Here is a 55,644-nt window from a genome sequence, read left to right on the forward strand (position 1 = left end):
AACAATTGGTATCAACAAACTTGGCACACTATTGAGTTCTCAAACAACAGACACATTCGAATATTCCCGGAATCAATTCAAAAGAATTTCTATTCCGTATTTCTTCGCTGCGATGTTTCCATCTTATTTCATTCATATTCACTTTCGCAAATCCGGTTATTTTCCCGGAATTCACTCGGTGGAATGAATCCGCCCAGCAGAATAAGAAGCAATTTCTCCAGTTCCACGCGGTGCACGGTAAGAATTGCTTCTCATCAGTTGGGGGTTTATCACCACTCAGCGGCGGCGACTCAAAAAACAATACACGCCCCCCGGCAGCCGCGCAAATCGGCCGCCGGGAGGCGTGCATGGAGCATCCGAAGGTGCTAGGGAACCAGCACCTCAACCGTGGCCAGGTTCTTCTTGCCCCTGCGCAGGAGCAGGTACTGGCCATGCAGGAGTTCAGTCTCGGAAATCACGGCCTCAGGATCCGAGACTTTCTCGTTGTTGACGTAAGCGCCGCCCTCCCCCACGGTTCTCCTGGCAGCCGACTTGCTTTCGGAAAGTCCGGACGCCACCAGGAGGTCGACGATTCCCATCCCGTCCACCTGCACCGTGGTGGTGGGAAGTTCGGAGGTTGCCGCCTGCAGGGTTGCCTTGTCCAGCGCGGCCAGGTCGCCGTTGCCAAAGAGCGCCGCCGAGGCGGCAATGACCTTCTCGGTGGCGTCGACGCCATGCACCAGCGAGGTGACCTCGAAAGCCAACTTCCGCTGGCCTTCCCTGGCAAAGGGACGCTCCGCCACCGAAACTGCGATCTCTTCGATCTCGGCCCGCGTCAGGAAGGTGAAAACCTTGAGCCGGTCCACGACGTCGGCATCGGACGTGTTGAGCCAGAACTGGTAGAACGCATACGGGCTGCACATGCCGGCATCGAGCCAAATGGCGTTGCCCTCGCTCTTGCCGAACTTGGTTCCATCGGAATTGGTGATCAAGGGAGTACCGAGGGCGTGTACGCTCTTGCCCTCCACCTTGCGGATCAGCTCCGTACCGCTGGTGAGGTTGCCCCACTGGTCGGAGCCGCCGGTCTGCAGTACGCAGCCGTAGTCGCGGTAGAGCTGGAGGTAGTCCATGCCCTGCAGGATCTGGTAGCTGAATTCGGTGTAGCTGATGCCTTCATCGGAGTTCAGCCGGGAGGCCACAGCGTCCTTGCGCAGCATGGTGCCCACCCGGAAGTGCTTGCCCACTTCACGCAGGAAGTCGATGGCGCTCAACGGCGCCGTCCAGTCCAGGTTGTTCACGATCCTTGCAGCGTTGTCCCCATCGAAGCTGAGGAAGCGGCTGACTTGGGCCTGGAGGTAGCCGACCCACTCCGCAACAGTGTCCTTGGTGTTCAAGGTGCGCTCCGCCGTCGGACGGGGATCGCCGATCATGCCGGTGGAGCCGCCAACCAGCCCCAGCGGTTTGTGCCCTGCCAGCTGGAGCCGACGCATGACCAGCAGCTGGACCAGGTTGCCCAGGTGCAGGCTCGGTGCGGTGGGGTCGAAGCCGCAATAGTAAGTGACCGGCCCATTGGCGAGGAGCTTCTCCAGCTCAGCTTCGTCGGTGGAGACATGGACCAGCCCACGCCACTTCAGTTCCTGCCAAATGTTGGCGAAAGTGGGGTCGTTGCGCTGCGGTTCGAGGTTGTTCAGTTCTGGCACGCTTCCTAAGTTAGCAGTAACGCCGGGACCCCGGTCAGCCGGCTATTCCGGCCGGTACCGGTTCTGCGGCAATCAAACGAAGCCGCTGCGTGGCGCGGGTCATGGCGACGTAGAGATCCCCCACCTTGCCGTGCTCGTGGTTGAGCATGACGGAAGGTTCCAGCACCACCACACCGTCGAACTCCAGTCCCTTCGCTTCGCGAGGGCTGATCACCACGATGTCCTGTTCGTAGCTTCCCGCGCCCGTACCGATCCGCCGGCCGTAAGCCGCACGCAGGGCGGAAGTCGCCTGGGGCAGGAGGTCACCGTCGGCGATGACGGCGAGCAAGCCGCCGTCGAGCGCTCCCAACTCCTCCGGGAGGACCTCGAGGAGCCGGTCCACCACACCGCCGGCAGCAACCTCATCGATGATGGGTGACCAGCGTCCTTCACGCACGGCCTTGGGTGCGGACACCACCAGGCCGGCGGCGTTGGCCATCCTGACCGCGGCCTCGGCGATCTGGGACGGCGTACGGTAATTGACCGTCAGCTCTTCGAGCTGCCACCGGTCACCGAACATCGGGGCGAGTGCGCCCTGCCAGGAGTTGGCACCGGCCACGGAACTGGTCTGGGCGATGTCCCCCACGATGGTGAAGGACTTCAGCGGGCAGCGCCGGACCAACAGCCGCCACTGCATGGGCGAGAGTTCCTGCGCCTCGTCCACCACGATGTGCCCGAATGCCCAGGTCCGGTCACTCGTGGCACGCTCGGCGGCGGTCTGCCGGGCGCCCTGTTCCTGGTTCTGTTCAGCAAGCTCCTCAGCGGACATCAGCGGGTCCACGCCGGCGGCCTGCATGTTGACCAGGGTCTGCTTTGCGTTGGCAAGGTCCCGGGCCCGGTCGTGCTCCTGCTGGGCCAGCCCCCGCCCGGCAGCCGCGTCCAGCTCGCCCAGCAGCTCGGCGGCCTCATCCAGCAGCGGCACGTCCGGCTCAGTCCACGGAGCGTCGGCCGGCCGCAGCAGCAACGCACGCTCCTCCGGCGTCATGTTGGGGGTGCAGAATTCCAGGATTTCAGGCTTGCTGAAGAGGTCCGAGATCAGCTTCTCCGGTGTCATGGGCATCCAGCACAGGTTCAGCGCGATCCGCACGTCACGGGCAGTTCGCACATCCTCGGCCAGGTACGAGCGGTCCGCGTTGTTCCCGATGCTCCCGGCCTCAACGAGTTCGGTCATCTGCTCGGTCAGCTCCCGCAGCAGGATCTTGACGAACGTCACGCGTGCCTCGTTGTACGGCTTCCCGGTGGCGCGTGCACGTTCCCGGGCACGGCGGACCTGCCGCGGCGTCAAGGTCAGCTTGCGGCCGTCCACCTCGAGGATCCGGTTCCGGGCGGGGACGCGCATCCGGTTGGACACGGCGTTGGCCACGATGGCAGCCATGTCCAGGCGCCCCTTGATGGCCGCCACGTCAGCGTTGGTTTCCGGTACGGCGTGGATGCCCGGCATCAGGCGGCCAACGCTGGCCATGACAACCCCGGTCTCGCCGAGTGAGGGCAGCACCCGTTCGATGTATTTCATGAACGACGACGACGGCCCCACCAGCAGGACGCCAGCGCTTTTGAGCCGGTCACGGTGGGTGTAGAGCAGGTAAGCGGCGCGGTGCAGCGCCACGGCGGTCTTGCCCGTGCCGGGGCCGCCCTGGACCACCACGGCTCCGGAGATCGAGGACCGGATGATGCGGTCCTGCTCCGACTGGATGGTGCTGACGATGTCCGACATCCGGCCGGTCCGCTTGGAATTCAGGGCAGCGAGCAGCGCCCCTTCACCCTGGAGCGATTCGGCGTCCGTCAGCATGCCGGCATCCAGGACGTCGTCCTCGATGGCTTTGACGTCGCGGCCCTGCAGGATCAGGTGCCGGCGGCGGCGCACACCCTGCCGGTCGAAAGCGGTGGCCTGGTAGAAGTGGCCTGCCTCGGGTGCCCGCCAGTCCACCATCAACCGCTGCAGGTCCTCGGTGGTCAGCCCGATGCGCCCGATGTACTGGGCCTCGCCGGAATCCAGGTCCAGCCGGCCGAACACGAGCCGGTCATCCACGGCGTCCAGCTGGGCCAGGCGGTCCTCATACAGTGCGGCGAACGCATCACGTTCGGAAACGTTTTGCATGGTGCCCACGGCTCCGGCACGGCGGACCTGCGCCAGTTGGCGGCGCTTTTCCTCACGGAGCTCCTCCAGCCGGGCATACAGGCCGGCAACATAGTCCCGTTCGTGGGCCAATTCGGCGTCGAGCATCAACGTTCCCCTATCGCGAAAGACAGACCGTCCATTCTACAACCATTTCGATTAACGCAGGCGAAACGTGCCGGCCCCGGGCGGCCCACCGGCTGCCGGCCTCCGGGTCCGCGGTTTGGCTGCCTTGTATTTGGAAACCGTGGGGTCGCCGGTGAGCCAAAACCGCCAGGCGTAGCGGTCCGATCCCCCGGCCCCGGCCACACCCACCCGCGGACCGGAGCTGACAGGACGGGCCGGACCGGAGGGAAGCTCCAGCCCGAACGGCGGTGCCAGCGCATCCCGGCCGCTGTCCGCCGTCGTCATGCCCAGCGCCTTGGCCAGGCGGGCCGGGCCGCTGGCGAGGTCGGCGGGGGTTTTCGACGTCGGACGCCGGCGTTGCGCCAGGTCCAGCCCGCCGACGATTTCCCCGGCCCGCAGCAGCAGGGCGGAAGCCACGCCCTCGGGTCCGCACACAATGTTGGTGCAGTGATGCATGCCGTAGGTGAAGTAGACGTAGAGGCGGCCGGCGGGGCCGAACATGGGCGCGTTGCGGGGCGTCGGGCCGCGGTAGGTGTGCGAGCCGGGATCGGGATGCAGGGAGTCCTCCGGCCCAAGGTAGGCCTCCACCTCGGTCAGCCGCACGGACACGGTGCCGTCCCGGGACTCGTGGGTCAGCACGGCGCCGAGCAGCAACGGCGCGAGTTCCCGGGCGTCCCCGGACAGGAAATCCCGGAGCGGCCCGGTGGTTGAAGGGCTCTCATCCATTGCTCGACTGTACCCAGAAGTCCGCGATTCCCACGGGAAGCAACGGGCATCCGGCACCAACCACGGCCATGTCCGATTTCCGCTAGTAGGAGTGGTGTGGGGCTGGCAGGATGGAGGGATGGACTTCTGGCAGCGCTACCGGGCAATCGATGCCCGCGACCCCCGGTTCGATGGTCAGTTCTTCACAGCCGTCCGCACCACGGGGATCTATTGCCGGCCCTCGTGCCCGGCCCGGACGCCAAAGGCCTCGAATGTGACGTTCTACGAGACGTCCGCGGCCGCGCACGAGGCAGGGTACCGGGCCTGCAAGCGCTGCCTGCCGGAGGCTGTCCCGGGGACACCCGCCTGGAATGTGCGCCAGGACGTTGCCGGCCGGGCGATGCGCCTGATCAACGACGGCGTCATCAACCGGGACGGCGTGGCTGGTCTTGCTGCCCGGCTGGGCTACTCCGCCCGGCAACTCAACCGCATCCTCGGCCAGGAACTGGGTGCCGGTCCTTTGTCGTTGGCCCGGGCGGCGAGGGCACAGACGGCGCGCACCCTATTGGTGTCCACGTCCATGAAGTTTGCGGATGTGGCCTTCGCTGCCGGTTTCAGCAGCATCCGGCAGTTCAACGACACCATTGCCGAAGTCTTCGACCTGACCCCCACGGCACTGCGGCGGACCACCCGGCATCCGGCAGCCGCCGGGGGCGCCACCGCCTTGACGCTGAGCCTGCCCTACCGGGCGCCCTTTGATACCGGTATTTTCTCCTTCCTGGCCGTGCGTGCCATTCCGGGAATCGAGGAGGGCACGCCCACCTCCTACGCCCGGACCCTTCGCCTCCCGCACGGCGACGCCCGGTTCCGGGTGGAGTACGACGACGCCGCGCGGGGGCGGCCGCTGACCCTCACCGTCGGCGCGGTGGACCTGCGCGACCTGCCGGCGCTCCTGAGCCGCGTGAGGCGGCTGTTCGACCTGGACGCGGACCCGGAAGCGATCGACGGCACCCTTGCTGCGGACCCCCGGCTGGCGGACTCCGTTTCCGCTGCCCCCGGGATGCGGCTGCCCGGTGCGCTGGACCCGCAGGAACTGTTGGTGCGGGCCATGGTGGGGCAGCAGATCACGGTGGCGGCCGCCCGGACCGCACTCACGCAACTCGCCGCCGCCGGCAGCCCCGCCAGCGCCCCCGGCGGCGGCCTGGAACGGCTGTTTCCGACGCCGGCGCAGATCGCCGCAGCGGAGCATTTGCTGCGCGGTCCCCGGCGAAGGATCGAATCGCTGCTGAACGCTGCGGATGCAATGGCCGGCGGGCGGCTCGAGTTCGGGTACGGCGACGATGTGCCAAGCCTCACCGCGGCCCTGCTTCCCCTGCCGGGGGTGGGACCATGGACGGTGGGATACGTGGCAATGCGCGTCCTGGGCGCCCCGGACATCTTCCTCGCCAACGACGCCGCCGTCCGGAACGGCATCCGCGCCCTCGACACCGGAGGCCACACCCTCACACCGGACTTCAGGGAAACCAGCCCATGGCGTTCCTACGCCACTATGCACTTGTGGCGCGCCGCGGCACGGCCCGCCATTCCATCCTCCACCCCCTCGAAAGGGATGCCATGAAAGCCCAACTGCTGCAACTGTCCACCCCGGACGGTCCGTTTACCATCCTCGCCAGGGACGGCATGGTCCTGGCCTCGGGCTGGACGGCCGGCCTGCCGGAATTGATCGGGCAGGTCCACCCCGCGCTGCGTCCCGAGGACGTGGAGGAGGTGGCCGGCCTGGCGGGAATCTCGTCCGCCGTCGAGGCCTTCTACGACGGCGACCCGGCGCCCGCCATGGCCGTCCCGGTCCTGCAGCGGTCCGGGCCGTTCCGCGCGCACGCCTGGGATGTGCTGCGGGAGGTCAAACCGGGTTTCCCGGTGACGTACAGCGAGTACGCGGCCCTGGCAGGGAACCCCAAGGCAGTGCGGGCGGCGGCCAGTGCGTGCGCCTTCAACGCGGCGGCCCTCTTTGTCCCATGCCACCGGGTGATCCGGACTGACGGCTCTTTGGGCGGGTTCCGCTGGGGCCTGCGTATCAAGGAGAGCCTGCTGGCCCGCGAGGCCGCGTAGGGCTATTTCGGGTCCGGCATCGCCGATGGCCAGGGCAGCAGCTCCGGGAGGTCCGTGCCGTCGCCGGCGGCGGTGGCCCGCAGGCTGTCCAGCGAAGGCTGCCTGCCTGCGAGCCACGCGGCGATGTCAGTGACCATGCCGCTGACGACGACGGTGCTGCCGCCGGCGCCGAGGCCCAGCGGCGGCAGGGCCACGGGCTGCAGGACCAGCCGGGTTCCCGTGGGAACCCGGGCGGCCAGGAAGTCGAAGAGGTGCGAGCAGAAAGCCCCGTTCCAGGTTTCGGGGCCCGTGCCGGCGTCCAGGTCCGAGGTGTGGATGACTAGTTCGCGCCACAGCGCCAGCCCGGCGTCGTAGATGACTCCGTCGCGGAAGGTGATGGGCGTCTGCCACTCAGGACCGGTCAGAGCATCAAAGGCGGCCAGCGCCCGGTTGAGGGCGGCGGTGACGTCGGCGCGATGCTGGCCGAGGCTGTGCCCCGCCGCCAGATCGATGGCACGGTTGCGTCCCTCCACGCCACCGTCGTAGAGCGCCACCTTTTCGCCGCGGCGGCCGTGCTCCACCTGACGGGCGAGGGCGTCGCAGATGCCGGCGAGGTGGGCCAGCAGGTGGCCGCGGCTCCAGCCGGGAAGCGTTGACGGCGCCTTTTCGCCGCCGTCGGGAAGGCGGTCCAGGGCGGCGGCAAGCGCGTCGGCCGCCTTGTGCAGTTCGGCCTGGAGCGCCGCAGGGGAAGGTGAAGTCATGCGGCCAGCCTAGCGGAGCGCCCGGCGCGCCGGCGGCTATTCCAGCGGCGTTCCGTCCGGGCCAACGCGGTGCCGGACGTGCCGGCCGTCGGCGGCTGCCTGCCAGAACTCAATCTCGCGAGGCTGGAGTGCGTAGAGCTGCCAATTCGGGTTGTCGGTGCCGTCTGCGCGGGGCCGTTCGTGCCAGTCGAGGCTGGAGGCCTCGACGGAGAGCCCGGTCACCGTCCCGGCGAGCCGGACCTGCCGGCCGAGGCGTGGCCAGTAAAAGTTCATCGCGGCCCTCGGCTCCGCCGTGAGTTCCCTGCCCTTGCGGGAGGTGCGGGACGTGGCGAAGTGCCAGCCGTCGTCGTCAATGTTCTTCAGGATCAGCATCCGGGAAGACGGCTGCGGGCCACCGCCGGACGCGGCATCCACCGTGGCGAGGCTGAACGCGTGCGGCTGCTGCTCCCCCGCATCCAAGGCCTCGTCCAGCCATTGTTTGAAGAGCAGCGCCGGATCCTGTGGGGCACTGCCGGGATCGAATGCGGGCAGGTCGGCCGGGAAATCAGGCAGCGTGCGAAGGAACTTCCGGAACGTTTCGCTCATGGACCCAGCCTAGCCACATGCGGGTTGCGGCAAGCCCAACCACCACCCCCACACCCCCAACGCCCGCTCACTTCCTGCACTTAAAACGCCAATGCCCGCTCACTTCGGTAAAGAAAGTGAGCGGGCGTTCCCCCAAAACCTGCAGGAAGTGAGTCGGCGTTCCCCCAAAACCTGCAGGAAGTGAGCGGGCGTTTCAGCCGGCGTACGCGCGCACGTCCGCGAGTTCGCCTTCCAGGGCGACAAGCTGGCGTTCGACGGCGGCCGGTGCCGTACCGCCCTGGGAGTTGCGGCTGTTCAGCGATCCCTCAGTGGAGAGCACCGTGCGGACCTCCGGGGTGAGGTGCTCCGATATGGCGGCGTACTCCTCATCCGTCAGGTCCCACAGCTCAACGCCGCGGGACTCGGCCTGCTTGACCGCGGCACCGGAGAGCTCGTGTGCCTCCCGGAACGGCACGCCCTGGCGGACCAGCCATTCGGCGATGTCCGTGGCCAGCGCAAAGCCCTGGGGCGCCAAGGATTCCATCCGTTCAGTGTTGAACGTGAGGGTGGCGATCATGCCGGAGACGGCCGGGAGCAGCAGCTCCAGGGTGTCGGCGGCGTCGAATACCGGTTCCTTGTCCTCCTGCAGGTCGCGGTTGTACGCGAGCGGCAGGCCCTTGAGCGTAGCCAGCAGCCCGGTCAGGTTGCCGATCAGGCGTCCTGCCTTGCCGCGGGCAAGCTCTGCCACGTCCGGGTTCTTCTTCTGCGGCATGATCGAGGACCCCGTGGAGTACGAATCATGCAGCGTAACGAAGGAGAACTCCTTGGTGGCCCAGAAGATGACTTCCTCGGAGATCCGGGACAGGTCCACGCCGATCATCGAGCAAACCCAGGCGAACTCGGCGAAGACATCGCGGGACGCGGTGCCGTCGATGGAGTTGTGCGTGGCGGAGTAGAACCCGAGGTCCGCCGCCACCGCTTCGGGGTCCAGCCCCAGCGAGGAGCCGGCCAGCGCACCGGAGCCGTAGGGAGAGACCCCGGCCCGCTTGTCCCAGTCCTGGAGCCGCTGCACGTCGCGCAGCAGTGCCCAGGCGTGGGCCAGCAGGTGGTGGCTGAGCAGGACCGGCTGGGCGTGCTGCAGGTGGGTGCGGCCCGGCATGGCAACACCGTGGTGCGCCTTGGCTTGCTCCACCAGGGCATCCACCGTGGCCAGGACGCCCCGGGCGATGATCCTTGCATGGTCGCGCAGGAACATCCGGCCCAAAGTGGCCACCTGGTCGTTACGCGACCGGCCGGCGCGGAGCTTGCCGCCCAGCTGTGTGCCGGCCCGCTCAATCAGGCCGCGTTCCAGCGAACCGTGCACGTCCTCGTCGGACTCGGCGGCCACGTACGCGCCGGAGGCGACATCCGCATCCAGCCTGTCCAGGGCGTCCAGCATGCCTTCCAGCTCGGCGTCATCCAGCAGGCCTGCCTTGTGCAGCACACGGGCGTGCGCCTTCGAGCCGGCAATGTCATAGCGCGCCAGGCGCCAGTCGAAGTGCGTGGACTTGCTCAGCGCCGCGAGGGCGTCCGCGGGGCCGCCGGCGAACCGGCCGCCCCACAGCGCGCCGGTGTTCGTCCCCGAGCGCACCCCAACCTCGCTGCGCTCGGCCGGGGACCCCTGCGCTCGTGGGCCCTGCTTGGAATTCTGCTCAGCCATCCGGGCTACTTTCCTGCGACGCGGATGTCGCGGCCGGAGGCAACCTTGGCGGACATGCCCCACAGCTCGATGAAGCCCTTGGCCTGGGACTGGTCGAACGTGTCACCGGTGTCGTAGGTGGCCAGCGAGAAGTCGTACAGCGAGGTGTCGGAGCGGCGGCCGTTGACGATGGCCTGGCCACCGTGGAGGGTCATGCGGATGTCGCCGGAGACGTACTTCTGGGTGTCCTCGATGAAGGCGTCCAGGGAGCGCTTGAGCGGGGAGAACCACTGGCCGTCGTAGACAAGTTCGGCCCAGCGCTGGCCAACGGTGGCCTTGAAGCGGGCCTGCTCGCGCTCGATGGTGATGTCCTCCAGGTGCTTGTGCGCGGTGATCAGCGCCATGGCACCCGGGGCCTCGTAGATTTCGCGGGACTTGATGCCCACCAGGCGGTCCTCGACGACGTCGATGCGGCCCACGCCCTGGGCACCGGCGCGGCGGTTCAGTTCCTTGATGGCCTGCAGCGGGGTGACCTTGACGCCGTCGATAGCGACGGGCACGCCTGCTTCGAAGGAGATGGTGACTTCATCCGGGGCCGGCGGGAACTCCGGGGTGGCGGTGTAGTCGTAGATGTCCTTGGTGGGGGCGTTCCAGATATCCTCGAGGTAGCCGGTTTCCACGGCGCGGCCCCAGACGTTCTGGTCGATCGAGTACGGGTTCTTCTTGGTGGTCTCGATGGGCAGTCCCTTTTCCTCGGCGAAGGCGATGGCCTTGTCGCGGGTCAGGGCGAGGTCGCGGACCGGGGCGATGCACTTCAGGTCCGGGCCGAGGGTCTGGATGCCCACTTCGAAGCGGACCTGGTCGTTGCCCTTGCCGGTGCAGCCGTGGGCCACGGTGGTGGCACCGAATTCGCGGGCGGCCTTCACAAGGTGCTTGACGATGACCGGGCGGGAAATGGCGGACACCAGCGGGTAGTGGCCCTGGTAGAGGGCGTTGGCCTTCAGCGTCGGCACGCAGTATTCGTTGGCGAACTCGTCCGAGGCGTCGGCGACGTAGGCCTCGACGGCGCCGCAACCGAGGGCACGCTGGCGGATGGTTTCCAGCGATTCCCCGCCCTGTCCGACGTCGACGGCCACGGCGATGACCTCGGCACCGGTGGCTTCACCGATCCAGCCGATGGCTACTGACGTGTCCAGGCCGCCGGAGTAGGCCAGCACAATGCGTTCAGTCACTTTAAATGCTCCTTGTTGGGGTTGGTTGATGTTTTGTCTTCAAGCTTATTGCCCGGCTTCCTCGGCCAGTTGCAGGAAGCGCGCCGCGAGGTCCGGGCCGCCCAGCGGATCGCGGGACACCAGCAGGACGGTGTCGTCCCCTGCGATGGTGCCAAGGATGGATGGCATCACCGAATGGTCGATGGCCAGGGCCAGGAAGTTCGCGGCACCGGGCGGGGTCCGCAGGACGGCGATGTTGGCGGAGGCTTCCGCCGTGACCAGCAGTTCGCTGCACAGCCGGGCCAGCCGCGCGTCCAGGATTTCCTGCGTGACGCCGCTCTTCGCGGCCCGTTCACCGCCTTCGCCGGGCACCGCGTACACCAGGACACCTTCCTTGCCGCGGACCCGGACGGCACCCAGTTCCACCAGGTCCCGGGACAGTGTTGCTTGGGTGACCTGCACGCCGTCATCCGCCAGCAGCGCCGCAAGCTCAGCCTGCGAACGAACGGACTGCCCGGTGAGGATGGCGGTGATGCGTGCCTGCCTGGCGGTCTTGGTGGCCGGGCTGCTGCCCGGGGAGGACGGCTGGGCGGTCACTGGAACGTGCTCTCCCCGGTACCTTCAGCGGGGGAAAGGCCGTCAACGACGGCCAGGCCGGACCGGTGCATCAGCCAGGCCATCAGGGCTTTCTGGGCGTGCAGGCGGTTTTCCGCCTCGTCCCAGACGATCGACTGGGGTCCGTCGATGACGTCGGCGGAGATTTCGTAACCGCGGTAGGCAGGCAGGCAGTGGAGCACGACGGCGTCTTCCGCGGCGAGTGCCATGGCGCCGGAGTCCACGGAGTACTCCCGGAACAACTGCATCCGGGCGTCCTTCTCGGCTTCATGGCCCATGGAAACCCAGGTATCGGTGGCCACCACGTCCGCCCCTTGCAGGGCTTCCTTCGCATCGGTGGTGATCAGCACGGATCCGCCGGTCTCTGCCGCCCGTTCCTTCGCGGCCGCCACGATGTCCGCTGCCGGCAGGTAGCCTTCCGGACCGGCAATGCGGACGTGCATCCCGGCCGTGACGCCGGCCAGCAGGTAGGAGTTGGCCATGTTGTTGGCGGCGTCGCCGAGGTAGCTCATGGTGAGCCCCTTCAGCTCGCCCTTGTGTTCCTTGACGGCGAGGAGGTCGGCCAGGAGCTGGCACGGGTGGTAGTCGTCGCACAGGGCGTTGATGACCGGGACTTTGGAATTCTCGGCCATGGCCACCAGCCCGGAGTGCGCCCCGGTGCGCCACACGATGGTGGAGACCATGCGTTCGAGGACCTTGGCGGTGTCCTCCACGGACTCCTTGTGCCCGATCTGCGCCTCACCCGGATTGATGATCAGGGCATTGCCGCCCATGTCCGCGATGCCCGTGGCGAAGGAAACCCGGGTCCGGGTGGAGGTCTTGTCGAAGATGACGGCAACGGTCTTGCGGCCGCTGCCCTCGGCGGCGAACGGCTGGACACTGTATGGGGCGGCCTTCATCCGGGCTGCGAGTTCCAGGACCTCTGCCTGCTCGGCGGGGCTGAGGTCGGTGTCCTTGAGGAAGTGCCGGGTTGCGGTGGTCACTGGGCGTCCTTAGCTGTCTGGAGGATTGCCGGAAAAGCGGCGAGGAAGGTGTCCGCCTGGGCTGTGGTGAGGATCAGCGGCGGTGCCAGGCGGATGGTGTGCGGGCCGGGGCTGTTAATGATGAAGCCCGCGTCGAGGGCGGCCTGCACGACGGCGGGGGCGACGTCGGCGTCGAGGTCGAAGCCGATCAGCAGTCCTTCGCCGCGGACTTCCGTGACGCCGGGAATGAGGGCGAGCCCGGAGCGCAGGTGCGCCCCCACCGCGGTGGCGTTGGCCAGGACATCCTGGCTTTCCAGGGCATGGAGGGTGGCCAGGGCGGCCGCCGTGGCCACCGGGTTGCCGCCGAACGTCGTGCCGTGCTGGCCGGCGGACAGCAACGACGACGTCTGGCCGCCAAAGGTGATGAGGGCACCGATGGGGAAGCCGCCGCCGAGGCCCTTGGCCAGGGTGACGGCGTCGGGGACGATCCCGGCGTCTTCGCTGGCCAGCCACTTGCCGGTCCGCCCGATGCCGGTCTGGACCTCGTCGAGGATCAGGAGTGCTCCGGCCTTGGTGGTGGCCTCGCGCGCAGCCTGCAGGTAGCCTGGGGGCAGCGGCCGGACACCGGCCTCGCCCTGGATGGGCTCCAGGAACACGGCGGCAACGGTGTCATCCACTGCAGCCTCCAGCGCGGCGATGTCGCCGAACGGGATGTGCACCACGCCACCGGGCAGCGGTTCGAACGGCGCCCGGTAGGCTTCCTTGGCGGTCAACGCCAGGGCACCCATGGTCCGGCCGTGGAACGCCCCTTCGAGGGCGATGATTTTGCTCCGCTTGGTGTCGCCGGCGCCGGTGTTGCGGCGGGCAAGCTTGAAGGCTGCCTCGTTCGCTTCCGTGCCGGAGTTGCTGAAGAACACCTTGGATCCGGCAGGGGCGTGGGTGAGCTCCAAAAGTTTCTCCGCCAAGGCCACCTGCGTGGGGCTGGTGAAGAAGTTCGAGACGTGGCCCAGGGTTGCCAACTGGCTGGCGATGACTGACGTCACGAAGGGGTGGGCGTGGCCGAGGGCGTTGACGGCGATGCCGCCGAGCAGGTCCAGGTATTCCTTGCCGTCGGCGTCCCACACCAGGCAGCCGGCGCCGCGGACCAGGACGCGCTGGGGGGTGCCGAACACGTTCATCAGCGAGGTGGAGTAGCGGGAGAGCCACTCGGTGCCCGCGTGGCCCTTGGTTTCCACCAGTGCGGCCACCGGGGTTTCGACAAGCTCAACCTCTGCGGTGTGCTTACTCATGCGTTGTTCTCCTCGTCGGGGACCACCTGCGTGCCGATGCCCGCCGTCGTAAATGTTTCAAGAAGCATGGAGTGGGGCAGGCGCCCGTCCACGATGTGCGCGCGCTCCACGCCTTCGTCGATGGCCTTCAGGCACGCGGCCATCTTGGGGATCATGCCCGATTCGAGGCGCGGCAGCATCTCCCGCAGCTCGGAGGCCGTCAGCGATGAAATCAGCGAGGACTTGTCCGGCCAGTTGGCGTACAGGCCTTCGACGTCGGTCAGGATGACCAGCTTGGAGGCGCCCAGCGCCGAGGCGACGGCGGCGGCCGCGGTGTCCGCGTTGACGTTCAGGACCTGGCCGGTGGGCTGGAAACGCCCGGCACCTGCCACGTTCTCCCCGCCGTCGACAATCTCCGGGGCGACGGTGGAGATCACCGGGATGCGGCCGGCGGCCAGGATGTCCACGATGCCCGCGGGGTCGACGCCGACCACCTCGCCCACGAGCCCGAGGTCGATGTCTTCGCCGTCCACCACGGTGCCGGTGCGGACGGCGCGCAGCAGCCCGCCGTCTTCGCCGGACATGCCGACGGCGTAGGGCCCGTGGGAGTTGATCAGGCCCACCAGTTCGCGCCCCACCTGGCCGGTGAGGACCATGCGGACCACGTCCATGGCTTCCGGGGTGGTGACGCGCAGGCCGCCTTTGAACTCGGATTCGATGCCCAGCCGCCCCAGCATGGAGTTGATCTGGGGGCCGCCGCCGTGGACCACCACAGGGTGGATGCCCACGTGGTGCAGGAAGACGATGTCCTCGGCGAAGGCACGGCGGAGTTCGTCGTTGACCATGGCGTTGCCGCCGTACTTGATCACCATGGTGGTACCGGCGAACCGCTGGATCCAGGGCAGCGCCTCGATCAGGGTGGCGGCTTTGTCCTGGGCAGCGGACATGCTGGTGGTTTCACGCGTCTGGGTGTTCATGCTGTCACTTTCCGCAGCGGTTCCTGCCGGGAGCAGGAGCTCCTAGCTGGAGTAGGCGCTGTTCTCGTGGACGTAGTCGTGGGTGAGGTCGTTGGTCCAGATGGTGGCTTCGGCGTCGCCTGCCTGCAGGTCGATCTCCACCAGGACCTCGCGCGGTTCCAGGTCCACCAGGCTCCGGTCGTCGCCGATGCTGCCGTTGCGGCAGATCTGGATCCCGTTCATGGCCACGTTGAGCTTGTCCGGTTCGAACGCAGCGTCCGTGGTGCCCACGGCGGACAGCACGCGGCCCCAGTTCGGGTCCTTGCCAAAGATGGCGGCCTTGAACAGGTTGGAGCGGGCCACGGAGCGGCTGACCGTTTCGGCGTCCGCTTCGCTGGCTGCGTTGAAGGTGCGGATGGCGATGTCGTGGCTGGCGCCCTCGGCGTCGGCGATCAGCTTGCGGGCCAGTTCGGCGCAGACCTGGGTGAGGCCGGCACCGAAATCCGCCGCGGAAGGCACGGCCCCGGACGCACCGGAGGCCAGCAGGACCACGGTGTCGTTGGTGGACATGCAGCCGTCCGAGTCGGCGCGGTCGAAGGTGACCCGGGTGGCGTCCCGCAGGACGACGTCAAGCATGTCCGAATCTACGGCGGCGTCGGTGGTGAGCACCACCAGCATGGTGGCCAGGCCGGGGGCCAGCATGCCGGCGCCCTTGGCAATGCCGCCGATGCTGAATTCCTGGCCGTCGGCGTCGGTGCCGATGAACAGCGCCGACTTGGGCACGCTGTCGGTGGTCATGATCGCGGTGCCTGCCGCCGGACCGCCGTCGGGGCTCAATGCTGCCGCCGCCGCTTCGACGCCCGGCAGGATCTTGTCCATGGGCAGCTGTTCACCGATCAGGCCGGTGGAGCAGACAAAGACGTCGGTGGCCGAGATCCCCAGGACATCCGCCACTTTCTCCGCGGTGCTGTGGGTGTTCTGGAAGCCGGTGGGGCCCGTGCAGGCGTTGGCTCCGCCGGAATTGAGGATCACGGCGTCGACGCGGCCGTCGGAGACCACCTGGCGGGACCAGTGGACCGGGGCCGCTGCCACGCGGTTGCTGGTGAACACGGCGGCCGCGGCCTTGGCCGGGCCGTCGTTGACCACGAGGGCGAGGTCCGGGTTGCCGGAAGCCTTGAGGCCGGCGGTGACGCCGGCTGCCCGGAATCCCTGGGGTGCGGTGATGGTCACGGGGCTACTCCCTGCAGGTTGAGGCCGTCGGTTTCCGGCAAGCCGAGTGCGATGTTCATGGACTGGACGGCGCCGCCGGCCGTGCCCTTGGTGAGGTTGTCGATCACGCAGGTCACGATCACGCGCCCGGTGTGGGGGTCGAAGGCGAGCTGCATGGCGGCGTGGTTGGAGCCCTGGACGGACTTGGTGGCAGGCCACTGGCCTTCCGGCAGGACGTGGACGAACGGCTCGTCATCGTATGCGTCCGTCCACGCCTGGCGCAGCTGCGCGGCGGTGGTGCCGGCCTTGACCTTGGCGGTGGCGGTGGTGAGGATTCCGCGGCTCATCGGAGCCAGCGTGGGGGTGAATGACACGGTGACCTGCTCCCCCGCCGCGTTGGACAGGCCCTGCTCGATTTCCGGCGTGTGCCGGTGTCCGCCGCCCACGCCGTAGGGGCCCATGGATCCCATGACCTCGGAGCCGATGAGGTTGACCTTGGCTGCCTTGCCCGCGCCGGAGGTGCCGGAGGCGGAAACGATGACGACGTCGTCGGGCTCCAGCAGGTGGGCTGCGAACCCGGGAGTGAGCGCCAGCAGGGCGGAGGTGGGGTAGCAGCCGGGGACGGCGATGCGCCTGGCGCCCTTCAGGGCCTCGCGCTGCCCGGGCAACTCCGGAAGTCCGTAGGGCCAGGTGCCGGCGTGGGCGGAACCGTAGAACTTTTCCCATGCAGCGGGGTCTTCGAGCCGGTGGTCGGCTCCGGCATCGATGACGACCGTTCCTTCCGGCAGCTGGGCGGCGATTTCGGCCGACGCGCCATGCGGGAGGGCAAGGAAGACGACGTCGTGGCCGGACAGGTTCTCCACCGTGGTGTCTTCCAGGATCCGGCTTGCCAGTCCGTGCAGGTGCGGCTGCAGTTCGCCCAACCGCGAGCCCGCGTTGCTGTGCGCCGTGATCGCGCCGATGGTCACACCGGGATGCCCGGCCAGGAGGCGGAGGACCTCTCCCCCGGCGTATCCGCTGGCTCCCGAAACCGCAACAGAAATAGTCATGACTCGACTATACAACAATAATTATGCATTGGGGCCGATATTTATGCATGGGCAATCCGGGGGACGGTTGCTCCGCATACGTGTCCGTCCGGCACAAGGTGTCCCTAGGATGGACTTCGGCAGCCGGGCCGGAGGTACCGGAACCCGGGAAAGGAGCGCCATGACGCACGCAATCCTCGCACGGCAGGCAGGCGGACCGGAAGTCCTTGAATATACCGGGGTTGAGCCCCCCACGCCCGGCCCGGGGCAGCTGCTGTTCAAGGTGGGCGCGGCCGGCGTGAACTTCATCGATACCTACAAGCGCAGCGGCACCTACAAGGTGCAGTACCCCTTCACCCCCGGCACCGAGGCCGCCGGCACGGTGGAGGCGGTGGGAGACGGGGTGACCGGATTTGCCGTAGGCGACCGGATTGCCACGGCTGAGGGCATCAACTGCTACGCGGACTACGCGCTGGTGGACGAAGACGCCGCGCTGCCGGTACCAAGGGGCCTGGACGTCTTTACCGCCGCGGCGCTTCCCCTGCAGGGCATGACTGCCCACTACCTGATGAACTCCACGTTCAAGGTCGAAAGTGGCCACAGGGTCCTGCTCCATGCCGGCGCCGGAGGCGTGGGACTGCTGCTGATCCAGATGCTTAAGGCACGGGGCGCTGAGGTGTTCACCACGGTGTCCACCGACGAAAAGGAAGACTTGGCGCGCGGCGCCGGAGCGGACCACGTGCTGCGCTACGAAGGATTCGCGGAGCGGGTCCGGGAGATCACGGGCAGTACCGGCGTGGACGTGGTGTACGACGGCGTGGGCAAGGACACCTTCGACGGTTCCCTTTCAGCCTTGCGCATCAGGGGGATGCTGGTGTTGTTCGGTGCCGCATCGGGCCCCGTCCCGCCGGTCGACCCGCAGCGCCTGAATGCCGGCGGCTCCTTATTCCTGACCCGCCCCACGATGGGCCACTACCTCCAGGATGCCGCGGAGCGGCGTTGGCGCTCCGCCGAGGTGTTCGCTGCTGCAGCAGATGGAAGCCTGAAGGTGCGGGTAGGGGCCCGCTACCCGTTATCGCAGGCAGCCCTGGCGCACCGCGACCTTGAGGGCAGGAAGACCACCGGCAAAGTGCTCCTGGTTCCGTAACCGCGGGCAACGTGAACGCCGGGCAAACCCCCGGACCGCCTCAAACAGCGCGTCCGGGCGCGCCGGACACCTTTTGTTCATCTTCTCCCGGGAAAATGCACGGGTGACCCAGCAGCAGGTCCCCTTCGGGGATGACCATCCCGGTGCAGCGCCGGCCAGCACCGTCCGCCAGGATCCTGCGGCCTCTGCAGCCGCGCCACCGGCAGGCGGGCCCGGCAGGAACGTCGCCCTGCACGGGCCCCAGCTGCCGGGAGCCGCGGCTGCGCCCCCGGCCCGGACGCTGATCGACGTCCTACAGGACACCGCTGCCCGTTTTCCGGACGCTTCGGCCCTGGACGACGGCCGCACCTCACTGAGCTACGCACAGCTGCTGGATGCTGTCCGTGCCACCGGCCGCCGGCTGCACCAGGCAGGGTTCGGCGCCGGAGACAGGATTGGCATCCGGATCCCGTCCGGCACCAGCGAACTCTACGTCTCCATACTCGCAGTGCTCCTGGTGGGAGCCGCGTATGTCCCCGTGGACGCCGACGATCCCGAGGAACGCGCGCGGCTGGTGTTCGGCGAGGCCAACGTGGCAGCCGTTCTCGGGCCGGGCGGCTCGATCGGGCCCGGGCCGGCCGGGCAGGGGCGCAAAGGCCCGTTCAAGGGCGCACGGCCTCCGGAACCTGGCGACGACGCCTGGATCATCTTTACCTCCGGCTCCACCGGAACACCCAAGGGCGTGGCGGTCCGGCACCGGTCCGCCGCCGCCTTTGTGGATGCGGAGGCGAGGATCTTCCTCCAGGGCGAACCCCTGGGCCCGCAGGACCGGGTCCTGGCCGGGCTGTCGGTCGCCTTCGACGCTTCCTGTGAGGAGATGTGGCTCGCCTGGCGGCACGGCTCCTGCCTTGTGCCCGCACCGCGCGCCCTGGTCCGGACCGGCATGGACCTTGGCCCCTGGCTGATCAACCACGGCATCACCGCCGTTTCCACCGTGCCCACCCTCGCTGCGCTCTGGCCCCCGGAATCGCTTGAGAACGTCCGGCTCCTCATTTTCGGCGGCGAGGCCTGCCCGCCCGAACTCGCCGGCCGCCTGGCCGTTGAAGGCCGCGAAGTCTGGAACACGTACGGTCCAACGGAAGCAACCGTGGTGGCCTGCGCGGCGCCCCTGGGTGCACCTGGCCCCGTGCGGATCGGGTTGCCGCTGGACGGCTGGGACCTGGCCATCGTGGACGGGAACGCGGTACCGGTAGCCGAAGGCGAAGTAGGCGAACTCATCATCGGCGGGGTTGGCCTGGCCCGCTACCTCGATCCTGCCAAGGACGCGGAGAAGTACGCGCCCATGCCCACCCTGGGGTGGGACCGGGCCTACCGGTCGGGTGACCTGGTGCGCTTCGAGCAGGCCGGCCTGGTCTTCCAAGGCCGGGCTGACGAACAAGTTAAGCTCGGCGGCCGCAGGATTGAGCTGGGCGAGATCGACGCCGCGCTCCAGTCACTTCCCGGGGTGGCAGGCGGCGCCGCGTCAGTCCAAACCACGGCCGCCGGAAACCACGTCCTGGTGGGCTACCTGGCGCCGGCGGCCGGGGTGGTCCTTGACCTTTCGGTTGCCCGGGAGCAGCTGACGGCAAGCCTGCCTGCAGCCCTGGTTCCCATGCTCACCGTGCTGGACTCCCTGCCGACCAAGACCAGCGGCAAGGTGAACCGGCACGAACTCCCGTGGCCGCTGGCCGGGGCTGGCGCCGCGGAGGCAAACGCCGCCCCCCTGAACATCCCGGATGACGCCGCCTGGATCGTGGAGCAGTGGAGCAACGTGCTGGGCAGCCCTGTCAGCTCGCTGGATGCCGATTTCTTCGCCTACGGCGGCGGCTCACTCTCAGCCGCCCAGCTGGTCTCGGCCCTGCGGGTCCGCTACCCCACCATCACCGTGGCCGATATCTACGCGACGCCGCGGATCGGTGCGCTGGTGGAAGTGGCGCGCCAGTCCCGTCCCGGCGGCCCGACGGCGGCCCCGGCAACGGAGCGGTCCGTACGGCCCACAGCCCGGAAGTCCCAGGTTTTCCAGACCCTGATGGGTGTGCCGTTGCACATCCTGGTGGGCATGAGGTGGCTGACCTACCTCATGGCCCTGAACAACCTGTTGGCCGGGCTTGCCGGGTTCGCTGCTGCTCCCACGGTCTCGTGGTGGTGGGTGGCGGTGTCCTGGCTGGTGTTCGTCAGCCCGGCGGGGCGGATGCTGTTGGCTGTCGGGGCGGCCCGGTTCCTGCTGCGCGGAGTGGAACCAGGCATCTATCCGCGGTCCGGGCGCGTCCACCTGCGGTTGTGGCTCGCCGAACAGATCCAGGACCTCGCCGGTGCCATCAGCCTCGCCAGTGCGCCATGGGTCCCGTATTACGCCCGGGCGCTGGGCGCAAAGATCGGCCGGGACGTCCAGCTGCATTCGCTGCCACCTGTTACCGGGATGCTGACGCTGGGCAGCGGAGCCAACGTGGAACCGGAAGTGGACCTCTCGGGCTGGTGGATCGACGGCGACGACGTCCACATTGGGGCCATCCGTATTGGCCGCGGCGCCAGCGTGGGCGCACGCAGCACGCTGATGCCCGGCGCCTCGATCGGGGCCGGGGCGCAGGTGGAAGCCGGTTCCGCGGTGCTGGGGAAGGTGAAGGCAGGCCAGCTGGCGGCCGGGTCTCCGGCGCGCCGGCAGGGCAAAGCCAAGCACAGCGTGCCGGATGCCGCAGCCCAGGGCAGGTTTGCCGCACGGGCCTGGTTCGCCGGCTTCGCGCTGGCGTCGGCTTGCCTTTCCGTCATCCCTTACGTGTCCGCCGCTGCCGCGCTGTGGGTCGCGTTCGCCTTCATCCAGGGCAGTACGTCACTGACGGAGGCCCTCCCCCGGCTGTTGCCGGCCCTTGCCCCGGCGTCGCTGGTGTGGTTCGCCACGAACGCCGTCCTGGTGCTGGCTGCCACGCGCCTGCTGTCCATCGGGATCGCGGAGGGCTACTACCGGATCCGCAGCCGGGTGGGATGGCAGATTTGGGCCACCGAGCGGGTGCTGGACCTGGCCAGGGACCTGCTGTTCCCTATCTATGCCAGCCTGTTCACGCCGGTGTGGCTTCGCCTGCTGGGCGCCAAGGTCGGGAAGAACGTCGAGGCCTCCACCGTGCTGCTGATACCAAAAATGACCACCGTGGGTGAAGGTGCCTTCCTGGCCGATGACACCATGGTGGCCTCCTACGAGCTCGACGGCGGCTGGCTGCGGGTGGCACCGGCGAAGATCGGCAAGCGGTCGTTCCTCGGCAATTCCGGCATGACCGCCGCCGGCCGCAACGTGCCCAAGAACTCGCTGGTGGCCGTCCTGTCCGCGACGCCGGCGAAGGCCAAGGCGGGCACCTCCTGGCTGGGAAGCCCGCCGGTCCGGCTGCGGCGGACCCCTATCGCCTCAGACGGTTCCCGCACCTTTCAGCCCCCGGCGCGGCTGAAGGTGGCACGTACCCTGTGGGAGCTGGGCCGGTTTTTGCCGGTCATGCTCACAGTGGCCATCGCTGCCGGAACCATGCTGGCCTTCGACTGGATCGCTGCCACGCTGGGCTATGCCGCCGCAGCTGTGCTCACGGGCGTGGTCATGCTCCTGGCGGGCTTTGTCGCCGCAGCCGCATCCGTCGTCGCCAAGTGGATCTTGGTGGGCCGGATCCGCCCCGGTGAGCACCCGCTCTGGAGCTCGTTCATCTGGCGCAACGAAGTAGTGGACAGCTTTATCGAGATGGTCTCCGCCCCGTGGTTTGCTCGGGCTGCTTCCGGCACGCCGGCCCTGGTCTGGTGGCTGCGTGCGCTCGGCGCGAAGATCGGCAGCGGCACATGGTGTGAAAGCTACTGGCTGCCCGAAGCCGACCTGGTGACGCTCGGCCGGAACTCCACGGTGAATCGGGGCTGCGTGGTGCAGACGCACCTGTTCCACGACCGGGTGATGAGCATCGACGCTGTTACGCTCAAGGACGGGGCCACCATGGGCCCGCACGGGGTCATCCTTCCCCAGGCCAGCGTCGGCGCCGGCGGAACAGTGGGGCCGGCGTCCCTGGTGATGCGCGGCGAAGCAGTTCCCGCCGCGACGTACTGGATGGGCAACCCCGTCAGTCCCTGGAGCGGCCCCGGATCGCCGTCTGCCAACCGAAGGTCCCCATGAGTTCTTCAGCATCAGCCGCCCGCGGCAGTGTCCACGAGGCCGGCGGCGCCGCCCCGGATCCTTACCTGCCCGGCGCCGGGACCAACGCCTTCCGGGTGGAGCGCTACGAACTGGACCTGGACTACCGGGTGGCCAGCAACCGGCTCAGCGGCAGGGCGGTGCTGCACGGCGTCACGTGCGTCCCGGCGTCGGCCATTGTGCTGGACCTTGCCGGGCTGCGCGCCACCAAAGTGCTGCTGGACGGCCGCAAGCCCCTTCGGTTCAGCCAGAGGGCAGGACAACTCGTGGTTTCGGCGCAGAACCCTTTCGAGGCCCGGCAGCCGTTCACGCTGGAGGTGCGCTACGAAGGCAACCCGCGGCCACGGCGGGGCCTCTGGGGTGAGGTGGGCTGGGAGGAGCTCACGGACGGCGTCCTGGTGGCCGGGCAGCCCAACGGGGCGCCCTCCTGGTTCCCGTGCAACGACCACCTCGGGGACAAAGCCAGCTACCGGTTCACCGTGACCACCGATGCGAACTACCGCGTGGTGTGCAACGGCGTCCTGCAATCGCACACCGCCCGTTCCAGCCGGGAAACCTGGGTCTACGAACAGGCCGATCCCATGCCCGCCTACCTGGCCACCGTGCAGATTGGCAGGTACGCGCTGCTGGAACTGGACAGCGGACGGCACGGCACCCCCGTTCCACAGACCGTGGCCGTCTCACACGCCTTGGCGGACCGGGCACGGGCCGGCCTGGCGCTCCAGCCGGCCATGATGCGCACGTTCAGCAGCTGCTTTGGCCCCTACCCGTTTCCCGGGTACGTCGTGGTGGTCACCGAGGACGAACTGGAAATCCCGCTTGAGGCGCAGGCCATGTCCATCCTTGGCCCCAACCATCTGGGCCTGGACTGGGAGTCCCAGCGCCTGATCGCCCACGAACTCTCCCATCAATGGTTTGGCAATGCCCTGACGGCGGCCGGCTGGCAGGACATCTGGCTGCACGAGGGCTTTGCCTGCTACGCCGAATGGATTTGGTCCGAAGAAGCCGGCGTCATGGCAGTGGCGGACCGGGCCGGGGCTGCCTGGCGCCGGCTGGCCGCCGAGGAGCAGGACATCCTGGTGGGCGACCCCGGACCCGGGCGGATGTTCGATGACCGTGTCTATCAGCGGGGCGCGCTGGCTGTCCATGCCGTCCGGATGGCCGTGGGCGACCTCGCCTTCTTTGCCGTCCTGCAGGACTGGACCGCCAGCCACCGGCACGGCTCGGTCACCACGCAGGACTTCATCATGGCCGTCAGCCGGGCAACAGCCGTGGATGCAGAATCCCTGCTGCACCCGTGGCTCTACGAGGAGCCACTGCCGCCATTGCCGGCGTCCTGACCAGGCCGGAAAGCGCGACGGCGGCGGCCAGGTGGGCGGGAAGCCCGGTTTCCGCGGGGCCAAGGTCGATCAGTCCGGGACGTTCCAGGACGTCAAGGGAGGACGGCATCCTGCTGAGTCCCTCGCCGGTCATCTTCAGCCAGGCCTCTTTGCGGGCCCACAACCTTGCCCTGGCTGCAGGGAGGAGGACCGCCGTGATGTCCCGGAGCGCAAGCCGTTCGGCAGGTGCCAGTGCCAGTCCGTCGAACCCGTCGAAACCGGTGCGGGCAGGATCCTCGATGTCTGTCCCGAGGCGGGTTCCCGGTGCGGCATCCGGCACGGCCGCGAGCAGGGTCCAGCCGCCGGCCCGGGACAGGCTGAGGGCCAGGGGCACGGGGGAACCCCGATAGGTGTACCCCGGCCTGCCGTGGCCCAGGTCCGGGCCCGTGCCGCAGTGCGGGCAGCCGTAGGCCGTGGCGAGGTCGGCGGCGGACACTGACAGCAGGCTGGCGGCGAAGTCCCGCTGGGCCAAGCGACCGGCCAGGAACGCCGTCCCGGCGGCGGGCGCCATGGCCTTGGCCCGCGCCAGCTCCACGCCGTCCAGGAGGCGTTCGGCGTCGCTGCGCACCGCGGCGGCTTCGCCGGGCACCAGGAAGGGCGGGACTGCACGCATTTCACATTGCGTCATGACCCGCCCTTCCGGAGACTGCGAACAGGACCTAGCGCTGCACGGCTCCGAAGCGTTCCGCTGCCAGGGCCACGGCGCTTTCGCGCGCGGCCGAGGCTTCGTCCGCGGTCAAGGTGCGGTCGGCGGCCCGGAACCGGAGCCCGAAGGCCAGCGACTTCTTGCCGTCCTCAATGCCCTTGCCGGCGTAGACGTCGAACAGGGCGACGTCCTCCAGCAGCTCGCCGGCACCTTCACGGAGGGCGGCGAGGACCTCATCGGCCGGGACGTCGGCCGGGACCACGAGCGCCACGTCCTGGGTGGCCACGGGGAAGGTCGAGATGTGGCGGGCCACGATCACGTCCGGTGCGGCTTCGAAGAGGGCATCGGCGCTGAGTTCCACCGCCACCGAACGGGCCGGCATGTCCGAGGCAGCCAGCAGCTTTGGGTGCAGTTCGCCCGCGTACCCCACGGTCTCTCCCGTCCGCAGTGCGAGCCGGGCGGTGCGGCCGGGATGGAACGCCTGGTGGCTGCCCTGCGTGACCACAAGGTCGACGCCGAGGACGTCGCCCGCAAGGCGGGCAACATCCAGCGCGTCAGCCCAGTCCCACGTCCGCGGAGTGTGGCCGGCAGCAGCCGGGGAATCGTGGCCGGTAAGGACCGCGGCGACGTGGAAGGGCTGGTCCGGGACGCCGTCGTAAAGGGCATCCAGCACCTCGTCGGCAGGCTTTTCCCCCAACGGCGGGATGGCGGCGGTACCCATGGCGGCGCCGGGAAGGAAGACCAGGCCGGACTCGAACAGGGCGAGGTCGCGGAAGCCGCGGGAATGGTTCCGCTTGGCCACCTCGATCAGGCCCGGAAGGATCGAGGTCCGCAGGTAGCCCTGCTCCTCGCTGATCGGGTTGGCGAGCTTGACGGCGCTCCGGGGGGCACCTTCGTGGGCGGTGCCGAAGGTGTCGTTGGCCGCCTTGGACACGAACGGGTAGGACAGGACCTCGGTGAGTCCGGCGTCCGCCAGGGCCTGGATCAGGCGCCGGCGCTGCTGCTGGACCCGCGTGAGGCCGCGGCCGGGAGGGGCCACAGGCAACGTGGCGGGGATCTTGTCGTAGCCCACCAGCCGGGCGATTTCCTCTGTGAGGTCTTCTTTTGTTTCCAGGTCGCTGCGCCAGCTGGGCGGCGTCACGGTCCAGCCGGCGTCGTGCTTTACGACGCCGGCGCCCAGGTCCTCCAGCGAGGTGACGATCTGCGCTTCGGTGAAGTCGATCCCGATGCGGGCCGCGGCGAAGCCGGCCGGCATCTCGATGGTGACGGTTTCGGGGGCGGTGCCGACGTCGGTCCCCGCTTCATCGGCGGATCCCCCGGCCAGTTCCACCAGGAGGTCCACCACGCGCTGCGCGGCGATGCCCGCAACCTGCCAGTCAACGCCGCGTTCGAAGCGCTTGGACGCCTCGGACGGCAGCTTGTGCCGGCGCCGGGAGCGTCCGATGGACACGTCATCGAAGTGTGCCGCCTCAACCAGGATGTTCGACGTCGAATCGCTCACCTCGGTGGCCGCGCCGCCCATGACGCCCGCGATGCCGATGGCGCCGGAGTCGTCGGTGATCAGGAGGTCCTCCGCATCAAGGGTGCGCTCCTTGCCGTCCAGGGTGGTGATCTTCTCCCCTGCGGACGCGCGCCGCACCACGATGTCGCCGGACAGCTTGTCCAGGTCGTAGCAGTGCGTGGGCTGGCCCAGCTCAAGCATGACGTAGTTTGAAATGTCCACCGGCAGCGAGATGGAGCGGATGCCGGCCAGCCGCAGCCGGGATACCATCCACTGCGGGGTGGGCCGGGTGGCATCCACGCCGCGCACCGTGCGGGCCACGAAGCGGTCGCAGCCGGGCGTGCCGTAAATGGGGGCGTCGTCGTTGAGCTTGACGCCGTAGCCGCCGGACAGGCCTGCCGGGGCGCTGACCTTCGTGGCGGGATCCGTGAAGGCGGTGCCGGTGGCGTGCGCGTACTCGCGGGCCACGCCGCGGATGGAGAAGGCGTAGCCGCGGTCCGGGGTGACGTTGATTTCCGCAGCCTGGTCGTAAAGGCCCAGGAGCTCCATGGCGTCGGTGCCGATTTCCGGGTCCAGCCCGATGCGGGAGAGCACCAGGATGCCGTCGTGGTCATCGCCAATGCCCAGTTCGCGGACGGAGGCGATCATGCCGGCGGAGAGGTGGCCGTAGGTCTTGCGGGCGGAGATGTGGAAGTCGCCGGGCAGCACGGCGCCGGGCAGGGTGACCACCACTTTGTCGCCTTCCACGAAGTTGTGGGCACCGCAGATGATGCCCTGCACGCCGGAGGGGTCGATGCCGTCTCCGGTGAGGGTCTGCTCCTGCCCTTCGGGGACAACGCGGACCTGGCACCAGTTGATGGTCTTGCCGTTGGTCTGCGGTTCCTTGACCAGGCTCAGGACCTGGCCCACCACCACGGGCCCGCGCAGGGCATCGGTGGGGCGGTGGACCGCTTCCTCTTCGAAACCGACCTTGACCAGTTCGGCCATGACGTCTTCGGCCGTTGCACCGGCCGGTACGGCCGCGAATTCACGCAGCCAGGAAAGTGGGATACGCACGCTTAGATCTCCATCCCGAATTGCTCGCTGAACCGTACATCGCCTTCGATCATTTCCCGCATGTCTCCTACTTCGTTGCGGAACATCAGGGCACGCTCGATGCCCATGCCGAAGGCAAAACCTGAGTAGACGTCCGGGTCGATGCCCGCGGCCCGCAGGACGTTGGGGTTGACCATGCCGCAGCCGCCCCACTCGATCCAGCGCGGGCCGCCTTTGGCGCCGGGGTGGAAGATGTCGAGCTCAGCTGAGGGCTCGGTGAACGGGAAGTAGTTGGGCCGCAACCGGACCTTTGCTTCGTCGCCGAACATCTGCCGGGTGAAGTGCTCCAGGGTGCCCAGCAGGTCGGCCATGGACAGGCCCTTGTCGATGGCGAGTCCCTCGAACTGGTGGAACACCGGGGTGTGGGTCGCATCGAGTTCGTCGGTGCGGAACACCTTGCCGGGGCACAGCACGTAGATGGGTACTTCGCGCTCCAGCATGGAGCGGACCTGTACCGGGGACGTGTGAGTGCGCATCAGCAGGTGGGCTTCGGGTGGCTCAACGAAGAAGGTGTCCTGCATTTCGCGGGCCGGGTGGTCCGGCTTGAAGTTCAGGGCATCGAAGTTGAACCACTCCGATTCGACCTCGGGGCCTTCGGCGATTTCCCAGCCCATGCCCACGAAGATGTCCGCCACGCGGTCCTGGAGGGTGGAGAGCGGGTGGCGGGCACCGGCACGGCGACGGCGCGGCGCGGCGGTGACGTCCACGGTTTCCTCAACCAGGATGCGGGCGTCGTTCTCGGCTTCCAGGACGGCCGTGCGGTCGGCGAGCGCCTTGTTGACCCGGCCGCGGGAGGCGCCCATCAGCTTTCCGGCGAGCGCCTTCTGGTCCTTGGGCAACCGGCCGATCTCACGGTTGGCAAGGCTCAGCGGGGATTTCTCGCCGCTGTGGGCAAGCCGCACCGCCTTCAGCTCGTCAAGGGTGGCCGCACCGTCGATGGCGGTGATGGCCTGGTCTACAGCGGCGTTGATGGCGGCCTCATCCGTGGGGTTCGGAATGGCGGCGCCCGGCAAAGTTTCAGTCATCTACTGTTCTTAGCTACGAGTCGTGGCTGCCGGCGGGCGGGGCAGCCGTACGCGGTTTCCCGCTCGGCGCGTCCGTCGCTGGCAGGTCATGGATGAATGCGCTGAACGTCAGTTCATTCAATGACCAGGTCAGGGCTCGCCGGCAGGACCGGCGGCCACTGCCCTCCAGTCTAGTTGAACCCTCCGGCTACCATGGCCTCATGACTTTGCGGCAGCGCGCGGGTACCCGGGATGTCCCGACGACGGCCCAGCGGCTCAGGCGGGCAGCGAACCTCCTTAACGGGAGCACTGTCGCGGGCCTCGCCGTCGCCCTCGCCGCGGGTACGCGGATGAGCCGAGGCCCGCGGGGCATGGTCCTGGCCGCCGGGTACCGTTGGCGGCTTCCTGCCGCCCGTGCCTTCACGGTGGGGAACGTGGTGCTGTACCGCGGTGCGGCCGCCGACCTGTTGTCCCGGCCTGCGTTGCTGGGCCATGAGGAGCGGCACTGCAGCCAGTACGCCTGGTGCCTCGGCCTCCCGTTCATTCCCTTGTACCTGGCCGCGGCCGGCTGGTCGGTCCTGCGGAGCGGAAATCCGGGAACAGCGAATATTTTCGAACGCAGGGCCGGCCTGGCCGCCGGCGGCTACCCTCTTCCGGCGGGGAGCGCAGTCCTGTGAACGCCCCGGAGCGGGCCCTCATGGATGCCGGCACGGTTACCGTCACCGGGAGCGGGTGGGCAGAGGCGGTCCCTGACCTCGTGAAAGTGTCCGTGGCGGTGGAGTGCCGCGCACCGTCGGTGGCAGACGCGTATGCGGCAGCGGGCCAGGGCCTTGCCGCAGTGGCCGCGGCCCTCCGCCGGCAAGGTGTTGCCCCTGCCGACCTGCGGACGGGCAGCCTGTCGGTGCGGGCAGACCTCGCGTGGCGGGACGGCGAAAGGCAGAAACTCGTGGGCTACGTTGCGGGCGGCACCCTTGCTGTCAGGCTGCGGGACGCGGACAACGCACCGGCGGCCATCTCCGCCGCCGTTGCGTCGGGCGGTGACGACGTCCGGCTGGAGAGCCTGCAGCTGGTCCTCTCCGATGACTCCGCAGTCCGTGCACAGGCCAGGGAGGCTGCCTGGCAGGACGCGCTCCGCGCAGCCGCCCAGTTCGCGTCGCTGGCCTCGGCCACACTGGGCCGGGTCTTGTCCGTGACGGACCTCAGGGCGGCTCCCGGCCCGGTGCCGGTTGCCGGCCTGCAACGGGCCTCCGCCGTTGAGGGGCTGCCCGTTGAGGCCGGCCGGAACCGGGTGGAGGCCGGTGTGACGGTCACATGGGAGCTGCTGCACTAGCCGGCGTTGGCCGGGAGCAGCGATGAGGCAGCGCGCCGCCCTTGACTTCTATTCGAACATGTTTTCGAATGGAGGCCATGAGATGGGAAGCGCAAGCACTGGTTCCGGCCCCCGAAACTGCCAGGGGGGCTGCTCCGGCATTGCTGCCGCTGGCAGGCCTGGTCCGGTCCGTCACCACTCCCGAGTTCGCCGGCATCACGTTCCACGAGGTCACCGCAAAATCGGTGCTCAACAAGGTCCCGGCGGGGTCGAAGATGCCTTTCGAGTGGACGGTGAACCCCTACCGGGGGTGCAGTCACGCCTGCGTGTACTGCTTTGCCAGGAAGTCCCACACGTACCTGGATTTCGACGCCGGCATGGACTTCGACAACCAGGTGGTGGTCAAGGTCAACGCAGCGGAAGTCCTGCGCAAGGAAGTGAACAAGGCGTCCTGGACGCGCCAGCAGGTCGCTCTGGGCACCAACACCGACCCCTACCAGCGGGCCGAGGGGCGGTACCGCCTCATGCCGGGCATCATCTCCGCTCTGGCGGACTCCGGCACTCCCCTGTCCATCCTCACCAAGGGCACGCTGCTGGCACGGGACATCCCCTTGTTGAAGAGTGCCGCCACGCAGGTGCCGGTAGGGCTGGGAATCTCGCTGGCCATGACCGACGAGTCCCTTTCTGAAGCCATTGAGCCCGGCACACCCGGGCCCAGGGCGCGGCTGCGGCTGGTGTCAAGGCTGCGCGAAGCCGGGCTCCCGTGTGGCGTGATGGCCATGCCCATCCTGCCGTGGCTTTCCGACAGTGACGAAGCCCTGGATGCTCTCTTCGGGTCCCTGGCGGCCGCGGGCGCCACGGGAGTCACTGCCGGTGCCCTGTACCTGAAGCCCGGGACCAGGGAGTGGTTCATGAAGTGGATCGCAGCCCACCACCCGGAACTGGCGGGGCGCTACCGGCGGCTGTACGGGACGGGGTCCTACGCCTCCAAGGAATACCGCACCTGGCTGGCCGCCAAGGTCCGGTACTTCAAGGCACGCCACGGCTTCTCGCATTCCTCCGGCTTCAGCCACCGGGACCTGGACAGCCGGGACGTGGACGATCCCCGTGCCGAGGAAGCGCAGTACCCTGCCGGCAGTATTCCCGCCCCCGCCATAGAGAGCCCCGCGAAGATTCCCGCGCGGCCCTCGCAGCAGGATGCGCTCTTCTAGCAGGCCCTGAGGCGGTCCTGTGTCAGGGGACCTGTGTCAGTGCGCCCCGTCCAGCGGGGACGCCACCGAGTCCAGGGATGCCACCGAGTCCAGCAATGCCCGGACGATCGGAAAATCCGCAGGAATCCATGGCAGGCGCAGGACCGCGTCCCGGTCCCGGAGGTCCACCCACTGCAGTTGGTCATGGTCTTCAAGGGGCCGCGGCTCGCCGTCGCTGACCTCGGCGAACCAGACCCGCATGCTGGCCCGCTCGTTCAGCGGCCAGCCACCGGGAGAATCCGCCGGCAGTTCGGGTCCCAGCCGGACACCGATTCCGAGTTCCTCGGACAGCTCCCGCGCCAGCGCGGCCTCGGGCTCCTCGCCGCGCTCAACCTTGCCGCCCGGGAACTCCCAAAGCCCGGCCAGATGCTCCGGCGCACTCCGCCTGGCGACCAGCAGGGCCGCCGGTTCCGCCAGCTGGTCCACGATGGCTCCGCCCACAACCTGAATCAGTCCAGTCACCGGGCCATTCTATGGTCCACAATGGGATGTCCCGGAACAGCATTCCAGCTTCAGGGAATAGGTCCAGCCCGCCGGGGGTTTGCGACTCTGTCCGGACATTCCTGCCCCACTGCCGTGGCATCCGGCCTTTTCCACCCATCTTTGAGAAGCAGGCACATGAGCAGCGTTCTTTCCCAGTCCACGGCAGCCCCCGCCAAAATCCCGAACCTTGGGATGGCCATCTTTGCGCTGGCCATGGGCGGAGTCGGCATCGGTGTTACCGAGTTCACCATGATGGGGCTGCTGAAGGAGGTTGAGCAAGGCCTGGCGATCACCACGCCCCAAGCCGGCTACCTGATCTCCGCCTACGCCCTGGGCGTGGTGGTCGGCGCCCCGCTGCTTGCCGTCGTCGGGGCCAAGCTACCCCGCAAATACCTGGCGCTGGGGCTCCTGTTTTTCTTTACCGTTGCCAACCTCAGTTCGTTCATAGCGCCTGACTACGGGTCCATGCTCGTCTCAAGGTTCGCCGCGGGGCTGCCGCACGGGGCGTTCTTTGGCGTAGCCGCCGTGATAGCCGCCTCCCTGGTCCCGCCGACGCGGCGCGGCTGGGCCATCTCCATGGTGATGGCCGGCCTCAGCATCTCCAACGTCGTCGGAGTACCCTTTGCCACGTGGCTGGGCCAGGCCTTCGGCTGGCGGCTGCTGTTCATCCTGGTGGGGTGCATCGGACTGCTGGCACTGGTCCTCGTCTGGATCTTCGTGCCGTTCCAGAAGACCCACCCGGACGCGAGCATCCGCCGCGAACTCGGCGCGCTGAAACGGCTCCAGGTATGGCTGGCGCTCCTGGTGGGAATCGTCGGGTTCGGCGGCTTCTTCGCCACCTACACCTACATAGCGCACACCATGACCAACGTGGCCGGGATCCCCTCCACCCTGATCCCGGTGGTGGTGGCCCTCTACGGGCTGGGCATGGTGGCCGGGAACCTCATCGGCGGCAGGCTGGCCGACAAGTCGGTGATGGGCACCCTCTACCGCGTCCTGCCCGCCATAGCAGTTGCCCTGGTGCTTTACGCCGTGGCCGCACACTGGGCATGGAGCGCCCTGGTCATGGTGTTCGTGGTGGGGGCCGCCGGTTCCATGCTGATCCCCGCCCTGCAAACCCGGCTCCTGGATGCTTCACCGGATGCGCCGTCCCTGGCATCCTCGCTCAACCACGCCGCGCTCAACGTCGCCAACGCATTGGGAGCCTTCCTCGGCGGCCTCGTCATCGCCCTCGGCTGGGGCTTCGTAGCCCCGGCGCTGGTGGGCGCCGTACTCGCCGTCCTCGGGTTCGGCGTCGCGCTCCTCAGCGGCGTGCTGGAACGCAAGCGCCCGCTCGCAGCCTGATCCCGCCCGCTGCTTTCAGGGCCCGGGAGCCGTTGCGCCCGGTTCGTGCCCGCCCGCAGAGGCCGGACGGTGCAGGTCCGGCTCAAGGTAGATCACGCGGGCGATGGGCACTGCTGCCCGGATCCTCGCCTCGCAGTCATCGATGGCCAAGGCGATCTCTTCGCCGGTGGCGGCGCGGCTGACGGCAATCTTGGCCGCCACCAGCAGTTCTTCCGGGCCCAGGTGCATGGTCCTGAGGTGGATGATGCGGCCGCCGTCCGATTCGATGGCAGCCCGGATCCGCTCCACGTCCGCCTTCGTGGCCGATTCACCCAGCAGCAGCGACTTCGTTTCCAGGGCGAGCACGACGGCGATGGATACCAGCAGCAGGCCGATCATGCCTGTGCCGGCAGCATCCCAGGCCCCGTTGCCGGTCAGCAGGGTCAGGCCGACTCCGGCCAGGGCGAACAGCAGGCCCAGGAGGGCGCCGAAGTCCTCGAGCAGGATCACCGGCAGTTCGGGCTGTTTGGCGCTGCGCACGAACGCGACCCAGGACTGGCCGCCGCGGGTGTGGTTGGACTCCTTGATGGCGGTCCGAAAGGAATAGGACTCGGCGATGACCGCACCCACCAGGACGGCCAGCGGAACCCACCAGAAGCCGCCTTCGATGCCGTGCGGGTGCAGGAATTTCTGCCAGGCCTCGTAGAGGGCAAAGAGGCCGCCGACGCTGAACAGGACGATGGAGACGATGAAGGCGTAGATGTAGCGCTCCCGGCCGTAGCCAAAGGGGTGCTCCGGGCTGGCGGCCCGCTGCGACTTCTTGCCGCCAAGGAGCAGCAGCAGCTGGTTGCCGGAATCGGCCACGCTGTGGATGGCCTCCGCGAGCATCGACGAGGACTGCGTCAGGAGGTACGCCAGGAACTTCATGACGGCGATGGCCAGGTTCGCCGCAAGAGCCGCCACTATCGCCTTGGTACCACCATGTGCAGCCACGGGGCCCACCTCTTCGCCGGTTCTTCGCTGATTGATAGTGCAGGATCCCGCCGTGGCCCCACCCCGTCAATACCGTACCGGGACGCCCCTAACGATGCCGCAACGGCGCAGGCCCGGCTACTGACTTTGCGGGGTCCTTATGTTAGCTTGAGGCTCATCGGGACTATTATTCCCGGTCACAATAAGGAGGAGACATGGGTTTTCTTGCTTGGATTATTTTGGGCCTGATTGTCGGGGCCATCGTTAAGGCCGTTATGCCCGGACGGGTCGGCGGCGGCTGGGTCACCAGCCTCATCCTCGGCGTTGTTGGTGCCATCGTTGGCGGCTGGATCGGCAGCCTCCTCTTCGCCAAGGGCGACATGGGATTCTTCGACCTCGGCACGTGGATTCTCGCTATCGTCGGTGGCCTCATTGTCGCCGGCATCTACGGATTCGTCACCGGACGCGGAAAAGCCACCCGCGCGCCCTGATCAATCCGTAACCACCTAACCACCGGGCCCCGGATCTCCGGGGCCTTTCTTTGTGCCCGGCCGCTTCTTCCCCGGCCACTCCTTCGTCGGCGGCAGCCCCGCCCCTGCTCCCTAGCCGGCGGGAACCTGTTCCGCAACTGCCCCGTCCCGGCGTTGGGACCTGGCGCTGGCGTAGAGGCAGACGGTGGCTGCGGTGCCGAGATTCAGGCTCTCCGCCGCCCCGTAGACCGGGACGGCCACCCGGTGGTCGGCCAGGGCCAGTTCATCCTCTGACAACCCCTGCGCCTCGTTGCCGAAGAACCAGGCGGTTGGCCCGGCCAGGTCGTATGCGGATTCCGGGCCTTGTCCGGTGAGCCTGCGGCGGGCGCTCTCGTCCTGGAGAACGTCCAGGTCCAGCTGTCCGTAGCCGTCGGCGGCGAGGATGCCGATGCCGCGGGCCTTGCACGCAGCGGCGAGCTCTACCGGGTCGGCAGCCAGGACAACGGGCAGGTGGAACAGGGAACCGGCGGTGGAGCGGACTGCCTTGGGATTGTAGATATCGACGCTGGACGCGGTGAACACCACGGCATCGGCGCCGGCGGAATCGGCGGCCCGCAGTACCGTTCCGGCGTTACCGGGATCCCGGACCTGGCAGAGCACGGCAACCAGGCGCGGTCCGGCGTCGAGCACGTCCGCCAAGGAGACGTCCACGAAGCGGCAGACGGCCACGATTCCCTGGGGATTGACCGTGTCGGCCATGGCCGCGAGGACTTCATCGGTGGCCAGCCGTGCCGTGGTCCCCTCGGCAAGCTCCTCGAACTCGGGAAACCGGTCCAGGCAGCTTTCGCTCGCGTAGACGTCCGTGACGATCCCCGGGGCTCCGGCCGCAATGCGCTGCTGGTGAAGCTTCAGTGCCTCGCGCACTGCCTGCGGCCCCTCAGCAAGGAACTGGCCACGCTTTAAACGGGCCGGGCGCCCTGCAAGCTTTGCCACGTCCCTGACCCGATCGGCTCGGGGGTTGGACAGTGGAAAATCTTGCGGGCGCCCGGTGTCGTTCATAAAGGAAACTGTAGTAGCTGCTGCCACCAGTTCCTGAACCGGCCCCTCCGAGGGGAGCCTTGCGCGGCCTCTAGGCTGCGGCGACCTTCTTGGCGGAGGTGTCAGCCGGCAGGGAGTCCTTGGCCACCTGGACCAGTGCGGCGAATGCGTTGGCGTCCGAGACGGCGAGCTCGGCCAGCATGCGGCGGTCAACCTCGACCTCAGCGGCCTTCAGGCCCTGGATCAGGCGGTTGTAGGTGAGGCCGTTGGCGCGGGATGCAGCGTTGATGCGCTGGATCCACAGGCGGCGGAAGTCGCCCTTCTTCTTCTTGCGGTCACCGTAGCTGTACACAAACGAGTGCAGCAGCTGCTCTTTGGCCTTGCGGTACAGGCGCGAACGCTGTCCGCGGTAACCCTTTGCCCGCTCAAGGACAACCCGGCGCTTCTTGTGGGCGTTTACCGCCCTCTTCACACGTGCCACGTGCGTACTCCTTCGAAAATCTGATCCCAAGCATCTGTTGCCGGAAATCCGGCGGCCTGAGAAGGCTGTTTGGCAGAAGACGAACCGCCAGGGGGCGGCCCATCAATAAACTTGGAAACTAGATGCCGAGCATCTTCCGGATGACCTTGGCATCGCCCTTGAAGACGATCTTGTCGCCGGCGAGGCGGCGGGTCAGGCGGCTGGACTTGTGCTCCAGGTAGTGGCGGCGGTTGGCCTGCTGGCGGCGCAGCTTGCCGCTGCCGGTCAGCTTGAAGCGCTTCTTAGCACCACTGTGGGTCTTCATCTTCGGCATGGGAACCGATCTCCTTACGTTTCTGCGGGCCCTGGGGCCGGCAGTTCTATCGCGCAGCCGCCCCTGCGGGCAGCATGCTGGTTGCTGACTGCCGGAGGGCGGAACCTCCGGCAGCTGTGAACTAGTTGGTCTTCTTACCCGCCGGCTTGGGCACTGCCTTGGGGGCAGGGCGGGCAGCAGGCTTCGGTGCAGCAGGCCTGGCCACCGGCTTCGGCGGGGCAGGCACGGCAGCGGGCTTCGGCGCCGTGGCGGCCGGCTTGGCGGCAGTCGCGGGCTTCGGTGCTGCAGCGGCAGCCTTCGGTGCCTCCTGCTTCGGAGCCTCCTGCTTGGGCGCAGCAGCCTTTGGCGCGGCAGCCTTCGGTGCTTCCTGCCGGGGAGCCGGGGCCGCCTTGGGTGCTTCCTCCTTGGCGGCTTCCTGCTCGGGAGCCGGTGCAGCAGGCGCCTCGACGGCGGCAGTTTCCTCCGGAGCCGTGTCCGGTTCGGTGGAAACTGTGAACCCCTCCGGCAGGAGGTCGGCCAGTGACTGGGTCATGGGCGCCTGGTCGGTGCCGGACGTGTCAACACGGCCTGAGGCCTTGGCTTCGTTCTGTGCCTTCGCCTCGGCGCGCTGGGTGGCGCGACGGGCTTCAGCCTTGGCCTCGGCTTTGTTCTTCAGCGGACCGACAACCATGACCATATTCCGGCCATCGATGCGGGGGCTGGACTCCACCACGCCAACTTCGGCGACGTCGTCCGCGAAGCGCTGGAGCAGGCGGATGCCCATTTCCGGTCGCTGCTGCTCACGGCCGCGGAACTGGATCATGGCCTTGACCTTGTCCCCGGCGCCGAGGAACCGAAGGGCGTGGCCCCGCTTGGTCTCGTAGTCGTGGGTGTCGATCTTGAGGCGGAAGCGGATTTCCTTCAGAACGGTGTTCGTCTGGTTCTTCCGGGCCTCACGTGCCTTGACCGCGGCTTCGTACTTGTACTTGCCGAAGTCCATCAGCTTGCACACCGGAGGCTTCGCCTGAGGTGCAACTTCAACGAGATCAAGGTCGGACTCGGCAGCCAGGCGCAGGGCATCCTCAATACGGACGATTCCTACCTGTTCACCTGCAGGTCCGACCAGCCGCACCTCGGGGACGCGGATACGCTCATTGATTCTTGGCTCGCTAATGTTAAAGCTCCTGTGTTTGTTGTTGTGTCCGGCAAATAGAGAAGGCCCCCAATTGCCGGAGCAATCGAAGGCCTCAGATAGGTTGGCGAAGCCGCCCGAAAAACGGGAAGCACGCGCACAGGTCCGGTGGTTACCGGTTCCATGCCCAACCAGGTACCCGGCAACCTTTCGTTCCCCGGCGGTTCGCAAGGAACCTGGGAAACAGCGGCTGACGCGGGTGGGAGAGAACTCCGCTTGCAAACTGCATGCCATTCTACAGAAAAAATTCCCGTCAACGCTGCGAAGCGCTGCTGGGAACCCCATCGTTTGGAACGATCTCTGAAATAACGACATCCAGTCGGTCTGTGTCAAGCTTACCAGTATGAGCACCTCAGACAGTAATTCGTACGTTTTCGAGCCCGCTGACGCAGGCGCGGACGTTTCACAGCAGATCCGCGACATCTCGGAGGTCCCCGCCATCGAGGTCATCACCACGGCCGCCGTGCACCTCATGAGTGCTGCCGCCGTGAAGCTGGGCCTCGCCGCTGAAGACAATGCAGCCGAACTCAAGGACCTGGACGAAGCCCGGAAACTGATCACGGCCCTTGCCGGCCTGGTCACCGCGGCCGCCCCGGAAATCGGCTCCCAGCACGCCGGACCGTTGCGCGATGGCCTGCGCTCCCTCCAGCTCGCCTTCCGTGAGGAGTCCCTGATTCCCGACGCTCCGGGCAAGGGACCGGGCGAAAAGTACACCGGGGCCGTGAACTAGCGCCGGACTCCCCCAACGCAGCGCCCGACGGCGGGACGACCATCCGAGGTCGTCGCGCCGTCGTCGTTTCCCCGGGAACACGACCCGCGGCCCGTCCACGTGGGTGGGGAGCAATCGTTGGAGGCGGCCTCAGGCGGCCGCCCTGCGCCGGCGCAGCTGCAGGGCCAACCCCACCAGGCACAGCAGCACACCCGCACCCCCGACCGAGACGAAACCGCCGGAGGGGCCCATCCGGTCGATGAATATGCCGGCGAGCGGCGACCCGAGCGCCACCCCGGCGGTCAGGGCCGAGCCGTACCAGCCCATCGCCTCTCCGCGCCGCTCCTCCGGGACGAGGTCTGCCACCTTCTCGGAGGCCGCCGAGAGGACCGGGGCGCACAGCAAACCGGGCAGGACGGAGACGAAAGCGAGCGTCCAGGTGTCGTGGGCGAGTGCCATCGGCAGTGTCAGGGCCGCCATGCCCAACAGCAGGATGACGGGCGGGACGGGCCTGTGCATGGCACCGTAGACGATGCCGCCCACCACTGAGGCGGCGCACCAGAAGACGAAGACAATGCCGATTTCACTCTGGTGTCCACCGATCTCCAAGGCGGCAACAATGCCAACGTCGGTGCCGCTCAGGACCATGCCGGCGCCGGCGGCGACCGCGAAGAGGGCCGCCACTGTGGCGGTGAACCAGGAGAAGCCGCCCGCCGGCCTTCCCCTCGAGCCCTCCTGCGGTGCAGCGGCACCCGCGGGCGCCGCCAGTTCCGCAGCGGCTTCCTGGACATGGGCCGGGGCGGTGGAGACGACGGCGGCCTCCGCCGCGTGCTGCTCGTCAGCTTCGCGTCCCATTCCCGGGTCCGCACTGCGGGTGGGCGGGTTGAACCACATGAGGAACAGTCCGGCCAGTGACGTCGCTATGCCCACGACGGTCAAGCCTGCGGTGGTGAACCCGCTGGTGGCCACCACGGCGCCCGCGGCCGGGCCGATCATGAACACCATTTCGGTGGTGATGGCGTCCAGGGCAAAGGCCGTACGGCGCTGGTCGCCTTGGGCCAGGACGCCCAAGGACTGCCGGACGACGCTGAAGATGGGCAGTGTGAGCAGGCCCCCGACGAAGACGAGCGGCAGGAGCCACTGGTAGGACACATGGGGCACCACGGACCAGATGATGGTCTCCGAGATCACCGACGGAATCAGCGCCGTCCGCAGGCCCACGGTGTCAACGCGCCGGCCACGCCACGGGGCGCCAAGGGCAATGCCAATGGTCATCACCGCCGCGGCGGCGCCGGCCGCCGCGTAGCCCTGGCCCAGGGTCAAGACGATATGCAGGGTGAGCAGGACTCCGGCAGCCGAGTGCGGGATCCGGGCAACCATGCCCACCAGCAGCAGCCGCCGGATGGGCAGGACGGCGAGCAACTCCCGGTAGAGAGCGAAATTCACGAAGCGATCCTTAGGGTCCGCCCCGGCGCGGGCGGGGTTCACCCATCCGGCCGGCAGCTAGTCGGGAGCGCGCCTGAGCTTGATCTCCAGGGAATCGACGCGCTCCCCAAACAATACATTCCGGGACCACTCGGCCTGCAGGCCGGCCACCAGTTCCTGGACCCCGGCGGCGTCCAACCCGTCCTCAAGGTAGAGCACCACCTGGAGTTCGGGTCCGGCGCCGCCGCCGGGAACGACAGTGCCGTCGGCAGCGGCGGTGGACACTCCCCTGCCGGGCAGGAGTTCGATGCCGCGAACCGCGGGAAACCCGGAGGCGGCACGGCCAAGTTCGCCAGCGAGCTCGGCATCCTCGTAGGAGGGGACCCAGCGGTGCTGCTTGGCCAGGGCCCAGACGGCCGGGCGGCGGACTACGAAGGTGAAGTCGGCCCCCGGGTCCAGGACCAGGAGTTCGGCGCCCTCAGCGACGGCAGAGAGCGCCGCGCGGGCCGCGTACACGGCAACCGGCCGGGCCTCGGGGCGCCAGGCTGAGAGGGCGGCTGCAGAGGTGAATGCCGGGAGCGCCGTCCGGCCGTCGGCGGCCTTCAGCGTGACCAGCGCCATGTCTGCTTGCTTGTCGGCGTGCAGGCCGTGATCCGTTTCCGCTTCCTCAGCAAGCTGCGCCACGATGGGGATGAACACCCGGGCCGTTGCCAGCGCCGCCACCACCCCGGCTTCGCTGCCGCTCCCCTGCCGGAGCGCCGCAACAGCGGCGAGGTAGCCGGCGTCGGCCGCGCCGTCGTCGTCCTCGAAGTTGTGGATCTTGCCGTCTTCACCGGCGAGGCTGCGCCCGGCCCACGGCCTGCCCGCAGAGTCCGCCGGCCCGCCGGCCCCGGCAAGGGCTGCGGCGATATGTCCTGGCAGTTGGCGGGCTGGGGGATGTCCCGGTTCCTCGGCGTTGGGCATTGGCTGGACCTTCCGGGCGCCTAGCGCCGGCCGGCGACGTCGAGGGCTTCGGGCAGCGTGAAGGCCCCGCTGTAAAGGGCCTTGCCTACGATGGCGCCTTCCACGCCCAGCGGCACCAGCGAGCGGAGGACCTTAAGGTCATCAAGGCTGGAGATGCCGCCGGAGGCGACCACGGGCTTGCCGGTCTTCTCCACCATCTGGCGGAGGAGTTCAACGTTGGGTCCCTGCAGGGTGCCGTCCTTGGTCACGTCGGTCACCACATAGCGTGAGCACCCGGCCTCCTCGAGGCGGCCCAGCACGTCCCAGAGGTCCCCGCCTTCCTTGGTCCAGCCCCGGCCGGCCAGGGTGGTGCCCCGGACGTCCAGTCCGACGGCGATTTTGTCGCCGAAGCGTTCGATGGCCCGCGCGGTCCACTCCGGATTCTCCAGGGCTGCGGTGCCCAGGTTGACCCGGGCGACGCCCAGGTCCAGGGCAGCTTCGAGGGTCTCGTCGTCGCGGAGGCCGCCCGAAAGCTCCACCTTGATGTCCAGGCGGCCCACCACGTCGCGGAGCAGGTCCGCGTTGGAGTCGCGCCCGAACGCCGCATCCAGGTCCACCAGGTGCACCCATTCCGCGCCCTGCTGCTGCCAGTTCAGTGCCGCGTCCAAGGGCGTGCCGTAGCTGGTTTCGCTGCCGGCTTCCCCCTGGACCAGCCGGACGGCCTGCCCGTTGACGACATCGACGGCAGGCAGCAGTTCAAGGACCGGCAGGTCATGTGCGGTGGTCATACTCATCCTCAGTGTTGGTTCTTCGGGACAGGGGCTGGGGCGACGACGCCGGCATGGTCGCCGGCGCCCCGCGGGGTCAGCTGGCGGGCAGCGTGAGCAGGTAGGCGGCCAGCAGCGACATGGCGGCCAGGACATAGAACGACACTTGGGTCCAAAGCGGCTTGTGCTGTTGACGGAACGAGATGCCGCCGCCAATCAGAATGCCGGCGAGGCCCATCAGGAGTACGGACCACATCTAGGCGCCGCTGCCGGCTTCGGCCGGGGAGGTGCCTTGGCCGGCGTCGTCGGTGGCGGGCTTGCGGAGGCCTTCCACCCAGTTGCGCAGGAGTCGGGCGCCGGCGTCGCCTGACTTTTCGGGGTGGAACTGCGTTGCGCAGAGCGGCCCGTTCTCCACGGCGGCGATGAAGGGGCCGCCGTGCTCGGACCAGGTGACCAGTGGTGGCGCCATCCGCGGCTGGATCACCTCAAAGTTCCATTCCTGCACGCCGTAGGAGTGCACGAAGTAGAATCGTTCGTTTTCGACGCCGGCGAACAGCTTGGACCCTTCGGGCACCTTGACGGTGTTCCAGCCCATGTGCGGGACGACCTCGGCGCGCAGGGCCTCCACCTTGCCAGGCCATTCACCGATGCCCTCGGCTTCGGTGCCGTGTTCCACGCCGGCCTCGAAGAGAACCTGCAAACCCACGCAGATGCCCAGCACCGGGCGTCCTCCTGCAACGCGCCTGCCGATGAGCCGGATGCCGTCCACGGCCTTGAGTTCGCGCATCACGGTTTCGAATGCGCCGACGCCGGGCACCACCAGGCCGTCGGCGTTAAGCACATCTTCCGGTTTGGCGCTGAGGATCACCTCCGCACCGGCGCGCTCCAGGGCGCGCACGGCGGAGCGGACGTTCCCGGAGCCGTAGTCGAGCACCGTCACCGTCGGCTTGCCCTCGGGCGACGGGAGCTTCTGCGAGGCGGTGGGATCGATGATCGCGCCGTCCTTGAGCACCAGCCCGCTCACAGCGCACCCTTGGTGGACGGAATGCCCTCGACGCGGGGGTCCGGTTCGACGGCGGCGCGCAGGGCGCGGGCGAAGGCTTTGAACTGCGCCTCCACGATGTGGTGCGGGTCCCGGCCGGCCAGGACGTTCATGTGCAGGCAAATGCCGGCGTGCAGCGTGATGGCCTCAAAGACGTGGCGGGTCAGGGAGCCGGTGAAGTGGCCCCCGATCAGGTGGTACTCCTGGCCAGCGGGCTCGCCGCCGTGGACCAGGTAGGGACGGCCGGACACGTCCACCACCGCGTTGGCCAGGGCCTCATCCAAGGGCACGGTTGCCTCGCCGAACCTGCGGATCCCGGCTTTGTTTCCCAAGGCGGTCCGCAGGACCTCGCCGAACGTAATGGCGACGTCTTCCACGGTGTGGTGCACGTCGATGTGGGTGTCTCCGGTGGCTTTGACGGTCATGTCGATCAGCGAGTGTTTGCACAGCGCGGTCAGCATGTGGTCGTAGAACGGAACCGAGGTGTCGATGTTGGACACACCCGTTCCGTCGAGGTTGATCTCCACGAGGACGGAGGACTCGCTGGTGGCGCGCTCCATTCGGGCGGTCCGGGCCGCAGCAGTGTTCGAACCGGTTGAACTCATGGTGAAGGATCCTTAGTGGGAGAAGGAGTGGTTCAGGGCGCCCAGCGCCGCAGTATCAAGTCTAGGCGGGAAGCGCGGCGTGGCCGGCAAGGATGCGTTCCAGGGATGTGAGGAAGGCTGTGGTTTCCGGCTCAGTACCTGCCGTGACCCGCAGGTGGCCCGGAATTCCCACGTCGCGGATCAGCACGCCCGCGTCCAGCAGTTCCTGCCAGACCTGGTGCGGGTTCTCCAGGCCACCGAAGAACACGTAGTTGGAGTCGGACGCCGCAGGCTTCAGGCCCATCCTCGTCAGCTCAGCCACAATCCGGTCGCGCTGCTGCTTGATGTCCTGCACGTCGGCCATCAGCGCTTCCCGGTGCTGGAGGGCCGCCAGGGCGGTTGCCTGCGTGATGGCGGACAGGTGGTAGGGCAGGCGCACCAGGCGCAGGGCATCGGTGACCTCCGGTGCCGCGGCCATGTAGCCAAGGCGGGCCCCGGCAAGGGCGAAAGCCTTGCTCATGGTGCGGGAGACGATCAGCCGCTCCCTGCCGGGCAGCAGGGTCAGTGCGCTCGGGGTGCCGTCGTGGGCGAACTCGTGGTACGCCTCGTCCACGATGACGATGGTCTGGCTTGGAACACCGGCCTCGTAGACAGCCTCGACGACGTCCAGTCCCAGGCCGGTGCCGGTGGGATTGTTCGGCGAGCAGAGGAACACGATGTTCGGCTGCAGCTCCCTGACCTGCCGGGCAGCGGACTCTGCGCTGAGGTCATAGCCCTCGGCCCGGACACCGGTGATGTATTCGGTGTCGGTGCCGCTCGCCAGCAGCGGGTACATGGAGTACGTGGGCGGGAAGCCCAGCGCGGTGCGGCCGGGGCCGCCGAAAGCCTGCAGGATTTGCTGCAGAACCTCGTTGGAGCCGTTGGCGGCCCACAGGTTCGTCTCATCGAGGCCGTGGCCAAGGTATTCGGCCAGGGCCTTGCGGAGATCGGTGAACTCCCGGTCCGGGTAGCGGTTGAGGCCGGCGGCGGCCTCCGTCACGGCGGCGCTGATGGCTGCCCGCACGTCCGCCGGGACGCCATGGGTGTTCTCGTTGACGTTCAGGAGAATGGGGACGTCCAGTTGGGGCGCCCCGTAGGGAGTCAGCCCGCGAAGGTTGCTGCGGAGGGGTAGCCGGTTCAGGCGTTCTAGCTGGTCGTTCACCTGAACAGTTTAGTTGCCGTGGCAACTACCGGAAAATGTGACACTTTCGGCCTGCCTCGGAACCGCCCGGACGAGGAGCTGACAGCACCTACCGGGAGACGCACACCGGCAGGTTCCAGGCCCCGGCGCTCCCGGCCGCCGCTCCAGGGCGACCGCTCAAGGGCAGGTCAGTGGCTGGGGACGAAGAGCTGCTGCCCGGGCAGGACCGCGCCGGCGGACAGGTTGTTGAGCTGGACGATGTCCGCCACGACGTCCCGTGCATCCCGGTTCGGGGCCACGGCACCGGCGATGGACCACAGGGACTGGCCGGGCTGGACGGTGACCGTCACCGTGGGTGTCACGGCGAGGTCCGCGGCGGAATCGGAGGCCTTGGCCGGGGAGTGGAAGAGTCCGGCCAAGGAGAGCAGCAGGACCGCGAGCAGAATCAGCGGCACTCCCAGCAGGACGATCCGGCCCCGCCGGGTCAACCGAAGCGGCGCCGGTGATGGCGCACTTCCGGCACTGATCCGCCGGTTGCCGGACATGTGGCGCTCCCCGGCCAGGAATTCCGGACGGGAAATGCGGGAAAGAGTTAAAGCTGACATGAACTGAGCCCTCCTGGACCTGCCGTGCTGCCCGGGTGTCCGCCGCTGCCGTCCTGCCTGCCCTGCCGGAATACCAATCTCTTCCGGCCAGGTCTTCGAACAGGCCATGCAGTGGTTAGAACACATATTCGAACTTTGCTTACTAAGTTTTAGCACCTATCAACGAACAATGTCGAGACTCGCTAGAACAAATGTTTGAAAAAGCAATGTGGCTGGCCTAGCTTGGAAACCAAGAACAACCACCACTGAAGTTGAACAGCAGGGTCTGACAATGACAGCGGCGACCCTTCACGCAGCGCCGGCCAACGGCGTGGGGCGGAAGATCCGGCGGCAAGCGAAAGGCATTGGCGAACATGGCAGCAGCAGCCGCCGGGGGCAAGACGGCCCCGCAACCAAAGAGGACTCCGAAGGGGCTTACCCCACGGCAAAAAAAGATCCTCGAGACCATCCAGCGGTCCGTCAATGACAACGGCTACCCGCCGTCGATGCGCGAGATCGGCGACACGGTGGGCCTGGCGAGCTTGTCCAGCGTGACCCATCAGCTGTCCCAGCTGGAAAAGCTGGGCTACCTCCGGCGCGACCCGAAGCGGCCGCGGGCCATGGAGGTGCTCATGCCCCTCACGCTCGACGGCGGCGCCGGGAAGCCGCTTGCCGCGACAGCGCCGCAGACACCCGGCGCCACCGTAACGGAGCTGCCCACTGCGCTGGACACCGCCATGGTTCCACTGGTTGGCCGGATTGCCGCCGGCGGTCCCATCCTCGCCGAGCAGCTTGTTGAAGATGTCATGCCGCTCCCCCGCCAACTTGTCGGCCAGGGTGAGCTGTTCATGCTCAAGGTGGCCGGAGACTCCATGGTGGACGCCGCCATCTGCGACGGAGACTGGGTAGTGGTGCGCCGCCAGGCGGACGCCGTCAACGGTGACATCGTCGCTGCCCTGCTCGATGACGAAGCAACCGTCAAGACTTTCCGCCAGCGCGACGGGCACACCTGGCTGCTCCCGCAGAACACGCAGTACGAACCCATCCTGGGCGACCACGCGACCATCATGGGCAAAGTGGTTTCGGTGCTGCGGTCACTCTGACACCGCCTGTCACCTTCGGCCGCGGCAGACCTCTATCCGGAGGCCTCCGCGCCGAGCCTCGTGAGGGCGGCCAGTGCCTTGCTGCGGTCCGTAGTGGACCAAAACGGCGGCAGCGCGGCCCGAAGGAAGCCCGCATAACGTTCGGTTGCCAGCCGCGAATCAAGCACCGCAACGACGCCTTTGTCGCCGGTTGACCGGATCAGCCGCCCAGCGCCCTGGGCCAGCCGGATGGCCGCGTGGGTAGCCGAAACCGACATGAAACCGTTGCCACCGGCCTGGGCCACGGCCCGCGACCGGGCTGTCATGAGGGGGTCGTCCGGCCTGGGGAAGGGAATCCGGTCGATCACCACGAGCCGGCAGGACCCGCCCGGAACGTCTACCCCCTGCCACAGGGACATGGTCCCGAAGAGGCAGGTGTCCGGTTCGTCGGCGAACTGCTTGACCAGGGCGGTCATGGTTGACTCGCCTTGGCAGAGCACGGTCATATCGAGCTTGGGCCGCAGGGCGTCGGCGGCCTCTTCCGCAGCGCGACGCGAGGAAAAGAGGCAGAGGGCACCGCCACCGGATGCTTTGATGAGCGCTTCGAGCTCCTCCAGTGCTTCCGGCGAAACACCCCGGCCGGGTTTGGGCAGGTGTCCCGCCACGTAGAGGATGCCCTGTTTGGGGTAGTCGAAGGGTGAGCCGACGTCCACGCCGGTCCAGCTGGGAGCTCCGTCGCCTATCAGTCCCAGTCCGCCCGCTGCCGGTTCGAAGGCGGACCCGATGGCCAGGGTGGCAGAGGTCAGCACAACAGTGTGGCCGGCGAAGAGCCCTTCCCTCAGCCGTCCGGCAACGGACAGCGGTGCGATGTTGACCAGGACCGGTGCATTCTCGTCAGGCGGGGAGTAGCCCTGGCCGGGGTCGAAGGTGCTCGCGCGCGAAAACCAGACTACTTCACGGTTCTCCCGGGCAGCCAGCAGCCGTTCGCACAATTCCAGGATCAGCATCAGGCGGGACCGGGCGAGCTGCCGTCCGCCGTCGGCCGTGGTGTTGCTGTCCCCCTTGGAATCGGACAGCGCCGCGCGGCAGGCCTCACGCAGCTGGTCCACGCAGTCCAGCTGTTCATCGTTCAGGCCGTTGGGCAGCAGGCCGTTCGGTGCCCCGGCGAGGGCCAGCTCAAGGTTGGCGGCCGCCGCGTTCAGGGCGTCAACGGTGATGGCCGTGTGTTTGCGGGCACCTGCTGCGGCGGCGTGCACCATGGCCACGGACAACTGCCCGGAGACGGCACCGGTGACGCGGTCCTGCAGTTCATGCGCCTCGTCCACCACCACGACGTCATATTCGGGCAGCACGGCGAGACCCTCGAAGGCGCTGACGGCGAGCATGGCGTGGTTGGTCACCACGACGTCTGCCTCAGCCGCGTCCTGCCGCGCCAGTTCACTGAAGCACTCAGCGGCCATGGGACATTTTTGCGCCCCCAGGCATTCCATGGATGTCACGGACACCTGCCGCCAGGCCCGGTCGGTCACGCCGGGCAGGAGCTCGTCACGGTCGCCGGTGACGGTCTTCTCGGCCCACTCCCGCAGCCGCACCACTTCCTTGCCCAGCTGGGAGGCGGGGCCGCCCACTGAGGCGGCGAAGTGCGGCACGCTGGTGTCCTCGCCCAAGGAGAACAGCTGGCCCTCCGAAGGCTCCTCGGAAGGGAACCCACCCTCCACTTTGTGGCGGCAGACGTAGTTGGACCGCCCCTTGACCAGGGCCACTTTGACGGGCCGCTCCAGGGCGGGCGTGATGTTCTTCAGGAGCCGGGGCAGGTCCCTGCCGACGATCTGGGTTTGCAGGGCCAGCGTGGCCGTCGACACCAGGGCGGGCTTGTTGCTTTCCAAGGCGTGGGCAATGAGCGGTACCAGGTAGGCCAGGGACTTGCCGGTCCCGGTGCCTGCCTGAACCAGGAGATGGTTGCCCGAACTGATGGCCCGGGCCACCTGGCGGGCCATTTCGTGTTGTCCGGTGCGGCTCTGTCCACCCATGCCGGCGACGGCGCGGTCGAGCAGTTCAATGACGAACTGCTCGCCGCCCGCCTGCGCAGCTTCCCCGGCCGCGAGGTCAGTCATTGAGGGCGAATGGTTCCAGCTCGGATGCCAGGCCCTCGCGGACCATCACCACGGCCCTGGTACCTTCCGCAACGTGGTCGAGGTGGATGATTTCGGCGTCGGATTCGTGCAGCTTGCTGAGCAGGTCGCCCCGGTCGTACGGAATGAGCAGTTCAAGCTTCACGCTGGGCCTCGGGATGGCGTCGCTGATGGCCTTCAGCAGCCCGGCAATACCCTCACCCGTCCGGGCAGAGACCACCACATGGCGTGGTTCGCGCTGCTTCAGCCGCTCAATCACGAAGGGATCGGCGGCATCGGCCTTGTTCAACACGATGATCTCGGGCACCTTGCGGGCGTCAACTTCGCTGAAGACCTTCCGGACCGCGGCAATCTGGCCCTCGGGATCGGGGTGCGAGGCATCCACCACGTGCAGGATCAGGTCCGAATCGGCCACCTCTTCGAGGGTGGAGCGGAAGGCCTCCACCAGCTGGGTGGGCAGCGAGCGGACGAACCCTACGGTGTCGGCCAGGGTGTAGCCCAGGCCGTCAGCGGTTTCGGCCTTGCGGACGGTGGGATCCAGGGTGGCGAACAAGGCGTTCTCCACCAGGACGCCGGCGTCGGTGAGCCGATTGAGCAGGGAGGATTTCCCCGCGTTGGTGTACCCGGCGATGGCCACCGACGGTACCTCGTTACGACGACGGTTGGCCCGCTTGGTTTCCCGCGCCGGCTTCATCGCGGCGATCTCGCGCCGAAGCTTGGCCATGCGCGTACGGATCCGGCGCCGGTCCAGTTCGATCTTGGTTTCACCGGGGCCGCGCGAGCCCATGCCGGCGGCGGCGCCACCCACTTGGCCACCTGCCTGGCGGGACATCGATTCGCCCCAGCCGCGGAGTCGGGGAAGCAGGTATTCAAGCTGTGCCAGCTCCACCTGCGCCTTGCCCTCGCGGCTCTTGGCGTGCTGGGCGAAGATGTCCAGGATCAGGGCCGTACGGTCGATGACCTTGACCTTGACGATGTCTTCGAGGCCACGACGCTGCGAGGGTGCGAGCTCGGCGTCCACCACCACGGTGTCCGCACCGGTGGACATGACGATGTCCTTCAGTTCGAGCGCCTTGCCCGAGCCCAGGAACGTTCCGGGATCCGGCTTGGCCCTCCGCTGTACCAGCCCATCGAGGACCTCGGAGCCGGCCGTCTCGGCGAGGGCGGCAAGCTCGCGCAGCGAGTTTTCGGCGTCGGCCAGCGTTCCGTCGGACCAGAGACCTGCCAGGACCACGCGTTCCAGGCGGAGCTGGCGGTATTCGACCTCGGTGACGTCTTCGAGTTCGGTGGACAACCCTGCCCTGCGGCGCAGGGCCCGGCGTTCCTCGAGGTCCTGCTGGTCGCCGTCGTACGTTGAATGTTCTTCGTCGAGGCGGGAGATGGCCTGGGCCTTGCCGAGCACAGCTTTTCCGGTGCCGCTGCCGTCGCCGCTGGGCGTGCTGACTTTCCGGGCCGGTACGTCCTTGGCGAGGATCCGGTCGATGACAGCCTGGATTTCCTCGGGACTCATGTCCTGGGCGGCTGGATCGGACCCGGTGTTTGGCTGGCTGGTCATGGTCTCCTTTGAAGATTCGGCATTTCCAGAATAGTGCCGTTTGGGTGGAAGGTGGGAAGTATTCGCGCTGGGCTGACGGCCTGCGGTCATGCAGTCCTCCTGATGGTGGGGCCGGCGGCGGTGCCGGGGCCGGGATGCCGCGTTGCAGGGGCGGCTGGGCGGGCGAGGCCGGAGAATTGCAGGAAGCGCAGCGGAAGGCTGACGTTCGAGTACTGTCCGGCGGCCGGGCCTGGACGGAATGGTCCGGGTCCGGTGCACAAGCGGAAGGAATGGGAACCTGCGTCGCTGTGGGACGGGCTGCCTCTGCTGGGCAGCGGCAGGAACGGGCGAGGCCCGTACCGGCTACTCGAAGATCAAGAACATGCCCATTAGCCTAACAGAGGGGCGCAGGCACAGTTTCCCATTACGCTGCAGGGGGAACTACTCTGGCCAGTTATGGAGTCCGCTCACTATTTCAGCACGTCCCCCGCCGGGCCCTTTACCCGCAAGCCCCTCACCGTGGAACTGGCCGGCGGAACGCGCAGGCTCCAAAGCTCCTCGGGCATCTTCAGCCCGGACGGCATCGACAAGGGCACTGCCATACTCCTGGCGGAGGTCCCTGCGCCGAACCCCCACGGCAACCTGTTGGACATTGGTTGCGGCTGGGGACCGGTGGCCCTCACCATGGCACTGCTGGCGCCCCAGTCAAGGGTCTACGCGGTGGATGTCAACGAACGGTGCATCACCCTGACCAACGAGAATGCCGAGGCGCTGGGCCTGTCCAATGTGGTTGCCAGCACGCCTGAGGCCGTGGACCCGAATATGCGTTTCGACACCATTTGGTCCAATCCGCCCATCAGGATCGGCAAGGACGAACTGCATGCGCTGCTGAAGCTGTGGCTCCCCCGCTTGGCTGACGGCGGGACAGCGTGGCTGGTGGTCCAGAAGAACCTGGGCTCGGACTCGCTGCAGCGCTGGCTGGCCGCCGAACTGGACAGCTCCTTCACCGTGACGCGCGAATCGACCGCCAAGTCCTTCCGGATCCTGAAGGTCAGGAAAGCGTCCCGCTCGCCACAATAACCGCCGGACCGCTGAGCTCCACGTGCTCGTGGCCGCCGGGTCCGGCGAAGAACTTAACGCCTACAACCCCTCCGGGAACATGGACGCGCCAGACGTCGGGAGCCTCGGCACCCGCCCAGTGCCGGATGGCGACGGCGGCCGCGCAAGCGCCCGTGCCGCAGGATTGCGTCTCCCCCACACCGCGCTCATGCACGCGCATGGTCACTGATCCGACGCCGTCGTGCACGAGGGGCTCAGCCGGAACGACGAACTCCACGTTGGTACCGTTTGCCGGGACGGGGTCGACTTTCGGCGCGGTGAAAAGCCGGGTCCCGGCCAGCTCGGACAGCTCGGCAAGGGCCACCACGGTGTGCGGGTTGCCCATGCTCACGGACAAGGCCGGCCGGGGAACCTCCAGCCCGTCGGCGGCGACGAGGGAATCCATGGCCTTGGCACTGGCTTCGCCGGGAAAGATGAACTCCCAGGGGCCCATGTCCACCGCGTAGTCGTTCCCGGTACGGACCACGGTCTTGACCCCGCCGCGCGTCCCGATGGCAAGTGAACCGCCGTCGGGCAGGTCGATCAGCCCCTCGGTGCGCAGGAAGTGGACGAACACCCGGACCCCGTTTCCGCACATTTCCGACAGCGAACCGTCCGCGTTCCGGTAATCCATGAACCATTCCGCGCCGGGGGTGTCCAGCAGCAGTTCCCTGCCCTCCGGCAGGAAGCGGGAGGGCACGGCCCTGATCAGCCCGTCGGCGCCGATTCCCTGGTGCCGGTCGCACAAGGCCGCTGCCTGGTGCTCGTCGAAGCTGCGGGTGCCCTCGGGATCGGCCACCAGGACGAAGTCGTTGCCCGTGCCGTGCCCCTTGGAAAAGCGGAGGCCGCCCATGGCACGAAGGGCGGATCCGGACGTTTCGGCGGGGGTAGCATTCATGGTCCCAAGCGTAGCGGCGGATGCCGCTGCCGCTGAAACCGCGGTTACCGGCAGAGCAGCGCAGCCTTGCCGGCAAGTTCGGGATCCTGCCAGTCCAGCCATGTAATGCGGGGGTCGGCGCGGAACCAGGTGAGCTGGCGACGGGCAAATTGGCGGGTAGCCACAATGGTTTCCTCCGCAGCGTCCGCCACGGTTAAGGCGCCGTCGAGGACCCGCAGGAACTGTGCATAGCCGAGGGCCCGGGAGGCTGTCTTCCCGGTCCGCAGGCCTTGGGCGTCAAGCGTCCCCACTTCTGCCAGCAGCCCGGCGTCCACCATCCGGTGGACCCTGACTGCCAGGCCCTCCCGCAGGACATCACGGTCCACGTCCAGTCCCACCTGGACAGCCGGCTGGTGGTACTCCCGGCGGGGCATGAAGGAGCTGAAAGGCCGTCCGGTGAGTTCGTGGACTTCCAGGGCGCGGATGATCCGCCGGGCATCAGCGAGCCGTTCCGCGGAAGCGGGATCCACGGCGCGGAGCCTTGCCAGCAGTTCTGCCGTCCCGCGTTCCGCGTGTTCTGCCTCAAGCCGGGCGCGCAACGAGGCGTCCGTGCCGGGAAACTCCAGTACGTCCAGGGCGGCCCGTACGTAGAGCCCCGAGCCGCCGGCCAGGATGGCCCTCTTGCCGCGGGCATGGATGTCCGCGATCACGCCACGGGCCTGTTCCTGGAACTTGGAGACGCTCGCCTCCTGGGTGACGTCCATGATGTCCAGGAGGTGGTGTGGCACGCCCCTGCGCTCGGCCATGGAGATCTTCGCGGTGCCGATGTCCATGCCCCGGTAGAACTGCATGGCGTCGGCGTTGATGACCTCGCCGTCCAGTTGCAGGGCAAGGTTGACGGCAAGATCCGATTTGCCGGAGCCAGTGGGACCGACGACGGCGATGACGGGCGGGGCGACCACCGGTCAGCGGGTGGTGCGCAGCGGCAGTGAAGGCATGCCCAGCGAGACGCCCTTTTGTCCGGCTCCGTTCCCTGGCACCGGCGCGCCGCAGGAATCCGCCTGCGACCGGTCCCAGGCGTCCCCGGCGCGCGACCTGCGCAGGCTGTAGTCCTCGGGCGTGGGGTCGGCCACCAGGTGGAAGGCAGCGGCTTCGGTGATGGTGACGGTCACGAGGTCGCCGGGCCTGGGGGCCGGCGCGCCTTCAGGGACCGAGAAATGTACCAGCCTCTGGTCCCTGGACCGGCCGGAGAGCCGGTGCGTCTCCTCGGACTTGCGGCCCGACTGCGCGGTGACCATGACCTCCAGCCGGCGGCCGAGCTGCTTCCGGTTTTCCTCCGCGGCGATCCTGTCCTGCAGCGCAGTGAGCCGTTCGAACCTTTCCTGGACTACGGCCTTGGGCAGTTGGTCCGGCAGGTCCGCGGCAGGGGTCCCTGGCCGCTTGGAATACTGGAAGGTGAAGGCGGTGGCAAAGCGCGACTTCTCGACGACGTCGAGCGTGGCCTGGAAGTCCTCTTCTGTCTCGCCGGGGAAGCCGACGATGATGTCGGTGGAGATGGCGGCGTCAGGGATCCTGTCCCGGACCTTGTCGAGGATGCCGAGGAACTTGGTGGACCGGTAGGACCGCTTCATGGCCTTCAGGATGCTGTCCGAGCCGGACTGAAGCGGCATGTGGAGCTGGGGCATGACATTGGGTGTTTCCGCCATGGCCTCGATGACGTCATCGGTGAATGCCGCGGGGTGGGGGCTGGTGAAACGGACCCGTTCCAGCCCTTCGATGTCGCCGCAGGCACGGAGGAGCTTTGAGAAGGCCTGGCGGTCGCCGAACTCCACCCCGTAGGAGTTGACGTTCTGGCCAAGCAGCGTGACTTCGATGGCGCCGTCGTCCACGAGCGCCTGGATTTCAGCGAGGATCTCGCCCGGGCGGCGGTCCTTTTCCTTGCCCCGCAGGGCCGGCACGATGCAGAACGTGCAGGTGTTGTTGCAGCCAACCGAGATGGACACCCAGCCGGAGTACACGGAGTCGCGCTTGGTGGGCAGCGTGGACGGGAACACGTCCAAGGACTCAAGGATTTCCAGCTGCGCTTCGTCGTTGTGCCGGGCCCGGTCGAGCAGTGCCGGGAGCGCACCAACATTGTGGGTTCCGAAAACGGCGTCAACCCAGGGCGCCTTCTTGAGGATGGTTTCCCGGTCCTTCTGGGCCAGGCATCCGCCCACCGCGATCTGCATCCCGGGGTTCGCCGCCTTGACGGGCGCCAGGATACCGAGGTTTCCGTAGAGCTTGTTGTCAGCATTCTCGCGCACCGCGCAGGTGTTGAACACCACGACGTCGGCTTGCTCGCCTTCCGCGGGAACGTACCCGGCGTCTTCAAGTAGTCCCGCCATCCGCTCCGAGTCGTGGACGTTCATCTGGCACCCGAACGTCCGCACCTGGTAGGTACGCGGCCGGGCTCCGGGCTGCGGACCCGTTCCGGGTTCGACGGAAGGGGTGGTGCCGGAATGGGGGGAAGGAATGGTCAAACTCACCCGTTAAGGGTACCGGCTCGGGAGCGGGTCACCGTCGGGATCCCGGACTGAACCGAGTACGTCATTGACGATCCTGAATGCCTGCGCGGGCTGGTAGCCCTTTCGCGCCAGCATGGACGCCAGACGGCGCACTGCTTTATCCCGTTCGGCCGCGTCCGACAGGTTTGTTCCAGGCCGCAGCTTGCGCTCAACCAGGGTCCTGGCGGCAGCTTCCTCGTCGGCGTCCGATACTTGTTCCAGGGCCGCGGCGGCGGTTTCGGGGTCGATGCCCTTCTCCGACAGCTCGCGCCGGAGGGCACCCCTGGCGAGCTTGCGGGACTGGGATCGACTCCTGACCCACATGTCGGCAAATTCGGCGTCATCGATCAGGCGGACTTCCTGGAATTTGTCCAGGACTTCCTCTGCCACGTGTTCCGGGATGTTCCGTTCGGCCAGTTTCCGGGCAAGCTGCAGCCTGCTCTTCGGCGAGGCCGTCAGCTGCCGGTACACGATGGCCTTGGCCACCCCGGCAGGATCCGGTTCGGCGTCCTCTGCCAGGGGGTCGTCGGGCACGACAGACCGCTCCGTGGCCCCACGGGCGGGGTTGGCGGAGCGGCGCCGCCGGGAACCGGATTCGGGTGACCTGGCGTCAGGCGAATGCGCCTCGGGAGACCACGTCAAGGGCTAGAACCCGTCGACGGCTTTCAGCTTGGGCGTGTCCTTGGACTCGTCCTCCGCCGGCTTCACGCCCACACCGAGTTTCTCCTTGATGAGGCGCTCCAGTTCAGCGGCAAGCTCGGGGTTGTCGCGGAGGAACCGGCGCGAGTTCTCCATGCCCTGGCCCAACTGGTCGCCGTCGTACGTGAACCAGGAGCCGGACTTCTTGATGATGCCGTGCTCGACGCCCATGTCGATGATGCCGCCTTCGCGGGAGATGCCCTGGCCGTAGATGATGTCGAACTCGGCCACCTTGAAGGGCGGGGCCATCTTGTTCTTTACGATCTTGGCCTTGGTCCGGTTGCCGACCGAATCAGCGCCTTCCTTCAGGGTCTGGATGCGCCGGACGTCGATGCGGACCGACGCGTAGAACTTCAGCGCCTTGCCACCGGTGGTGGTTTCGGGGGAACCGAAGAACACACCGATCTTTTCACGGAGCTGGTTGATGAAGATGGCGGTGGTCTTGGTCTGGCTCAGGCGGCCGGTAATTTTACGCAGTGCCTGGCTCATGAGCCGTGCCTGGAGGCCGACGTGGCTGTCGCCCATGTCGCCTTCGATTTCAGCGCGCGGAACCAGGGCGGCGACGGAGTCGATGACGACGATGTCCAGGGAGCCGGAGCCCACCAGCATGTCCATGATTTCCAGGGCCTGTTCACCGGTGTCCGGCTGTGAGACCAGCAGGGCGTCGGTATCCACGCCGAGCTTCGCGGCATAGTCCGGGTCCAGGGCGTGTTCGGCGTCGATGAAGGCAGCGATGCCGCCCAGCCGCTGGGCGTTGGCCACGGCGTGCAGTGCCACGGTGGTCTTACCTGACGATTCCGGCCCATAGATTTCCACCACGCGGCCGCGGGGCAGCCCGCCAATGCCGAGGGCGACGTCCAGGGCGATGGACCCGGTGGGGATGACCTCGATGGGGGCACGGACTTCGTCGCCCAGGCGCATCACCGAGCCCTTGCCGAACTGCTTGTCAATCTGGGCAAGTGCTGCTTCCAGCGCTTTTGCACGATCCGGGGCTGCCGCCATGGTTGACACCTCTAATGCTTTCTCGATGGTGGCCTGTGCGGCCGTCTTGTTGGTCATCTCTGACGCTAAGGGGACCCACTGACATTCCGGCCTCAGGACATCGGCTATGTGGATAAACCCAATAAAAAAAGCATAGCGTTATCCGAACAGGTATTCGAAGAGGAAGGTCGCGCGGCGTGTCCGGCAAGGGGTCCCGGACCGGTCGGCAGGAGGCCCGGCCGGCCGGCGGATGCGCCGTGCCCGGCGGGCGTCAGTCGCGGCGGGGGGCTATGTCCCGGCCGAGCCGGCGGTCCGCCGGCACGTCCTGGAGGTCGCAGACGGCAAGCCAGACCTTGCGCGGCTCCACCCCGGCGGCCAGCGCCTGGTCCGCGGTGCGCCCGCCGACCCCGGCCAGGACCAGGGTACTGCTCAGCACGCGGGAGTAGCCCGCGCCGAACTCGTCATCCATGAGCCGCCAGTAGTCGCTGATTCGCATCGGTAAATCCTCTCATGAGTGTGGACCCTAGAATTGTTGCCATGAGCAACTCCCCCGATGGCACGCCGGCTGATGTAGCAGTCGATGCTGCCGCCGATACGGCCCTGCAGAACGTCGAGCACCAGATCAGTCTTTTTTGGCGGCGCGCACGGGCCATTTCGAACCAGCTGTCACGGGAAGTGCACCCGGACATGGAGCCTGCGGCGTACGG

The 55,644-nt window shown here is 67.8% G+C and carries 53 protein-coding genes (1 of these 53 only partly in view); 15 read left to right on the top strand and 38 right to left on the bottom strand.

Features of this window, described 5'->3' with window-relative positions:
• Positions 1-187, top strand: a 187-nt coding sequence (locus tag QRM95_RS13215) for a hypothetical protein (protein ID WP_285248037.1), incomplete at its 5' end; no start/stop codon positions are given.
• A 178-nt stretch (positions 188-365) separates the two neighbouring features.
• Here the strand turns inward: QRM95_RS13215 and tyrS are convergent.
• From tyrS to QRM95_RS13230, 3 genes are read right to left on the bottom strand one after another with little or no spacing between them, the layout of a single operon-like run.
• Positions 366-1,679, bottom strand: coding sequence for a tyrosine--tRNA ligase (gene tyrS, locus QRM95_RS13220; protein WP_285248038.1), 1,314 nt, complete (start codon positions 1,677-1,679; stop codon positions 366-368).
• A gap of 34 nt (positions 1,680-1,713) precedes the next feature.
• Positions 1,714-3,942: a HelD family protein gene (locus QRM95_RS13225; protein WP_285248039.1), complete on the bottom strand. Its 2,229-nt coding sequence runs from the start codon at positions 3,940-3,942 to the stop codon at positions 1,714-1,716.
• A gap of 51 nt (positions 3,943-3,993) precedes the next feature.
• Positions 3,994-4,686 carry a DNA-3-methyladenine glycosylase gene (locus tag QRM95_RS13230; RefSeq protein WP_285248040.1) on the bottom strand — a complete coding sequence of 231 codons (693 nt, stop codon included), beginning with the start codon at positions 4,684-4,686 and terminating at the stop codon, positions 3,994-3,996.
• 118 nt (positions 4,687-4,804) lie between these two features.
• Between QRM95_RS13230 and QRM95_RS13235 the strand changes: the two genes are divergently transcribed.
• Positions 4,805-6,283 carry an AlkA N-terminal domain-containing protein gene (locus tag QRM95_RS13235; protein ID WP_285248041.1) on the top strand — a complete coding sequence of 493 codons (1,479 nt, stop codon included), beginning with the start codon at positions 4,805-4,807 and terminating at the stop codon, positions 6,281-6,283.
• Positions 6,280-6,774, top strand: a complete 495-nt coding sequence (locus QRM95_RS13240; protein WP_285248042.1) for a methylated-DNA--[protein]-cysteine S-methyltransferase — start codon at positions 6,280-6,282, stop codon at positions 6,772-6,774. The genes QRM95_RS13235 and QRM95_RS13240 overlap by 4 nt, the downstream gene beginning before the upstream one ends.
• A gap of 2 nt (positions 6,775-6,776) precedes the next feature.
• Here QRM95_RS13240 and QRM95_RS13245 read toward each other — a convergent pair whose 3' ends face one another.
• The 10 genes from QRM95_RS13245 to argC form a co-directional block, all read right to left on the bottom strand.
• Positions 6,777-7,514 carry a maleylpyruvate isomerase family mycothiol-dependent enzyme gene (locus QRM95_RS13245; RefSeq protein WP_285248043.1) on the bottom strand — a complete coding sequence of 246 codons (738 nt, stop codon included), beginning with the start codon at positions 7,512-7,514 and terminating at the stop codon, positions 6,777-6,779.
• A 36-nt stretch (positions 7,515-7,550) separates the two neighbouring features.
• The gene (locus QRM95_RS13250; protein ID WP_285248044.1) at positions 7,551-8,099 is read right to left on the bottom strand and encodes a pyridoxine/pyridoxamine 5'-phosphate oxidase; all 549 of its coding nucleotides are present in this window, start codon (positions 8,097-8,099) and stop codon (positions 7,551-7,553) included.
• Positions 8,100-8,292: 193 nt separating this feature from the next.
• Positions 8,293-9,777, bottom strand: coding sequence for an argininosuccinate lyase (gene argH / locus QRM95_RS13255; RefSeq protein ID WP_285248045.1), 1,485 nt, complete (start codon positions 9,775-9,777; stop codon positions 8,293-8,295).
• Positions 9,778-9,782: 5 nt separating this feature from the next.
• Entirely contained in the window at positions 9,783-10,988 is a 1,206-nt protein-coding gene (locus QRM95_RS13260; RefSeq protein WP_018763590.1) for an argininosuccinate synthase, read from the bottom strand.
• Between the two features lie 45 nt (positions 10,989-11,033).
• Positions 11,034-11,564 (bottom strand): arginine repressor, encoded by a 531-nt coding sequence (locus tag QRM95_RS13265; protein WP_018763591.1) that lies wholly within the window; start codon positions 11,562-11,564, stop codon positions 11,034-11,036.
• Positions 11,561-12,565 (bottom strand): ornithine carbamoyltransferase, encoded by a 1,005-nt coding sequence (gene argF / locus QRM95_RS13270; RefSeq protein WP_285248046.1) that lies wholly within the window; start codon positions 12,563-12,565, stop codon positions 11,561-11,563. The genes QRM95_RS13265 and argF overlap by 4 nt, the downstream gene beginning before the upstream one ends.
• The gene (locus tag QRM95_RS13275) at positions 12,562-13,833 is read right to left on the bottom strand and encodes an acetylornithine transaminase (protein WP_285248047.1); all 1,272 of its coding nucleotides are present in this window, start codon (positions 13,831-13,833) and stop codon (positions 12,562-12,564) included. The genes argF and QRM95_RS13275 overlap by 4 nt, the downstream gene beginning before the upstream one ends.
• On the bottom strand, positions 13,830-14,789 hold the full coding sequence (argB, locus tag QRM95_RS13280) for an acetylglutamate kinase (protein WP_285248048.1): 960 nt from the start codon (positions 14,787-14,789) through the stop codon (positions 13,830-13,832). Before argB ends, QRM95_RS13275 begins: the two co-directional genes overlap by 4 nt.
• A 42-nt stretch (positions 14,790-14,831) precedes the next feature.
• Positions 14,832-15,998, bottom strand: coding sequence for a bifunctional glutamate N-acetyltransferase/amino-acid acetyltransferase ArgJ (argJ, locus tag QRM95_RS13285; RefSeq protein ID WP_285248049.1), 1,167 nt, complete (start codon positions 15,996-15,998; stop codon positions 14,832-14,834).
• On the bottom strand, positions 15,995-17,026 hold the full coding sequence (gene argC / locus QRM95_RS13290) for an N-acetyl-gamma-glutamyl-phosphate reductase (protein ID WP_285248050.1): 1,032 nt from the start codon (positions 17,024-17,026) through the stop codon (positions 15,995-15,997). The genes argJ and argC overlap by 4 nt, the downstream gene beginning before the upstream one ends.
• Positions 17,027-17,186: 160 nt before the next feature.
• On the opposite strand from argC, the gene QRM95_RS13295 reads away from it, so the two are divergent.
• The 3 genes from QRM95_RS13295 to QRM95_RS13305 all read left to right on the top strand — a co-directional run bounded on the left by QRM95_RS13295 (position 17,187) and on the right by QRM95_RS13305 (position 23,663).
• Positions 17,187-18,152, top strand: coding sequence for a quinone oxidoreductase family protein (locus QRM95_RS13295; protein ID WP_285248051.1), 966 nt, complete (start codon positions 17,187-17,189; stop codon positions 18,150-18,152).
• 229 nt (positions 18,153-18,381) lie between these two features.
• Complete coding sequence (locus QRM95_RS13300; protein WP_285248157.1) at positions 18,382-22,305, top strand: Pls/PosA family non-ribosomal peptide synthetase; 3,924 nt, start codon at positions 18,382-18,384, stop codon at positions 22,303-22,305.
• Positions 22,302-23,663 carry a M1 family metallopeptidase gene (locus QRM95_RS13305; protein WP_285248052.1) on the top strand — a complete coding sequence of 454 codons (1,362 nt, stop codon included), beginning with the start codon at positions 22,302-22,304 and terminating at the stop codon, positions 23,661-23,663. The genes QRM95_RS13300 and QRM95_RS13305 overlap by 4 nt, the downstream gene beginning before the upstream one ends.
• Here QRM95_RS13305 and QRM95_RS13310 read toward each other — a convergent pair.
• The 3 genes from QRM95_RS13310 to pheS are packed head-to-tail and all read right to left on the bottom strand — an operon-like array spanning position 23,578 to position 27,969.
• Positions 23,578-24,330: a 4'-phosphopantetheinyl transferase family protein gene (locus tag QRM95_RS13310; protein ID WP_285248053.1), complete on the bottom strand. Its 753-nt coding sequence runs from the start codon at positions 24,328-24,330 to the stop codon at positions 23,578-23,580. The genes QRM95_RS13305 and QRM95_RS13310 overlap by 86 nt on opposite strands.
• Before the next feature lie 31 nt (positions 24,331-24,361).
• On the bottom strand, positions 24,362-26,905 hold the full coding sequence (gene pheT / locus QRM95_RS13315) for a phenylalanine--tRNA ligase subunit beta (RefSeq protein WP_285248054.1): 2,544 nt from the start codon (positions 26,903-26,905) through the stop codon (positions 24,362-24,364).
• A gap of 2 nt (positions 26,906-26,907) precedes the next feature.
• On the bottom strand, positions 26,908-27,969 hold the full coding sequence (gene pheS / locus QRM95_RS13320; RefSeq protein ID WP_285248055.1) for a phenylalanine--tRNA ligase subunit alpha: 1,062 nt from the start codon (positions 27,967-27,969) through the stop codon (positions 26,908-26,910).
• 200 nt (positions 27,970-28,169) lie between these two features.
• Between pheS and QRM95_RS13325 the strand changes: the two genes are divergently transcribed.
• From QRM95_RS13325 to QRM95_RS13335, 3 genes are all read left to right on the top strand, one after another.
• Positions 28,170-28,625 carry a hypothetical protein gene (locus tag QRM95_RS13325; protein ID WP_285248056.1) on the top strand — a complete coding sequence of 152 codons (456 nt, stop codon included), beginning with the start codon at positions 28,170-28,172 and terminating at the stop codon, positions 28,623-28,625.
• Positions 28,622-29,278: an SIMPL domain-containing protein gene (locus QRM95_RS13330; protein WP_285248057.1), complete on the top strand. Its 657-nt coding sequence runs from the start codon at positions 28,622-28,624 to the stop codon at positions 29,276-29,278. Before QRM95_RS13325 ends, QRM95_RS13330 begins: the two co-directional genes overlap by 4 nt.
• A 77-nt stretch (positions 29,279-29,355) precedes the next feature.
• Positions 29,356-30,468: an Rv2578c family radical SAM protein gene (locus QRM95_RS13335; RefSeq protein WP_285248158.1), complete on the top strand. Its 1,113-nt coding sequence runs from the start codon at positions 29,356-29,358 to the stop codon at positions 30,466-30,468.
• Between the two features lie 36 nt (positions 30,469-30,504).
• On the opposite strand, the gene QRM95_RS13340 is transcribed toward QRM95_RS13335, so the two are convergent.
• Positions 30,505-30,969, bottom strand: coding sequence for a (deoxy)nucleoside triphosphate pyrophosphohydrolase (locus tag QRM95_RS13340; protein ID WP_285248058.1), 465 nt, complete (start codon positions 30,967-30,969; stop codon positions 30,505-30,507).
• 156 nt (positions 30,970-31,125) lie between these two features.
• On the opposite strand from QRM95_RS13340, the gene QRM95_RS13345 reads away from it, so the two are divergent.
• Entirely contained in the window at positions 31,126-32,334 is a 1,209-nt protein-coding gene (locus QRM95_RS13345) for an MFS transporter (protein ID WP_285248059.1), read from the top strand.
• Between the two features lie 15 nt (positions 32,335-32,349).
• Here the strand turns inward: QRM95_RS13345 and QRM95_RS13350 are convergent, their stop codons facing one another.
• Positions 32,350-33,306, bottom strand: a complete 957-nt coding sequence (locus QRM95_RS13350) for a cation diffusion facilitator family transporter (RefSeq protein WP_285248060.1) — start codon at positions 33,304-33,306, stop codon at positions 32,350-32,352.
• Between the two features lie 194 nt (positions 33,307-33,500).
• Between QRM95_RS13350 and QRM95_RS13355 the strand changes: the two genes are divergently transcribed.
• On the top strand, positions 33,501-33,776 hold the full coding sequence (locus tag QRM95_RS13355) for a GlsB/YeaQ/YmgE family stress response membrane protein (RefSeq protein ID WP_018763608.1): 276 nt from the start codon (positions 33,501-33,503) through the stop codon (positions 33,774-33,776).
• A gap of 111 nt (positions 33,777-33,887) precedes the next feature.
• On the opposite strand, the gene QRM95_RS13360 is transcribed toward QRM95_RS13355, so the two are convergent.
• The 4 genes from QRM95_RS13360 to infC all read right to left on the bottom strand — a co-directional run bounded on the left by QRM95_RS13360 (position 33,888) and on the right by infC (position 36,698).
• Positions 33,888-34,814: a TrmH family RNA methyltransferase gene (locus QRM95_RS13360; protein ID WP_285248061.1), complete on the bottom strand. Its 927-nt coding sequence runs from the start codon at positions 34,812-34,814 to the stop codon at positions 33,888-33,890.
• A 70-nt stretch (positions 34,815-34,884) separates the two neighbouring features.
• Positions 34,885-35,274: a 50S ribosomal protein L20 gene (gene rplT, locus QRM95_RS13365; RefSeq protein ID WP_018763610.1), complete on the bottom strand. Its 390-nt coding sequence runs from the start codon at positions 35,272-35,274 to the stop codon at positions 34,885-34,887.
• Between the two features lie 118 nt (positions 35,275-35,392).
• Positions 35,393-35,587 carry a 50S ribosomal protein L35 gene (gene rpmI / locus QRM95_RS13370; RefSeq protein ID WP_009358635.1) on the bottom strand — a complete coding sequence of 65 codons (195 nt, stop codon included), beginning with the start codon at positions 35,585-35,587 and terminating at the stop codon, positions 35,393-35,395.
• A gap of 121 nt (positions 35,588-35,708) precedes the next feature.
• A complete protein-coding gene (infC, locus tag QRM95_RS13375; protein ID WP_502934965.1) occupies positions 35,709-36,698 on the bottom strand; it encodes a translation initiation factor IF-3 in 990 nt (329 codons plus the stop codon).
• A 403-nt stretch (positions 36,699-37,101) separates the two neighbouring features.
• On the opposite strand from infC, the gene QRM95_RS13380 reads away from it, so the two are divergent.
• Entirely contained in the window at positions 37,102-37,488 is a 387-nt protein-coding gene (locus QRM95_RS13380) for a DUF1844 domain-containing protein (RefSeq protein WP_018763612.1), read from the top strand.
• A gap of 129 nt (positions 37,489-37,617) precedes the next feature.
• On the opposite strand, the gene QRM95_RS13385 is transcribed toward QRM95_RS13380, so the two are convergent.
• From QRM95_RS13385 to QRM95_RS13420, 8 genes are all read right to left on the bottom strand, one after another.
• Entirely contained in the window at positions 37,618-38,913 is a 1,296-nt protein-coding gene (locus tag QRM95_RS13385; protein WP_285248062.1) for an MFS transporter, read from the bottom strand.
• A 57-nt stretch (positions 38,914-38,970) separates the two neighbouring features.
• Positions 38,971-39,855 (bottom strand): SseB family protein, encoded by an 885-nt coding sequence (locus QRM95_RS13390; RefSeq protein WP_285248063.1) that lies wholly within the window; start codon positions 39,853-39,855, stop codon positions 38,971-38,973.
• 20 nt (positions 39,856-39,875) lie between these two features.
• A complete protein-coding gene (gene priA, locus QRM95_RS13395; protein WP_285248064.1) occupies positions 39,876-40,622 on the bottom strand; it encodes a bifunctional 1-(5-phosphoribosyl)-5-((5-phosphoribosylamino)methylideneamino)imidazole-4-carboxamide isomerase/phosphoribosylanthranilate isomerase PriA in 747 nt (248 codons plus the stop codon).
• Positions 40,623-40,698: 76 nt separating this feature from the next.
• A complete protein-coding gene (locus QRM95_RS13400) occupies positions 40,699-40,857 on the bottom strand; it encodes a CG2302 family histidine operon protein (RefSeq protein ID WP_018763616.1) in 159 nt (52 codons plus the stop codon).
• Positions 40,858-41,625, bottom strand: coding sequence for an imidazole glycerol phosphate synthase subunit HisH (gene hisH, locus QRM95_RS13405; RefSeq protein WP_285248065.1), 768 nt, complete (start codon positions 41,623-41,625; stop codon positions 40,858-40,860).
• Positions 41,622-42,248, bottom strand: coding sequence for an imidazoleglycerol-phosphate dehydratase HisB (hisB, locus tag QRM95_RS13410; protein ID WP_018763618.1), 627 nt, complete (start codon positions 42,246-42,248; stop codon positions 41,622-41,624). Before hisB ends, hisH begins: the two co-directional genes overlap by 4 nt.
• 61 nt (positions 42,249-42,309) lie before the next feature.
• On the bottom strand, positions 42,310-43,428 hold the full coding sequence (locus QRM95_RS13415) for a histidinol-phosphate transaminase (protein WP_285248066.1): 1,119 nt from the start codon (positions 43,426-43,428) through the stop codon (positions 42,310-42,312).
• 167 nt (positions 43,429-43,595) lie between these two features.
• On the bottom strand, positions 43,596-43,952 hold the full coding sequence (locus tag QRM95_RS13420; protein WP_285248160.1) for a LysM peptidoglycan-binding domain-containing protein: 357 nt from the start codon (positions 43,950-43,952) through the stop codon (positions 43,596-43,598).
• A 413-nt stretch (positions 43,953-44,365) separates the two neighbouring features.
• Between QRM95_RS13420 and lexA the strand changes: the two genes are divergently transcribed.
• Positions 44,366-45,094 carry a transcriptional repressor LexA gene (gene lexA, locus QRM95_RS13425; RefSeq protein WP_285248067.1) on the top strand — a complete coding sequence of 243 codons (729 nt, stop codon included), beginning with the start codon at positions 44,366-44,368 and terminating at the stop codon, positions 45,092-45,094.
• A gap of 32 nt (positions 45,095-45,126) precedes the next feature.
• Here the strand turns inward: lexA and QRM95_RS13430 are convergent, their stop codons facing one another.
• Both QRM95_RS13430 and hflX read right to left on the bottom strand, forming a co-directional pair.
• A complete protein-coding gene (locus QRM95_RS13430; protein WP_285248068.1) occupies positions 45,127-47,187 on the bottom strand; it encodes an ATP-dependent DNA helicase in 2,061 nt (686 codons plus the stop codon).
• Positions 47,180-48,760 (bottom strand): GTPase HflX, encoded by a 1,581-nt coding sequence (gene hflX / locus QRM95_RS13435; RefSeq protein WP_285248069.1) that lies wholly within the window; start codon positions 48,758-48,760, stop codon positions 47,180-47,182. Before hflX ends, QRM95_RS13430 begins: the two co-directional genes overlap by 8 nt.
• A 435-nt stretch (positions 48,761-49,195) precedes the next feature.
• Here hflX and QRM95_RS13440 point away from each other — a divergent pair, with 435 nt between their 5' ends.
• Entirely contained in the window at positions 49,196-49,819 is a 624-nt protein-coding gene (locus QRM95_RS13440) for a class I SAM-dependent methyltransferase (RefSeq protein ID WP_285248070.1), read from the top strand.
• Here the strand turns inward: QRM95_RS13440 and dapF are convergent.
• The 6 genes from dapF to QRM95_RS13470 all read right to left on the bottom strand — a co-directional run bounded on the left by dapF (position 49,791) and on the right by QRM95_RS13470 (position 55,433).
• Complete coding sequence (gene dapF / locus QRM95_RS13445) at positions 49,791-50,735, bottom strand: diaminopimelate epimerase (RefSeq protein WP_285248071.1); 945 nt, start codon at positions 50,733-50,735, stop codon at positions 49,791-49,793. The two genes, QRM95_RS13440 and dapF, sit on opposite strands and share 29 nt — an antisense overlap.
• Before the next feature lie 44 nt (positions 50,736-50,779).
• Positions 50,780-51,676 carry a tRNA (adenosine(37)-N6)-dimethylallyltransferase MiaA gene (gene miaA, locus QRM95_RS13450; RefSeq protein WP_285248072.1) on the bottom strand — a complete coding sequence of 299 codons (897 nt, stop codon included), beginning with the start codon at positions 51,674-51,676 and terminating at the stop codon, positions 50,780-50,782.
• Between the two features lie 3 nt (positions 51,677-51,679).
• A complete protein-coding gene (miaB, locus tag QRM95_RS13455) occupies positions 51,680-53,239 on the bottom strand; it encodes a tRNA (N6-isopentenyl adenosine(37)-C2)-methylthiotransferase MiaB (RefSeq protein WP_285248073.1) in 1,560 nt (519 codons plus the stop codon).
• A 3-nt stretch (positions 53,240-53,242) separates the two neighbouring features.
• On the bottom strand, positions 53,243-53,791 hold the full coding sequence (locus QRM95_RS13460; RefSeq protein WP_285248074.1) for a regulatory protein RecX: 549 nt from the start codon (positions 53,789-53,791) through the stop codon (positions 53,243-53,245).
• Positions 53,792-53,902: 111 nt separating this feature from the next.
• Positions 53,903-54,958 carry a recombinase RecA gene (gene recA, locus QRM95_RS13465; RefSeq protein ID WP_026265110.1) on the bottom strand — a complete coding sequence of 352 codons (1,056 nt, stop codon included), beginning with the start codon at positions 54,956-54,958 and terminating at the stop codon, positions 53,903-53,905.
• Between the two features lie 250 nt (positions 54,959-55,208).
• A complete protein-coding gene (locus QRM95_RS13470) occupies positions 55,209-55,433 on the bottom strand; it encodes a DUF3046 domain-containing protein (RefSeq protein WP_018763630.1) in 225 nt (74 codons plus the stop codon).
• Between the two features lie 41 nt (positions 55,434-55,474).
• On the opposite strand from QRM95_RS13470, the gene QRM95_RS13475 reads away from it, so the two are divergent.
• On the top strand, positions 55,475-55,644 hold the beginning of the coding sequence (locus tag QRM95_RS13475; RefSeq protein WP_285248075.1) for a MarR family winged helix-turn-helix transcriptional regulator. The gene runs 361 nt beyond the window's last position; the window shows 170 of its 531 coding nt (coding positions 1-170); its start codon is at positions 55,475-55,477; its stop codon lies beyond the right edge, outside the window.

Source organism: Pseudarthrobacter sp. efr-133-R2A-89, from assembly GCF_030209315.1.
Taxonomy (GTDB): domain Bacteria; phylum Actinomycetota; class Actinomycetes; order Actinomycetales; family Micrococcaceae; genus Arthrobacter.

Excerpts from the sequence above, each read along its gene's own strand:
- QRM95_RS13225 (WP_285248039.1), bottom strand. The coding sequence starts at position 3,942 with ATGCTCGACGCCGAATTGGCCCACGAACGGGACTATGTTGCCGGCCTG.
- QRM95_RS13230 (WP_285248040.1), bottom strand. The coding sequence starts at position 4,686 with ATGGATGAGAGCCCTTCAACCACCGGGCCGCTCCGGGATTTCCTGTCC.
- QRM95_RS13235 (WP_285248041.1), top strand. The coding sequence starts at position 4,805 with ATGGACTTCTGGCAGCGCTACCGGGCAATCGATGCCCGCGACCCCCGG.
- QRM95_RS13240 (WP_285248042.1), top strand. The coding sequence starts at position 6,280 with ATGAAAGCCCAACTGCTGCAACTGTCCACCCCGGACGGTCCGTTTACC.
- QRM95_RS13245 (WP_285248043.1), bottom strand. The coding sequence starts at position 7,514 with ATGACTTCACCTTCCCCTGCGGCGCTCCAGGCCGAACTGCACAAGGCG.
- QRM95_RS13250 (WP_285248044.1), bottom strand. The coding sequence starts at position 8,099 with ATGAGCGAAACGTTCCGGAAGTTCCTTCGCACGCTGCCTGATTTCCCG.
- argH (WP_285248045.1), bottom strand. The coding sequence starts at position 9,777 with ATGGCTGAGCAGAATTCCAAGCAGGGCCCACGAGCGCAGGGGTCCCCG.
- QRM95_RS13275 (WP_285248047.1), bottom strand. The coding sequence starts at position 13,833 with ATGAGTAAGCACACCGCAGAGGTTGAGCTTGTCGAAACCCCGGTGGCC.
- argB (WP_285248048.1), bottom strand. The coding sequence starts at position 14,789 with ATGAACACCCAGACGCGTGAAACCACCAGCATGTCCGCTGCCCAGGAC.
- argC (WP_285248050.1), bottom strand. The coding sequence starts at position 17,026 with ATGACTATTTCTGTTGCGGTTTCGGGAGCCAGCGGATACGCCGGGGGA.
- QRM95_RS13295 (WP_285248051.1), top strand. The coding sequence starts at position 17,187 with ATGACGCACGCAATCCTCGCACGGCAGGCAGGCGGACCGGAAGTCCTT.
- QRM95_RS13305 (WP_285248052.1), top strand. The coding sequence starts at position 22,302 with ATGAGTTCTTCAGCATCAGCCGCCCGCGGCAGTGTCCACGAGGCCGGC.
- QRM95_RS13310 (WP_285248053.1), bottom strand. The coding sequence starts at position 24,330 with ATGACGCAATGTGAAATGCGTGCAGTCCCGCCCTTCCTGGTGCCCGGC.
- pheS (WP_285248055.1), bottom strand. The coding sequence starts at position 27,969 with ATGACTGAAACTTTGCCGGGCGCCGCCATTCCGAACCCCACGGATGAG.
- QRM95_RS13325 (WP_285248056.1), top strand. The coding sequence starts at position 28,170 with ATGACTTTGCGGCAGCGCGCGGGTACCCGGGATGTCCCGACGACGGCC.
- QRM95_RS13335 (WP_285248158.1), top strand. The coding sequence starts at position 29,356 with ATGAGATGGGAAGCGCAAGCACTGGTTCCGGCCCCCGAAACTGCCAGG.
- QRM95_RS13345 (WP_285248059.1), top strand. The coding sequence starts at position 31,126 with ATGAGCAGCGTTCTTTCCCAGTCCACGGCAGCCCCCGCCAAAATCCCG.
- QRM95_RS13355 (WP_018763608.1), top strand. The coding sequence starts at position 33,501 with ATGGGTTTTCTTGCTTGGATTATTTTGGGCCTGATTGTCGGGGCCATC.
- QRM95_RS13360 (WP_285248061.1), bottom strand. The coding sequence starts at position 34,814 with ATGAACGACACCGGGCGCCCGCAAGATTTTCCACTGTCCAACCCCCGA.
- rpmI (WP_009358635.1), bottom strand. The coding sequence starts at position 35,587 with ATGCCGAAGATGAAGACCCACAGTGGTGCTAAGAAGCGCTTCAAGCTG.
- QRM95_RS13380 (WP_018763612.1), top strand. The coding sequence starts at position 37,102 with ATGAGCACCTCAGACAGTAATTCGTACGTTTTCGAGCCCGCTGACGCA.
- QRM95_RS13390 (WP_285248063.1), bottom strand. The coding sequence starts at position 39,855 with ATGCCCAACGCCGAGGAACCGGGACATCCCCCAGCCCGCCAACTGCCA.
- priA (WP_285248064.1), bottom strand. The coding sequence starts at position 40,622 with ATGACCACCGCACATGACCTGCCGGTCCTTGAACTGCTGCCTGCCGTC.
- QRM95_RS13400 (WP_018763616.1), bottom strand. The coding sequence starts at position 40,857 with ATGTGGTCCGTACTCCTGATGGGCCTCGCCGGCATTCTGATTGGCGGC.
- hisB (WP_018763618.1), bottom strand. The coding sequence starts at position 42,248 with ATGAGTTCAACCGGTTCGAACACTGCTGCGGCCCGGACCGCCCGAATG.
- QRM95_RS13420 (WP_285248160.1), bottom strand. The coding sequence starts at position 43,952 with ATGTCCGGCAACCGGCGGATCAGTGCCGGAAGTGCGCCATCACCGGCG.
- lexA (WP_285248067.1), top strand. The coding sequence starts at position 44,366 with ATGGCAGCAGCAGCCGCCGGGGGCAAGACGGCCCCGCAACCAAAGAGG.
- QRM95_RS13430 (WP_285248068.1), bottom strand. The coding sequence starts at position 47,187 with ATGACTGACCTCGCGGCCGGGGAAGCTGCGCAGGCGGGCGGCGAGCAG.
- hflX (WP_285248069.1), bottom strand. The coding sequence starts at position 48,760 with ATGACCAGCCAGCCAAACACCGGGTCCGATCCAGCCGCCCAGGACATG.
- QRM95_RS13440 (WP_285248070.1), top strand. The coding sequence starts at position 49,196 with ATGGAGTCCGCTCACTATTTCAGCACGTCCCCCGCCGGGCCCTTTACC.
- dapF (WP_285248071.1), bottom strand. The coding sequence starts at position 50,735 with ATGAATGCTACCCCCGCCGAAACGTCCGGATCCGCCCTTCGTGCCATG.
- recA (WP_026265110.1), bottom strand. The coding sequence starts at position 54,958 with ATGGCGGCAGCCCCGGATCGTGCAAAAGCGCTGGAAGCAGCACTTGCC.
- QRM95_RS13470 (WP_018763630.1), bottom strand. The coding sequence starts at position 55,433 with ATGCGAATCAGCGACTACTGGCGGCTCATGGATGACGAGTTCGGCGCG.